The following is a 57,671-nucleotide window of genomic DNA, read 5'->3' as shown; positions in this document are numbered from 1 at the left end:
TGGAGAGATTATTGATTTAGACTTAGATAAGCATGCAATATCTCTTATGGATATTCGAAGTGAACACGTTTTTTCTCGTACAGGGATCGCACGAGGACATCACGTTTTTGCGCAAGCTAATTCGTTAGCTGTTGCAGTGATCGATGATGATCTTGCGCTTACGGCAAGTGCCGAAATCTCCTTTACCAAGCAAATTAAAGAGGGAGATCGGGTCATTGCGAAGGCGAGGGTAAGCGAGATTAAAGAACAGCGTACATTAGTGGAGGTTGCAAGCTACGTAGAGAACGAGCTCGTATTTTCCGGAACGTTTTCTATGTTTCGCGATGAAAGAGAGGAGTCCAAGAAATGAGATTAGCAGTTGATGCAATGGGTGGCGACAACGCGCCTAAAAGTATTATAGATGGCTGTGTCAAAGCATTAGCCGAATTCCCGAGTCTATCCATTACGCTTTTTGGAGACCAAGAAAAAATTAACGAGCACGTGACTGAGAACGACCGACTAACGATAGTACATACGAGCGTTGTCATTGATGGAGAGGATTCTCCTGTTCGCGCAGTTAGAAGGAAAAAGGATTCCTCGATGGTTATGGCTGTGCAAGCTGTAAAAGATAACGCGGCAGATGCGGCAGTATCTGCAGGTAACACAGGCGCTTTAATGACTGCTGGATTGCTTGTCATTGGCCGTACGGCGGGTATTGAACGTCCAGCACTATCTCCAATGCTACCTACGAGAGGCGGAGAGGGCTTCCTGCTTTTGGATGTTGGAGCAAACATGGACGCAAAAACATCTCACCTTGTTCAATATGCGCTTATGGGTCACATATATATGCAAAAGGTGCGCGGTCTAGAGAATCCACGAGTGGGACTACTTAATATTGGTTCGGAGCCAGGTAAAGGCTCTGATCTAGTTAAACGAGCGTATACAGAGCTTCAAGGCCTACCTATTAACTTTATTGGTAACGTCGAATCTCGTGATCTTTTAGAAGGGGCAGCGGATGTCGTCATTTGTGATGGCTTCTCAGGTAACTTAGTTCTTAAAACAATTGAAGGAACAGCGATGTCCTTATTCTCGATCATGAAAGAGGAATTTACATCCTCAACAAAAAACAAGCTAGCAGCTGGACTGTTGCGTCCATCGTTTAAGAAAATTAAAAATAAGATGGACTACTCGGAATATGGTGGAGCTGGACTATTTGGCTTGAAGGCACCAGTTATTAAGGCACACGGATCGTCTGACTCTCAGGCATTTTTTAGTGCGATTAGACAAGCAAAGGTGATGCATGAAGAGGATGTTATTCCTTTGATTGAAGAGTCGATCAATAAGCTTCCGAAGCGTGAAGAGGAGGATATCACATGACAAAAATCGCGGTATTATTTCCAGGACAAGGCTCCCAAGCAATAGGCATGGGCCAAGAGCTTTTTGAATCTCATCAAGAAGCAACACACATTTTTGAAGCTGCAGACAAAGCGCTTGGAGAGCCATTTACTAATAAAATTTTTAATGGAGAAGAAGACGAGTTAAAGCAGACTGCAAACGCACAGCCAGCGCTTGTGACAGTTGGCGTTGCCATTTGGTCTGTATTAAAGGCTAAAGGACTCACTCCCGACTTTTTAGCAGGTCATAGCTTAGGCGAATACAGCGCGTTAGTTGCAGCAGGTACGATGTCCTTTGAGGATGCTGTAAAGGCCGTGCGAGCGCGAGGTACATATATGGAACAGGCGGTTCCTAATGGGCAAGGGGCAATGGCAGCTATCTTGGGGTTAGGTCGCGAAGAGCTTGTTCAAGTGACAAAGCAGGCAACCGAAGAGGCTGGTGTTGTAGAGCCTGCGAATTTCAACTGCCCTGGACAAATTGTGATTTCAGGAAGCGCAGAAGGAGTAGAGCGTGCGATCGAGCTAGCGCGTGAAGCTGGTGCTAGACGTGCGCTACCGCTAAATGTGAGCGGTCCGTTCCACTCATCCCTAATGAAGCCAGCTGCTTTAAACATGCGTGATGTGCTACAAACAATCGAGCTTTCAGAGCAACAAACGCCAGTCATTGCAAACGTGACTGCAAAACCAGCCGATGACGTGCGTGATCTTTTAGAAAAGCAAATTTACTCTCCCGTACTATGGGAAGACACGATTTCGTATCTAGTTGATCAAGGAGTAGATACATTTATTGAAGCTGGTCCAGGAAAAGTATTGAGTGGATTAGTAAAGAAAGTATCAAGACGAGCGACGGTGTTACCAGTTTATGATAATGACACGTTAGAAGCGGCACTACAGGTAGTAGAGGAGGCAAAATCATGAAGGGTCAACGCGCATTAGTAACAGGAGCATCTCGCGGAATTGGACGAGCGATTGCTTTAGAATTAGCAAAGTCCGGAGTAGACGTTGCGATTAACTATGCTGGCAGTAAAGAAAAAGCAGAGCAAGTAGCTAACGAGTGTCAAGAACTAGGAGTTAACGCGTTTGCGATTCAAGCAGATGTTAGTAAAGAGAGCGATGTACAGGAGATGGTCAAAGCTGTAACAGAAACATTTGGCGGACTAGACATTCTTGTAAACAATGCTGGAATAACTCGTGATACGCTCGTGATGCGTATGAAGGAGACGGACTTTGATGATGTTATTAACACAAATCTAAAAGGTGTCTTCCTTTGTTCAAAAGCAGTTATGCGTACCATGATGAAGCAACGTGCCGGAAGAATTATTAACATTTCCTCCGTTGTCGGCGTCCTAGGTAATGCTGGTCAAGCTAACTATGTTGCGAGTAAAGCTGGCGTGATTGGGCTTACAAAGTCATTAGCGCGTGAACTAGCTAGTCGTAATATTTTAGTGAACGCAGTAGCTCCAGGATTTATTACAACAGAAATGACAGATGAGTTAAATGATGAGATGAAGGATGCCCTCATGAGCCAAATTCCATTGGCAAAACTAGGTGAACCGGATCATATTGCTCGAGTTGTCAGGTTCTTAGCAAGTGAAGATGCGAGCTACATGACAGGCCAGACGCTTCATGTCGATGGCGGTATGGTTATGCCATAATGAGTCGAAAGGTTCTCATGTTAAGCGTGATAATTTAACTAGTATTTCGCTTAGTTTTATCCTATAATTACGAAGAGGAGGTGAGTTGAATGGCAACGATTCAAGATCGCATTGCAAAGATCGTATCCGAGCGCCTCGGTGTCGACGAGTCTGAAGTGAAAAAAGAAGCTACCTTTAAGGATGACTTAGGTGCTGACTCTCTTGATGTAGTAGAACTAGTTATGGAACTAGAAGATGAATTTGACCTTGAAATTTCTGATGAAGAAGCAGAAAAAATTTCAACGGTTGGTGACGTCGTCGATTACATAGAGCGTCAACAATAATAAAAGACTTTATAAGGGTGCTCCTAAGCTTAGGGTGGCACCCTTATGCTCTTTCCCATCCGTTAGAGGAGAGCAAATGATTATACAAAAATATACAGTAGGGAAGCGATGGGGGTTGTTATGCAACAATCGAGAAAGATTTATCGAAGGGGTATGAAGCGACAAGGAAAAAAACTGCAGATGACAAAGGCTCAAAAGTCTAGATATCGTCAGTTTTTAGAACAAATTAACGTGACGTACGAAAGCGAAGATTTGTTTATCCAAGCATTTACACACTCCTCTTACGTCAATGAACACAGAATTAGACCGTATGATGACAATGAACGTCTTGAATTTTTAGGCGATGCAGTTTTGGAATTGGCCATCTCACAATATTTATATAAGCTCTTCGATCATATGAGCGAAGGCGAGATGACCAAACTCAGAGCTGCGATCGTATGTGAGCCTTCTCTTGCTAAAAACGCAAAAGAGCTTCACTTTGGAGATTACGTTCTCTTAGGCAAGGGAGAAGAAATGACCGGTGGTCGCGAGCGTCCGGCTTTATTAGCAGACGTTTTTGAAGCATTCATTGGAGCACTTTACTTAGACTCTGGTATGGACGCCGTTTACAGCTTCCTAAACGATTTCGTTTATCCAAAAATTCATCAAGGTGAGTTTTCTCACATGATGGACTTTAAGAGCCAGCTTCAAGAGCTTATTCAGCGAGAAAGCCAAGGTCAGGTACAATATACGATTGTCCAAGAAAAAGGACCTGCGCATTCACGTGAATTTGTATCAGAAGTGACACTAGAAGATACAAAGCTCGGTACTGGTACTGGTAAGTCCAAAAAAGAAGCCGAGCAAATGGCCGCTCAAAAAGCACTTGAAAAACTCAACCAAGAAGAAACTTCAAATTAACGAAAGTGGTTCTTTGTGATGCTATAGAAAGCATGATGAAGACCACTTTTTTGTTTTGTTGGGAGAAAGATGAGAGAGGATTGACGTTTTAATGACGTTATAGCATAAGGAGTGATGGTAGATGGAGCCACGGACGTTTGTTGAAGTTATGGTAGTGGCTTTTATCGTGAGTTGTCTACTTATTTGTGCACTTGCTTTGCCACAATGGAGAAGAAGATTCGTTTATGTATCTCTGGCTGTAATCATCTTATATGCCGTTCTTTTTATTGGGAGGCCATTTTGGATTGATTATCGAATAGCAAATAAAGTTGAGCAAGTGGAGCTTTATTTATTGGATGTGCACCCAGATGATTCTTGGCAAATTGCGACGGTGCCTCATCGTGTACCTGGATTTAAGCATATGAATCCGTACATTATCTCCGTTACACTTGAAACAGATCCTGACGTAGTCTATTATTACGCGGTTGAGCAGGGTGAGGTCATCGAGGCAGGGTTTTCTAGTATCATGAATTAAATGAAATAATCGTACTATTTAGTAGAGAAGAGTAAAACTTGAGCTTAAGCATAAGGCGTGTGTGCTGCTGGGATACATGCGGTTGGGAAGAATGCACACACTGTCGGCCTTGTAAACTAAACTGTGTAAGTAAGAGTGCGTACGACTTTTACTTCGCAGTTTAGTTTTTTATTGTTAAGATAAATTCATATGGTTGGAGGAGGATGGGTATGGTGAAAAAGGATCGAAATGCTAAAGCGAGTGAGTTGGCAAAACAGATACTAGAGACGTATGAGCCTGAATCCGTTCAAGATATGCAGGAAGCCCTTAAAGATATCTTTGGTCCAATGTTTGAATCTATGCTAAAAGGCGAGATGAATCACCATCTAGGTTACCAATCTAACAGTAAAGAAGAGAAAGAATCACTAAACAGAAGAAATGGTTATGGGAAAAAGACGCTTCAAACGAGCTCTGGTGAACTGGACATTCAAGTGCCACGTGATCGAGACGGATCATTTGAACCTCTTCTTGTCCCAAAGCGTAAAAAGAATCTCTCTGAGATGGAGGATAAGGTAATCTCGATGTACGCGAGAGGTATGTCACAACGTGATATCTCCTCTACAATTGAGGAGATCTATGGCTTTTCCATCTCTCACGAGATGGTCTCAGACATCACAGACAGTGTGATGCCAGATCTTGAAGAGTGGCAGTTCCGTCCACTTCAAAGCTGTTATTCATTTCTGTTTGTAGACTGTATGTATACCACCATTCGTAACCACCACGAGACGAGAAAGTATGCCGTTTATACGATTCTCGGTTATACACTTGAAGGTAAAAAAGAGATTTTAGGTTTGTGGCTAAATGAAACAGAAAGTAAACACAAATGGATGCAGATCTTCGATGAGATTAAGTCCCGAGGTGTCGAAGACATCTTCTTTATTTCAATGGATGGTGTCAGTGGATTAGAAGAAGGCGCTAAAGCCGTCTTCCCAGAGGTCGTGGTCCAGCGTTGTATTGTTCATTTAATACGCAACTCTGTCCGTTATGTACCTTATAAAGACTATCGTGCTTTCACTAAATCTCTTAAAACCGTTTATGGTGCTCCAAATTTGAAAGCTTGCCGAAAAGCCTTTGATGAGTTTGAGAAGCAATGGACACAATACCCAGGCGCTATTGATGTCTGGAGAAGAAACCTTCAACACGTTGAACAGCTTTTTGATTATGGCAGTGCGATTCGAAGAATCATGTACACCACCAACGCGGTCGAAAGTGTTCACTCCAGCTTTAGAAAAGTCACTAAAAAAGGAGCATTCCCCCATGAGAATGCTTTATTAAAACTACTCTTTTTACGGATTAGAGAATTAGAAGTGAAATGGGCAACTGGCTTCGTTCCTAACTGGGCCCAAGTATTAAATCAGCTATTGATCAATGAAAGCCTACAGACTAGGGCTGCCAAGTACCTGGAGTAAGAAACTTACACAGTTTATTTGACAAACCCACACTGTCTACTAACACCCACACAAAAAAAGCTTTGACAGATACATCATTCCTGTCAAAGCCGCTTTATAAAGCTACCTATTTAAAATAATCCGCTTCAAGCGTATTCAAATTCTCTATCGACTTCTTCGCCCACTCCGTATCGTCCATTTCAAGCTTTTGACGAAGCTCATCTAGCGCAACCTTTAACGACGTTCTATAATCTGAAATTTCACCCTCGTAAGGCTTTACATGCGTATTTGGCATATTTGCCTTTTCTGTGTAGGCTAGAGCTCGCCTCTCTTGGAATAATGGTACATCCGTTTGGCGAGGATTATGCAGATCTCCTTGAGTTGGGTGCTTTTTAACAGCCAGTACCTTCACCACATAAAATCCGCCGCGCTGTCCAACAATTTCTCCAACATACTGCCCCGTTTTATACGTACCTATTACGTGTTGACCAGTCTCCATATCCACACTCATCACCTCTCTAGTAGTGTCGCAACCATTTATTTAAGGATAACATAGCCCTAATTTGTGAAGAAAATAGTAGGTGTTCGCCTTATCAAAAAAAGCCGTGCATCTGCACGACTTTATGTATGGGTTAGCCTTCGTGCTTTAACGTACCAAGCTCTGTTACGATTGCATCCATTTCACTTACGCTAAAGCGATTTTTAGCCATCACCATTTGGTGGATTTCGCTAATCTCCGTTAGCTTTTTGACAGAAAAGTGTTCTGGCTTTATAGCCGCACCATTAACAATTTGAAGCTTTACTTTAATATCGTCTAACATTCTCTCGATTTCTTGTCTAGATTCTTGTTCAGACACGTTAAAACATCCTTTCAAACTTCTATAATAAAATTAGTGTATCACGAATTTTGTGTAAGTGGTGTGAGAAAAACAGATAGATACTGATTCTCTGCTTTCAAATATGATAAAATAGTTTAGTTAGCGTAGAGATTTAGGAAGGTAGAGGTGAGTGACATTGTTCCTTAAAAGGCTCGAACTCACGGGATTTAAATCGTTTGCAGATCCATTGTCCATTGATTTCGTATCCGGAGCAACTGCAGTAGTTGGTCCTAACGGGAGTGGGAAAAGTAATATTTCGGACTCTATTAGATGGGTATTAGGTGAACAGTCTGCACGAAATTTACGTGGAGCTAAAATGGAGGATGTCATTTTTTCAGGAAGTGATACAAGACCGCCGCTTAATATGGCAGAGGTATCGCTTGTTTTGAATAATGAACAGAAACATTTAGCAATCGACTATACAGAAGTAGCAGTTACGAGAAGAGTGTATCGAACGGGAGATAGTGAATATCTAATTAACAATCAGCCGTGCCGATTAAAAGATATCGTCGAATTATTTATGGACTCAGGTCTTGGGAGGGAATCCTTTTCGATCATTGGACAAGGTCGCGTCGAAGAAATTTTGTCTAGTAAGTCAGAGGATCGAAGAGCAATTTTCGAAGAAGCGGCTGGCGTTCTAAAATATAAAACACGCAAGCTACAATCAGAAAAGAAGTTAACAGATACGCAAGATAACTTAAACCGAGTGCGGGATATTCTACATGAGCTAGAGCAGCAGGTAGAGCCTCTTAAAGAGCAGGCAGCCATCGCACGTGAATATTTAGACCAGCGTGCAGAATTAAAGCAAATTGAAACAGGGTTACTAGCCTTCGAAATCGAAGATCTCCACGAAAAGTGGACTAATCGTAAAGAAGAGCTCGAAAACCTTGAAGCAAGAAAGCAACGACTAGAGGCTACTGCCACTGGTATGGAAGCGAAGGTAGCTCGTCAAAAGGCGCATATTAAAACGCTTGATCAAGCTATTGAAGAGCTTCAAGAGTCTTTACTTCATATCAGTGAGTCGTTAGAAAAGCAAGAAGGACTCAAGCAAGTACTTGTAGAGCGTAATAAGAACTACGCGCAAAATAAGCATCAATATGTGACAGAGTTAAACGAGCTTCGTCATGCTCGCGAGGAGCTAGCACAAAAGCTTGAAGATAAGCAGCACGAGCTCGTTGATAAAGAGCAGCTTGTAGCAGAGACACGCGCTGCTCTTCATTCAATAGAAAAAGAGCTTGCTCAGACAGCGCTTCAGTCTGAAGCAACATTAGAGGACTTGAAGGCGGATTATATTGATTTATTAAATAAACAGGCTTCCTTAAAGAATGAACGTACATATGTCGTAGAGCAATTAGAAAAATACCAGTCTAGACAAGTACGTAAATCGGGAGAAAATAAGGATTTAGTTGAAAAACGAACAGCAACAAAAGAGCAATTGCAGCAAGCACATGAAACGCTTTCTAATGTAAAAAAAGAGATAGATGATCTTCTTGCGAAACATCAAGAGCTCAAAGTACGTAAGGAAAAGAAGGCAGCTTCTTATGATAAAAATCAGACGCTTTACTATGAGGGTCTTAGACATTTGCAACAGTTAGAAGCTAGATACGAAACGCTTGTTAGCATGCAACAGGAGTACGCTGGATTTTTCCAAGGAGTAAAAGAGCTCTTAAAAGAACGTGACCGATCCTTTAAGGGCTTACATGGGGCAGTAGCAGAGATGATTGATGTACGAGCAGATTATCAAACTGCTATTGATATCGCGCTTGGAGCTAGTCAGCAACACGTTATTGTAGAGGATGAGGCAACGGGTCGATCTGCGATTGCCTTTTTAAAAGAACGTCGCTTAGGACGAGCAACATTTTTACCAATGAATGTCGTCAAGTCTAGGCTTTTAGCTCGGGCGGACGAATTAGAAGGCATGGATGGCTATATAGGAGTAGCGAGCGAGCTCATAAAGACGGAGGACCGCTATCAGCATGTCATTCGTCACTTATTAGGTAATGTAGTTATTGCAACGGATTTAACTACAGCAAGGGCCATCGCACAACGACTAAATTACCGCACTCGCATCGTGACGTTAGAAGGGGACGTAGTAAATCCCGGCGGTGCAATGACTGGTGGTAGTCTCCAAAAGAAGCAAGGACAGCTTTTAGGTCGTCAGCAGGAGATGGATTCGTTAACAGGTAAAATCACTACGCTTCAAAATCAAACGAAGCAGTTAGAAGAAGAGCTTCAAACTGCAAAAGGCTCATTAGCAACGATTGAAGAAGAGCAAAAAGAAGTGGAAACTGAAGGAGAAGAGCTTCGTAGTCGTGAGCGAGAGGCGAAGATGCTTGTCGATCAACAAGAGCTTGCGCTTTCTGCATTAAATGATAGACTCCAGGTTTATGATTTAGAACAACGTGAAGTCGTAGCGGACGTTGAAGATAAAGAAGATCGCTTAAAAGAGCTAGAAGAAGAGTTGGCTAAAACAGACGTATCCATTCGAGAGCTCAATACGTCGATCGAGGAGGCTTCTAGCAAAAAGGAGCTTGATGACTCTGCTCGTGAAGAGCTACAAAGGCGTAGGATGGAGAAGCAAATTGCACTTGCAACGAAGCAGGAGCAGGTAACATATGCAAAGGAATCAACTGCTCTGCTTAAAGAAGAGTGGACGAAACTCCATCAAGATATTGTCAAGAAAGAAGAGGCTCATGCGTTTCTTGAGAAAGAAGCATCCTCTGAAACGATGGATCAGAGTGAGATTAATCAAGAGATTGAGAAGAAGCGCACGGAAAAAGAGCAAATGTGGAAGCGGATGAATAAACTTCGCTTAGAGCGTGATGAACTGCAAAATGGGCGAGATGCTCTTGAGACGGAAGTAAAAGAAACCTCGAAGCAGGTGCAGTATATAACACAGGTGCACCATGACGCTGAAATTAAGCTGAATCGTCTAGATGTGGAGCTTGATACAAGACTCACTCGTCTCCAAGAGGAATATGAGCTATCATTTGATCGTGCTAAACGAGAGTATCCTTTAGAGATTGAGTATGAGGATGCACTCGAACAGGTAAAGCTATTAAAGATGTCTCTTGAAGAGCTTGGAGATGTGAACGTAGGCGCGATTGAAGAGTATGAACGCGTCAGCGAGCGATACATCTTCTTACTTGATCAAAAAGAGGATTTAGAGCAAGCGAAGGCGGCTCTTCATTCCGTTATTGAAGAGATGGATGAAGAGATGACGAGACGCTTTAAGGAGACGTTTGAGGAGATTAAAGGTCACTTTGAGCAAGTGTTTACGCAAATGTTTGGTGGAGGAACAGCAGAGCTTAAGCTCACGAATAAAGACGATATTTTGCACACTGGCGTGGATATTATTGCGCAACCACCAGGTAAAAAACTGCAACACTTAGGACTCCTATCAGGCGGTGAGAGAGCATTGACTGCAATCGCGCTATTATTCTCTATTCTAAAAGTACGACCAGTTCCGTTTTGTGTGTTAGATGAGGTAGAAGCGGCACTTGATGAAGCGAATGTTGTTCGATTTGCGACGTACTTAAAAGAATTTTCGCAAGAGACGCAGTTTATTGTAGTCACGCATCGCAAGGGGACGATGGAGAAAGCGGATGTTTTATATGGCGTTACTATGCAGGAATCTGGTGTCTCGAATTTAGTATCGGTAAAACTTGAAGAATCGCAGCATTTTGTAGGCACACAAAAAGAAGCCGCAAGACGGTAGAGGAGGATGACGATGAGTTTTTTTAAGAAATTAAAAGATAAACTATCTACGCAAACCGATTCTGTGACGGAAAAGTTTCGCGATGGACTAACGAAAACACGTGACAATTTTGTCGGTGCAATGAATGAGCTTGTAAAGGATTATCGCACGGTTGACGAGGAATTTTTTGAAGAGCTTGAAGAGCTTTTAATTGGAGCAGACGTTGGCGTTAACACGGTAATGGAGCTTGTAGATACACTTCGCGATGAGGCGAAGCGTCGCAATATTAAAGACGCGAAAGACATTCAGCCAGTTATTTCTGAGAAGCTTGCAGAGCTTCTCCAAAAATCAGAAGATGAAACAGAGCTTCGAGTAAATGCGGACGGGTTAACTGTGTATTTATTTGTTGGCGTGAATGGCGTTGGAAAGACGACGTCGATCGGAAAGCTTGCGCATAAGCTAAAAGCAGAAGGAAAGAAAGTCATGCTAGCAGCTGGAGATACCTTCCGTGCTGGTGCGATTGAACAACTTGAAGTGTGGGGAGAACGAGCAGGCGTGGACGTGATTAAACAGCAGGCAGGCTCCGACCCGGCGGCCGTTATGTACGATGCGATTCACTCTGCCAAATCAAAAGGGGTGGATGTCCTGCTGTGCGATACGGCTGGGCGTCTGCAGAATAAAGTCAACTTAATGAATGAGCTAGAGAAAGTAAAGCGTGTGTTGACGCGTGAAATCCCTGACGCACCTCATGAGGTCCTTCTCGTGTTAGATGCTACAACCGGTCAAAATGCGATGAGCCAAGCAAAAACCTTCGGTCAATCTACGGAAGTAACGGGGATTGTGTTAACTAAGCTTGATGGAACAGCAAAAGGTGGAATCGTGCTTGCTATTCGTAATGAGCTCGATATCCCTGTAAAGCTTGTCGGACTCGGTGAAGGAGCAGATGATTTGCACGAGTTTAACGCAGAGCAGTATGTCAACGGACTATTTGCTGACGTTCTTCAAGAAGCGGAGGAGCGCGCGGAATAGAGCTCGCTTGACACCCCTATGCGCCTCCTGTACGATTTAAGTATGTAAAGGGATATACCTTAACAAGGAGGCGTCTCCATGATCGAAAAAACGGTTCGGATGAATTATTTATTTGACTTTTATCAATCGTTATTAACAGATAAACAGCGTCATTATATGGATATGTACTATTTAGATGACTGGTCGCTCGGTGAAATAGCAGAGCACTATAACGTGTCTAGACAGGCTATCTATGACAATATTAGACGGACAGAAGCGATGCTTGAAGAGTATGAAGCGAAGCTTGCCCTTTTTTCGAAATATGACGAAAGAAAAAAGCTTATGGAGTCTCTAAAAGAATTAATTGAAGAAGAGGATACGGCTAAGCTACGTGAAGTAGTGACGGCACTGGAGAATTTAGAATAGGAGGCGGATATTCATGGCGTTTGAAGGTTTAGCGGAACGTCTGCAAGGAACGCTAAAAAAGATCCGTGGTAAAGGGAAGGTATCGGAGCAAGACGTAAAAGAAATGATGCGAGAGGTTCGTCTCGCGCTTTTAGAGGCCGACGTTAACTTTAAGGTCGTAAAAAAGTTTGTTGCTGATGTAAAAGAGCGTGCTGTGGGCCAAGAGGTCATGGATAGCTTAACGCCGGGGCAACAGGTTATTAAGGTTGTTAATGAGGAGTTAACAAAGCTTATGGGTGGCGAACAGAGTAAAATCGCTACAGCTAATAAGCCACCAACTGTCGTCATGATGGTAGGTCTTCAAGGTGCAGGTAAAACAACGACGACTGGTAAGCTTGCTCATCACTTACGTAAGAAGCATAATCGTAAGCCTTTAATGGTTGCGGCGGATATTTATCGTCCGGCAGCGATTAAACAGCTTGAGACACTCGGTAAGCAACTTGATATGCCTGTTTTTTCACTCGGAGATCAGGTTAGCCCTGTCGAAATTGCAAAGCAAGCAATTGAAAAAGCCAAGGAAGAACATCATGACTATGTCCTGATCGATACAGCCGGACGTTTACATGTCGACGAAAATCTGATGAGTGAGCTCGATGAAATTAAAGAAGTGACGAAGCCTGACGAGATTTTACTTGTGATCGATGCGATGACAGGGCAAGATGCCGTGAACGTAGCGGAAAACTTTAATGAGCGCCTAGGCATTACCGGCGTTGTGATGACCAAGCTTGATGGTGACACGCGTGGTGGTGCAGCGATATCTGTTAAGGCTGTAACAGGCATGCCTATTAAATTTGCAGGTATGGGCGAAAAGACAGATGCGCTTGAGCCGTTCCACCCTGAAAGAATGGCATCTCGTATTTTAGGTATGGGTGATGTGCTTTCTCTTATCGAAAAAGCGCAAACAAACGTAGACGAAGCGAAGGCGAAAGAGCTTGAGCGAAAAATGCGAAATAATGATTTAACATTTGATGACTTTTTAGATCAGCTTGCACAGGTGAAGGAGATGGGCCCACTAGATGAGCTCTTACAAATGATGCCTGGAGCTGGAAAGATGAAAGGTCTTAAAAATATTCAGGTAGACGATAAGCAGATTGTTCATATCGAAGCGATAGTAAAATCGATGACAAAAGCAGAGAGAGAAGAACCTGCTTTGTTGAACGCAAGTCGTCGTCGTCGAATTGCAAAAGGAAGCGGACGATCGATTCAAGAGGTCAACCGACTTATTAAACAGTTTGATGAAATGAAAAAAATGATGAAACAGATGACTGGAATGACAAAAGGAAAGAAAAAAGGTGGATTTAAAATGCCGTTTATGTAAAAATGAGCGGTGGGAAACTCTCCTGAACGCTTGAAATGACTGACTTTTTAAGCTGTAAAGATTTTTTACTTTACTAGGGTTGATCTTTTGGAGGGTTTCTGATAGTATAATTAATCGTGTGATATATTTTTGGAGGTGAAACACATGGCAGTTAAAATTCGTTTAAAGCGAATGGGAGCGAAAAAATCTCCGTTCTATCGTGTGGTTGTTGCAGATTCTCGCGCACCACGTGACGGACGTTTTATTGAAGAGATCGGGACATACAACCCACTTAAGAATCCTATTGAATTTAATGTTGATCAAGAAGCAGCATTAAAGTGGATGCTAGATGGCGCGAAGCCTTCTGATACAGTTCGCAACCTTTTCTCAAAAGCTGGTCTTATGGAACAGCTTCACAATGCAAAAAACGGAAAGTAATCTGACTGCGGGGTGAATGTGATGAAAGAACTTGTTGAATCGATTGCAAAAGCATTAGTTGACTATCCGGACGATGTCCGCGTTACCGAACAGCAAGACGAGCATTCACTCACAATTAGATTAGAGGTTCATGCGGATGATATGGGGAAGGTCATCGGAAAGCAGGGCCGAATTGCGAAAGCGATTCGATCCGTTGTCTATGCCGCTGGCACAAACCGCAATACACGCATTCAATTGGAAATCGGGTAAAAAGGGTGAGGGAAACCTCACCCTTTTTTTCGATATAAAAAATGATACAATAGAGAAAGCGTTAAATTATTAGGAGGTACTATACATGGAAATCATCAAAAAAGTTGTTGTTAAACAAATTCTTACTGAAGATAGCCGCACAAAGCTAAAAGAGCAATTTCTTTCCCGTCAGTATCAGCTAACGAAAGAGCTTAAGCAGCTTGAATTCGTCTTACATAAAAAGATGAAAGAAAATACGGATCCGAACTATCAAAAGTCACTGAAGGAAAGCTTTAATAAAGAAGTGGCTAAGCGTAAAGAGCGTATCCGTCAGCTTGAGCTTAAGCTAGGTCAATTAGATGAGCTAGAAATTGGTGCAGAGCTTCGTGAAGGTACGATTCAAATGATCGAGAAAGTGGAAGAGGGCGACAACTGGGAAGACATCCTAAAAGGCACAGAGATCGTTATTAAAGACGGTATCGTGCACGAGCTTCGTGATGGCGGAGGCATGGAAGATGAGTGATTTTCTCAACGTTGGTAAAATCGTCAACACCCACGGCATTCGTGGAGAGGTGCGCGTCATTTCGCGTACTGATTTCCCAGAGCGACGATATGCAAAGGGAATGCAGTTGACAATTTTCCAAGCTGGAAAAGATCCGCTTCCAGTAACGGTTGAGTCTTGGCGTCAGCATAAGCAATTTGACTTGCTTACGTTTGCTGGCTACTCGAATGTGAACGACGTGGAAGTATTTAAAGATTCGCTTTTAAAAGTAAATACAGCTGACATGCAGGACGATGAGCTCTCTGAAGGTGAATACTACTATCATGACATTATTGGACTTGAAGTAGAAACGGCTGATGGAGAAGCAATCGGTAAAATAACGGAGATCCTTTCTCCAGGAGCTAACGATGTATGGGTAGTAAAACGACCTGATTCTAAAAAGGAAGTACTTATTCCATATATTGATGATGTCGTCGCTAAAGTTGATTTAAATCAAAAGCTCGTCATCATAACTCCAATGGAGGGGCTGTTAGACTGATGAAAATGACGATACTTACGTTGTTTCCTGAAATGTTTGACGGATTATTCTCTCACTCTATTTTAAAGCAAGCCCAAGATAGAGACGTCGTCTCTTTTCATGTCGTCAACTTTAGAGAGTTTTCAAAAGATCGCCATCAGCGTGTGGATGACTACCCTTACGGAGGGGGTGGCGGCATGGTATTAACGCCTCAGCCTCTTTTTGATGCAGTAAAGCATGTAAAAGAGCAGGCGAAAGGCAAATCGCCACGAGTCGTCCTTTTATGTCCGCAAGGAGAACCGTATTCGCAAAAAAAAGCAGAGGAGTTTGCTCAAGAGGATGAACTTATCCTCATTTGTGGACATTATGAAGGCTTTGATGAGCGAATTAGGGAGCACCTAGTGACCGATGAGGTGTCGATAGGGGATTATGTCCTAACAGGCGGTGAAATTGGCGCTATGGTCATTGCAGACAGTGTGACGAGACTCCAGCAAGGAGCGCTTGGCAATGAGACTTCTGCAGTAACGGACTCTCATAGTACTGGTTTACTTGAATATCCTCACTACACGCGTCCTGCTGAGTTTGAAGGCATGAAGGTACCTGACGTGCTTTTATCTGGTCATCACGCCAAGATCGAAGCGTGGCGGCGTCAAGAATCACTAAAGCGCACGTTTACGCGCAGACCTGATATGCTCTCTAAGGCAGATCTTACACCTAAGGATCAAGCTATTATTGATAAGTTTACAAAAGAGTAAACTTGTTCTTGAATCCATTTGGTATGTATGGTATTATTTTCGTTGTGGCTTTAAGCCAGATCAAGATATTCCGCTGATGATGCATATACCATCAAGAGTATCTGTAGGGAAGGAGGCGAACAGAAATGGAACAATTAATTCGTGATATCACTAAAGAGCAGCTTAAAACGGATAACCCTGAATTTCGTGCGGGTGACACTTTAAAAGTTCACGCAAAGGTAGTTGAGGGAACTCGCGAGCGTATCCAGGTATTCGAAGGTGTTGTAATTAAGCGCCGCGGATCTGGAATCAGCGAAACTTTCACTGTTCGTAAAGTATCTAACAGCGTTGGAGTTGAGCGTACTTTCCCAGTACACTCTCCTCGTATCGAAAAGATCGAGGTTTCTCGTCGCGGTAGAGTACGTCGTGCGAAGCTATATTACCTACGTGCATTACGTGGTAAAGCAGCGCGTATCAGAGAAAGATAATCATGCTGGGTGCCGAGGCATCCGCATAGACCCACTAGAGCATGCTCTAGTGGGTTTTTACATGCATTAGCCTTTTACAAAAAGTATGGTAAACTACATATAGCCAAGTTTGTATGGGACGTATGAAAGAGGGGAAGCTGATGATAACATCCAGAGAGACATTTGAGTGGATGAAGGTCATAATGATCGCATTAGTGCTTGCATTCTTACTAAGACAGTTTTTCTTTGCACCTATTGTCGTCGATGGACAATCCATGATGCCAACGCTCGGTGACAGAGACCGTATGATTGTAAATAAAATTGGTTATACCGTAGACTCTCCGGATCGATTTGATATTATCGTGTTTCATGCAGAGGTCGATAAAGACTACATAAAGCGAATTATAGGTTTACCAGGAGATCATATCGCCTACAGAAACGATACGCTTTATATAAACGGAGAACCATTTGATGAGCCTTATTTAGATGCGTATAAAGAAGAGGCAGCATTTTTACCTCTCACAATTGATTTTGAGCTCGAGGATGTATCCCTATATGATCGCGTTCCACCCGGGCACTATTTTGTGATGGGTGATAACAGACAATACAGTAAAGACAGCCGCCATATAGACGTCGTGGAGGAGTCCGAAATCGTCGGGCAAGCCAACGTTATTTTTTGGCCGGTTGACGAATTACGAGTAGTGAATTAAGGCGGTGTAAGTCATGACCATTCAATGGTATCCAGGGCACATGGCAAAAGCAAAACGTCAGGTCCAGGAAAAATTAAATTTAATTGATGTCGTCATAGAGGTTGTTGATGCGCGAATTCCGCTATCCTCACGCAATCCTCTAGTTGACGAGCTAATTAGGCAAAAGCCTAAGCTTGTATTAATCAACAAATCCGATTTAGCCGATCCTGAAGCAACGAAAAAGTGGGTCGATTATTTTGAGCAGGATGAGATGACAAGCTTAATAATCGACGCTCAGCGTGGCAAGGGAATGAATCTAATCCCTGGCAAAGTACGCGAGCTCGCAACCCCTCTTTTAGAAAAATGGGAGAGAAAAGGGATCAATCCGAGACCACTTCGAACGCTCATTTTAGGTATCCCTAACGTAGGTAAATCGACGGTAATCAATAAACTAGCGAATAAAAAAATCGCTAGAATTGGTGACAGACCAGGTGTCACAAAAGCTCAGCAGTGGATTAAAGTAGGGAAAGAGATGGAACTACTTGATACCCCAGGTATTTTATGGCCAAAGTTCGAAGACGAGCAAGTCGGCTTTAGATTAGCATTAACAGGTGCCATTAAAGAAGAAATCTTTGATTTCCAAGCTGCGACTGTCTTCTTATTGCGATTCTTAACGGCTAATTATCCTACATTGTTGAAAAACCGTTATCAATTAACGGAACTCTCCGATGATATGGGAGACATGTTTGATGCGATAGGTAAGCGCCGCGGGTGTTTAATGGGGGGCGGCTTAGTTGACTATGACCGAGTTGCAGAAATCGTCTTCCGTGACTTCCGTCAAGGTAAGTTTGGGAACATCTCATTAGAGCTTCCACCTAACGACTAGCTGCTTGCAGCGAGTCGTTTTTTTGGAGGTATTAAAAAGTATGAAGCGCAAAGCTGCATCTAAATTTCGTACAAGTAAAGGAAATACATACGCTATACCTAAGGGAATTCGCAAGATCAAATTAGAAACACACAATTCAAAATGGAACTCAAGCAACAGTGCTATACTTATGCGCTTAAAGATGCCTTTGCCACACAGCCGAAGTGGTAAAACAGCGCATCCTACAAACATTTCACTAAATACTATAAACTTTTGAACCGATATTAAGGGGAGAACAACATGGAACGGACAATGGCAGAATGGAAGAGTCTCGCAAAAACAATAGAATCACCAGAAGATCCCTTACTAAAAGAACTAGAACAAGACGAGCGAAAAGGTGCTCAAGCATTACGAAAGAGTGTACATACACGGTTAACAAAAACACAAAAGCTCATCGCACAGTGGCAAGACATGACGTCTTTTGAAGCACCTTTGTGGGAGAGTGATACATACATAGCAGGGATAGATGAAGTGGGTCGTGGACCGCTTGCAGGTCCAGTCGTTGCGGCAGCTGTCATCTTACCAAAAGAGTTTACGCTATACGGACTCACAGACTCTAAAAAGCTTTCTAAAACAAAACGAGAAGAATTTTATCAGCAAATTCAAGCAAATGCGATCAGTGTGTCAGTCGGCACAGCGACGGCGAAGGAGATTGACGAGCTTAATATTTATCAAGCAACGAAGGTTGCGATGATGAGAGCCATCGAGGGACTCTCTACTAAACCAAATCACCTGCTTATAGATGCCATGACGTTACCAATTGATCTCCCACAAGATTCTCTTATCAAAGGAGATCAGCGCTCTGTTTCGATCGCGGCGGCATCAGTCGTTGCAAAGCAAGTTAGAGATCGCTACATGGAAGACGTGCATAACGTCTACCCATATTACGGCTTCCAGTCAAACGCCGGGTACGGGACAAAGGATCATTTACAGGCTTTAAAGGAATTTGGCATTATAGAGAATGAGCATCGTAAAAGCTTCGCGCCAATAAAATCGTTTATCGACTAATAAGGAGGAGAGCATCGTGGATGTAAACAAACTTCAGTCATTATTAAAAGGGATCGATACAAGACCTGCATCTCTTTCTCTTCGTCCAGGCCAAGTTTTCCATGGTGCCATAACGAAATTATTCCCACAAAATATCGCTTCTTTAAGTGTTGGTACAACGCAACTAACGGCTCAGCTAGAGGCTCAGCTACAAGCAGGTAATCGCTACTTTTTCCGCGTGCTAGAGGGAGAAGGGATTCCAAGGCTACAAGTATTGCAGGGATCGCAGACGTCTGCGAGTCAATCCCCTCAAGCTGTTCTCCAAGCTATGGGATTACCAGTCAATGCGCGAGGTGAAGCGCTTCTTACGCACCTTTCTCAAGCAAATGTGCCATTTTCAAGATCGGATATGGCGCAGGCTCTAACATGGCTGTCCCAATCAAGCCAACCCATGCAGCAAGCATTGCAAACGATCAGTCAAACCATGGAGCGACAGCTACCAGTTACGACGAATACCTTGCAGGCGATGGCAGCACTTAATCAGCCTCAGGCGACCGCAGAATCAATGAATCGCCTATTAACCCTTCTACTAAGTCAGCCGCAAACGAGCGTGACAGAGGCACTGACAGGACAACTTGCGAGAGCTCTACAAACACAGCCTCAAACAAATGCTAGTTTAACGGCTCACGGACTAATCGATGTCATTAGTCGTGGGGGCCCGATGGCAGAGCAAGCACTTGCATTAGCGCGCCAGCTCGGAATCACAAACGCGACCACACCAAATCAATTTAATGAGCAGGCTCAACAAGCTCTTCTGCGTGGCGAAAATCAAGTTGTGAGGCAATTACCTCATGTAGTCATCAGTCAAGAGCAGACGCCAAACCAAACACTCCAAGCAGTATTAAGAGAGCCACAAGGAGTACAAACCTTGCTACAACTATTGGCGCCGAATCGTCCAATGATGCAAAGTGTGGAGCAAGCTGTAAAAGGGACCGCTCAGCCAGAGCTTCAGCAGGCCATTCAGGCGGCAAGTAGCAGTCTGAATACAGCACCACTAAAAGCGTTTATGCAACTAATGGGCCTTAATCATGAAAATATGTTGGGTCAGGCGGAGTCGCAGCAGCTTAAAAATGACAATGTAAAGGCCCTGCTCATGCAACTATTACAGCAACCTCAGTTACCTACTGCGATAAAACGAGAGGCAGAGTTTTTACTTGCTCGTATTACCGGCACACAACTATTATCGACGGATTCCCAGGGTCCGTTATCCCATACCATTGTCCAACTCCCAATAGCCTTCCAAGAAAAATTTAGTGACGTTACCGTCCAGTGGCAGGGCAAGCTAAAGTCAGATGGGGTGCTTGATGAGGATCATTGCCGCATTCTCTTTTATTTAGAGCTTGAAGCGCTTAAAGATACCGTAATTGATGTGCAAATCCAAAATCGTGTCATCGGTATTACGATCTTTAATGAATTTGATCGTCCAGCATCTGTCTCGAGCTGGTTCCCCTTATTAAAAGAGAGCCTTCAGGAGATGAACTACACGCTTTCCTCTATCAATTGGAGAAAACCGGTCACAGAGCTTCCATCAAAAGAGGCATCAAACCCATATCGAGCTGGATCTGGATTTTCATACAAAGGAGTGGATATTCGAATATGAGTAAGCGACCGTACCATCAAAATAAAGCTATCGCGCTCCACTATGATAGTAATAAAGACGATGCGCCTACAGTAAAAGCGAAGGGGCAGGGCTATGTCGCCGATGAAATATTAAAAAGGGCGAGAGAGCATGATATTCCCATTCAAGAGGATCCAAGCCTTGTGCAGATGCTTTCTCAGCTTGAAATAAACGAACGTATTCCGGAGAATTTATATGAGGTTGTGGCAGAGGTATTCTCCTTTGTGTATCAGCTTGATAAAGAAAAGGGAAAGCCAGTAAAGAAAAAATAATCGCTAAAGGTAGCGAATTCGCTACCTTTTAGTTGATGTAAGGAAATTTTTTTTGTTTTTTCGTGTTTTATTTCACATAATTGTTGGACTTTATAGTAAAATGATAATTGTGTGAAAAAGGTAATCACACACAAGGCTAATCATTCTGAGGGATTCCCTTAGTTTATAAGCAGTGACTCAAGTAAGGAGGATGGCTATGAATATCCATGAGTATCAAGGTAAAGAAATCCTAAGAGACTATGGTGTTGCTGTCCCAAATGGTAAAGTTGCTTACTCTGTAGATGAAGCAGTAGAGGCAGCTCAAACGTTGGGCACAGATGTAACCGTTGTCAAAGCGCAAATCCACGCTGGTGGTAGAGGTAAAGCTGGTGGGGTTAAAGTAGCAAAAAGCATTGATGAGGTTCGTACATATGCTGATGAGATTCTAGGTAAAACACTTGTAACGCATCAAACAGGTCCTGAAGGTAAAGAAGTAAAGCGTCTTCTTATCGAAGAGGGCTGTGATATTCAAAGCGAATATTACATCGGTTTAGTTGTGGACCGTGCAACATCTAGAATTGTCATGATGGCGTCTGAAGAGGGCGGCACAGAGATTGAGGAAGTTGCAGAAACAAATCCTGAGAAGATTTTTAAAGAGGTTGTAGACCCAGTAACTGGTCTTATGCCTTACCAAGCTCGTAGACTAGCATTTAGCATTAATATCCCTAAGGAGCTAGTAGGACAAGCTGTTAAATTCATGCTAGGTCTTTATCAAGTATTTGTTGATAAGGACGCATCGATTGCGGAGATTAACCCACTTGTAACAACAGGTGATGGCAAGGTCATGGCACTAGATGCAAAATTTAACTTTGATTCCAATGCGTTATATCGCCAAAAAGCGGTAGTTGCATTCCGTGACCTCGAAGAAGAGGACGAGAAAGAAATCGAAGCTTCTAAATACGATCTAAGCTATATTTCTCTAGATGGTAACATCGGATGTATGGTTAATGGTGCTGGTCTTGCAATGGCAACGATGGACATCATTAAATATTATAAAGGCGATCCGGCTAACTTCCTTGACGTTGGGGGCGGCGCTACAAAAGAAAAGGTTACAGAAGCATTTAAAATCATTCTTTCTGATGCAAACGTAAAAGGTATTTATGTAAATATCTTTGGTGGAATCATGAAGTGTGACATTATTGCTGACGGAATCGTTGCAGCAACGAAGCAAATGGGACTTGAGCTACCGCTAGTTGTTCGTCTTGAAGGAACAAACGTGGAGCTTGGTAAAAAGATTCTTGATGAATCTGGTCTTAACATTACTTCTGCTGACTCAATGGCAGACGGAGCAGAAAAGATCGTTGCTCTAGTTAATCAGTAGGAAAGGCGGGAACTTGAATGAGTATCTTAATTAATAAAGACACGAAGGTCATCGTGCAAGGGATTACTGGTGCTACTGGCTTATTCCACACGAAGCAGGCCGTTGAATATGGTACGAATATCGTTGGTGGAGTCACGCCTGGTAAAGGTGGAACAGAAGTAGAAGGAGTACCTGTATTTGATACTGTCTCTGAAGCAGTAGAAAAAACTGGTGCAAATGCGTCTGTTATCTACGTGCCACCTGCGTTTGCTGCTGATGCTATTATGGAAGCAACAGATGCTGGCGTTGAGCTTGTTATTACAATTACAGAAGGTATTCCTGTCGTTGACATGATTAAAGTAAAGCGCTATTTAGAAGGCAAAAATACTCGCTTAATCGGACCTAACTGTCCTGGTGTTATTACACCAGAAGAAAGTAAGATTGGTATTATGCCAGGTTACATTCACAAAAAAGGACACGTTGGTGTTGTATCTAGATCTGGTACACTTACGTATGAAGCTGTTCACCAGCTTTCAACAGAAGGAATTGGCCAATCTACAGCAGTAGGTATTGGTGGAGACCCTGTAAACGGTACGGACTTCATTGATGTTCTTCGTTTATTTAACGAAGACGACGATACGTATGCGGTTATTATGATTGGTGAAATCGGTGGTACTGCAGAAGAAGAGGCTGCTGAATGGATCAAAGAGAACATGAAAAAGCCAGTTGTCGGCTTCATCGGAGGACAGACTGCTCCTCCTGGTAAGCGCATGGGTCACGCTGGTGCTATTATTTCTGGTGGTAAGGGTACTGCTGCCGAAAAGATTAAAACGTTAAACCAAGCAGGTGTGCAGGTTGCTGAGACGCCAGCTGTTATGGGTGAGACATTAATTAAGGTTCTGAAAGAAGAAGGAATCTACGATAAGTGTGTGACACACGCTACAAAGTAAGTGAGAAGTTACAGATACAGCACGTAAAGGTTTGTTACCTTTGCGTGCTGTTTTTTGCGTTTTTAATAAATTCAAATGATTAAAAGGAGTAGGTGAAAAGGCTCTACTTAAAGGATTTTGAGAAAGTAAATAACCATTTAAAAATTTTCATAGAGATAAAGGAGAGATATAATGACAATTCCAAAGGACTTTAGAGATAGATTAATACATGTCCATTATTGTTCCAAAGGAGATTATTCATTTTTACATACGTTGTTATCGATTGATCCTGAACTGACGTTTATTTATGATCGATCTGAAATAGAGCTACGTCTATATTTTAAGAGAAGAAAATCACTCCCGGTGGATAAAGACGTTCTAAGATCGCTCCCATACTCAAAAATTCTTCATTACCTAGACGATAACGATATCGTGCCTATAACAAAAGATGACCCAGTATATCCTAGGGAGCTTGCTTATATCCATGATGCACCCTATGTACTTTATGTAAAAGGAAATATAGAACTTTTACAAAGAAAACATAAGTTAAGCGTCGTTGGTACGAGACATCCGAGTCCGATGTGTCAATCAGAAATCGATGTTCTTCTGCCAGTCGCAAAACAGGGGATTGTGCTTGTTAGTGGACTTGCTATTGGAGTCGATCAGCTCGTTCACCAAACTGCAATAAAAGCTAATGGACACACAATTGCCGTGCTTGGGTTTGGTCATGATCATACGTACCCGCTGGCAATTGCTTCATTAAAAAGAGAGCTTATGGAGAAACAATTAGTTATCTCCGAATATCCACCTTATGTTGCGCCTGTAAAATATCGATTTCCTGAACGAAATCGAATCATCGCTGGCCTTTCGAAAGCGACCTTTGTCATAGAAGCAAAGGCTAGAAGTGGATCGTTAATTACTGCAAATCTTGCATTAGAGCAGGGGAAAGATGTTTATGCCTTACCTGGTAGGATCTTTGAAGAAAATTCATTAGGTACAAATTATCTTATTTCGTTAGGGGCTAAAATCATCTTACATGAGTCATCCATTTTGGAGGAATTTGTTTAATAATCTAACATGATCAAGGGAGAAGATAAAAAAAGTTGTTTGACAAATAGAGAGAAGGTGTTTAATAATAGGGGAGATTTCATTTACCTGTTAAAGGGAGGAGCGACAAGTATGTCCGATTACTTAGTAATCGTGGAATCTCCCGCTAAAGCGAAAACGATTGGAAAGTATTTAGGGAAAAAATACGTTGTAAAAGCGTCTATGGGACACGTCATTGACTTACCAAAAAGTCAAATGGGTGTAGACGTCGAAAATGAATATTCTCCCAAGTATATTACGATCCGCGGGAAAGGCCCGATTTTAAAAGAACTTAAACAAGCTGCAAAAAAAGCGAAAAAAATCTATCTCGCAGCTGACCCCGATCGTGAAGGGGAAGCGATTGCTTGGCATTTGGCAGATAGTTTAAACATTGATAAAGAATCTGAATGTCGAGTAGTTTTTAATGAGATAACAAAACAAGCCATTAAAGATTCATTTAAACACCCAAGAACGATTAACAACAATTTAGTTGATGCACAGCAAGCAAGACGAGTACTGGATCGGTTAGTTGGATATAACATAAGTCCTTTACTATGGAAGAAAGTAAAAAAAGGCTTAAGTGCTGGACGAGTTCAGTCTGTAGCTGTAAAAATGATCATTGATCGTGAGAACGAGATTAATGCATTTGAGCCAGAAGAATACTGGTCTATTATGGCAAGCCTCACGAAAGATGGGCAAGAGTTTGAAGCGAAATTTACGCAAGTAGATGGCAAGAAAAAAGAGCTTCAGTCTGAAGAAGACGTAAAAGAAGTATTGAGCAAATTAAATGGAAACGACTTCATGATTGAAGAAGTAAAGAAACGTGAAAGAAAGCGAAACCCTGTCGTACCATTTACGACTTCCTCGCTTCAGCAGGAAGCGGCAAGGAAGTTAAATTTCCGTGCGAAAAAGACGATGATGATCGCCCAACAATTATATGAAGGGATTGATCTCGGTAAATCTGGTACAGTCGGTTTAATTACTTACATGCGTACAGATTCCACACGAATTTCTGATACAGCAAAAAATGAAGCTCGTGACTATATCATTAATCAGTACGGAGAAGAGTACACAAGTAAAGAAGAAGTGAAGCAAAAGAAATCACAGAACTCTCAGGATGCTCACGAAGCGGTTCGTCCAACTTCAGTAGATCTAGATCCAAAGACAGTGAAAGCGAACCTATCTAGGGATCAATTTAGACTTTACAAATTAATTTGGGAGCGGATGGTTGCGAGTCAAATGGCTCCGGCAATTCTAGATACGATGTCTGTCGATCTTGTGAACAATGGCGTAACGTTTAGAGCAAATGGATCGAAGCTTAAGTTCCCTGGGTTTATGAAGGTTTATATCGAAGGAAACGACGATGGGAAAGAAGAAAAAGATCGTTTACTTCCTGATCTTCAAGAAGGGGAAGTATCAAAAGCAGAATCGATTGAACCAGCTCAGCATTTTACTCAGCCACCACCACGTTATACGGAAGCGAGATTAGTCCGTACGATGGAAGAGTTAGGGATAGGTCGTCCGTCTACGTATGCCCCAACGCTTGATACCATTCAGCGCCGAGGTTACGTAGCTCTTGATGAGAAACGTTTTGTACCAACCGAGCTTGGAACGATTGTTTTAGAAATGATCGCGGAGTTTTTCCCGGAGATATTAAACGTAGAATTCACGGCTTCGATGGAGTCGAACCTTGACTCGATTGAGGACGGAGAACAATCGTGGGTAGGAATCATTGATCACTTCTATAAAGACTTCGAGAAGCGTCTTCAATACGCGGAAGAAGAAATGAAAGAAGTAGAGATTAAGGATGAGCCTGCTGGGGAAGACTGCGAAAAATGCGGGCATGAAATGGTCTATAAGATGGGGCGGTATGGAAAGTTCATGGCATGCTCTAACTTTCCTGAGTGCCGTAACACAAAAGCAATTGTTAAGGATATTGGCGTAAAGTGCCCAACTTGTAAAGAGGGTAATATCGTTGAGCGTAAAAGTAAGAAGCGCAGAATTTTTTACGGGTGCGACCGCTATCCAGAATGTGAGTTTATCTCATGGGATAAGCCGATTGCACGTCCATGTCCAAAATGCGAGAGCCCACTCGTGGAAAAGAAATCGAAAAAAGGTACGAACGTACAATGTACGTCGTGTGATTATAAAGAAGAAGTAAATTAGTAAGTAATAGGCGCCGTGGCCAATAGGCTACGGCGCACTTTTCTTCTAGGTTGAAACTCTTTTAGTACCTTCCTCTAAATGACCCTTCCTGAATCATTTTTCCATACATATCTTAAGCTAAATTGGAAACGCATTGGGTACAATTCTGAATTTTATGATAAACTAACGATATTTATTGAAACGTATTTTTAAGTGTGATACTATTTAGAAGCTCAATAGTAGCAAAGCGCTAAGATAACTGGTAAAGGAGATACGTACATGACTCAGTCAGAAGTTGATTCTTTTCTTTCGTATCTACAAGTAGAAAAACGTGCTTCGCTTCATACCGTTAAGAATTATCAAATCGACATCTTGGAGTTTTATGAATTTATCCAGCAGCGGTTTACACTTACATACGCTGCTGTTTCGTATGTCCATATTAGAGAGTATCTACAGGACCTTTACGAAAAAAAACTTGCCAGAACAAGCATTTCTAGAAAACTATCTGCATTGCGATCGTTTTGGAGCTTCCTACTTAGGGAAGAACTAGTGAATGAGAATCCATTCGTTCTCGTTCAAACACCTAAAAAAGGCTCGAGGCTACCAACTTTCTTGTATGCAGATGAACTCGAGGTGTTATTCACATCGATCGATACATCCAAGCCACTTGGGATGCGAAATTTGGCAATATTAGAACTTCTATATGCAACAGGAATTCGAGTCACGGAATGTGTGACGCTAAACATAGAAGATGTCGATTTTGACCTTGCAACACTATTTGTTCAGGGGAAAGGTCAAAAAGAGCGCTATGTCCCTATAGGAGCATTTGCACTAGAGGCTATTGATCATTATATTAAACAAGGACGGTCTCAACTTGTTAAGAATTCGTCTGAGAAAGCATTATTTATAAACTTTAGAGGATCAAGGCTAACAGACCGAGGGCTTCGAAAAATGCTAACGAACCTTGTAGAGGACGTCACGCTTTCTACAAGAATTAGTCCTCACGTTATTCGTCACACGTTTGCTACGCATTTATTAAATGAAGGTGCAGATCTTAGAACAGTTCAAGAACTTCTAGGTCATAGTGAACTGTCCTCTACTCAAATATATACGCACGTGACAAAAGACAGACTGAAAGAAGTTTATTCTCATACCCACCCTAGAGCTTAAGGCAGGTGAATACATTGGATAAAATAAAAGGAACCACAATATTTGCAATACGACATAATGGAGCGTCAGCTATGGCAGGGGATGGTCAAGTGACGTTCGGCAATGCAGTCGTAATGAAACATTCTGCAAAGAAAGTACGTACATTATATAGAGGGAAAGTGGTTGCAGGATTCGCTGGCTCAGTAGCGGATGCGTTTACGTTATACGAAAAGTTTGAAAGAAAGCTTGAAGAATATAGTGGTAACTTGCAACGCGCAGCTGTGGAGCTTGCTAAGGAGTGGCGCACAGATCAAGTGCTACGTAAATTAGAAGCGATGTTAATTGTGATGGACAAAACAAGCTTGTATTTAATAGCAGGAACTGGTGAAGTAATTGAGCCAGATGATGGCATTATTGCAATTGGATCTGGGGGTAACTATGCTCTCTCAGCTGGTAGAGCATTGAAAAATCACGCACCGCATCTAAGTGCGCAAGAGATTGCTGAAGCAAGTCTTTTAACCGCGGCAGATATATGTGTGTATACAAATAATAATTTAACTGTAGAAACTCTTTAATCATAAAGGAGGTTAAGCAATGTCAGAATCATTTACACCCTCCCAGATAGTGGAACGGTTGGATCAATCAATCGTAGGTCAAAGACAGGCAAAGCGTTCTGTTGCAGTCGCGCTTCGTAACAGATACCGAAGAGGGGCATTAGATGGCGCGATTAAAGAAGAGATCACTCCTAAGAATATTCTCATGATAGGCCCTACTGGTGTGGGTAAAACAGAAATTGCTAGAAGATTAGCAAAGCTTGTTGGTGCTCCTTTTATGAAGGTAGAAGCTACAAAGTTTACAGAAGTAGGCTATGTAGGAAGAGATGTGGAGTCTATGGTACGTGACTTAGTAGAAGCATCTGTACGCCTTGTAAAAGAAGAGAAAATGGGTAGTGTTCGTCAAAAGGCTGAAAAATTAGCAAACGAGCGATTAGTAAAACTTTTGCATCCTTCTAAATCAAAAAAAGAAACGTCCTCCTATCGAAACCCGTTAGAGATGCTTTTTCAAAATGGACAGCAGTCTGAAGAGGAAGACACATCGCAAGAAGAGGATGAATCGTATCGAAGTGCAAGGCAGCGTATCGCTAGTGAGCTTGCTGACGGGAAGCTTGAGAGCGCTGAAGTAACAGTAGAAGTAGAAGAGCAACAGGCGGGGCTTTTCGATATGTTCCAGGGTAACAACATGGATCAGATGGGTATGAATATGCAAGATATGTTTGGTAGCATGATGCCGAAAAAGAAAAAGAAGCGTCAAATGCTCGTGAAAGATGCGAGGAAGCTACTCACCGAAGAGGAAGCGCAAAAGCTAATTAATATGGATGAAGTCTCTCAAACAGCTGTATCAAAGGCAGAGGAGCTAGGGATCATCTTTATTGATGAGATTGATAAAGTTGCCGGTAAGTCAAACCAACAGTCTGCAGATGTGTCTCGTGAAGGTGTGCAACGGGATATCCTCCCTATTGTAGAAGGATCTACAGTATCGACGAAATATGGTCCCGTAAAAACAGATCATATTCTCTTTATAGCAGCTGGTGCATTCCATTTCTCGAAGCCGTCTGATCTAATACCTGAACTCCAAGGACGATTTCCAATTCGTGTAGAATTAGATTCGTTAGGTGTCGAGGATTTTGTAAAGATCTTAACGGAGCCGAAGCATGCGTTAACAAAGCAATATAAGGCGCTACTTGCCGTTGAGGGAATAGAACTCTCTTTTTCTGACGAATCTATTCGTACGATAGCGGAGATTGCGACGGAAGTAAACGAGGAGACAGAGAATATTGGTGCACGTAGACTTCATACGATTTTAGAAAAACTTTTAGAGGATCTGTCTTTTGAAGCCTCTGAGATTACATTAGAATCGATTGAAATTACAAAGCAATATGTTGAAGAGAAGTTACAGAACGTAGTTAAAAATCGAGATTTAAGCCAATACATTTTATAACTTTAAAAGGGGTAATGACAATGGATTTATTATCAAAAACACGTAAAATTAACGAACTACTTCAAAAAAGCGCAGGTCAATCTGTAAACTTTAAAGATATGGCAGTGACACTTCGTGACGTCATCGAGGCTAATATTTTTATCGTAAGCCGTCGTGGAAAGCTATTAGGCTATGCAATCAAGCAAGAAATTGAAAACTCTCGCATGAAATCTATGCTAGAAGAACGTCAATTTCCAGAGGAATATACGTCAGGACTATTTAAGATAGAAGAAACATCTTCTAACCTTGATATTGATAGCGATTATACGGCTTTCCCTGTCGAAAATAAAGATTTATTTAAAAACGGTCTAACAACGATAGTTCCAATCCAAGGTGGGGGCCAGCGTCTTGGTACACTTATTTTAGCTCGTTTAGATGAGTCCTTTAACGATGATGATCTCCTATTAGCGGAGTATGGCTCTACAGTAGTAGGCATGGAAATTTTACATGAGAAAGCGGAAGAGATCGAGCAAGAAGCTAGAAGTAAAGCAGTTGTTCAAATGGCTATTAGCTCCCTCTCTTATAGTGAGCTAGAGGCCGTGGATCATATTTTTGAAGAATTAGACGGTACAGAAGGACTATTAGTTGCAAGTAAAATTGCAGACCGCGTAGGTATTACAAGGTCTGTAATCGTTAACGCGCTCAGAAAATTAGAGAGTGCAGGAGTTATTGAGTCTCGTTCGTTAGGGATGAAAGGCACGTATATCAAGGTATTAAACGACAAGTTTCTTGAGGAATTAAAAAAGCAAAAAAACTGACACGCTTCGACAAAAGACCTAATAATAAAAAAGGACCTGCTAGTTCGCAGGTCCTTTTTTTTATGTTCTCATTTGTAAACTTACGAGATTTTCACAGATTTATTCGGAATTGTGGTATGGTGCTAATAGGTTCGAATTTTAATATGTACCAAATAATGTTCGTAAATGACAAAAAACTTTCTTATCTGAAGAAAACTCCAGGACAAAAACCGGGACTTTTATATGTAATTTGACAAATTTTATCTGTACCTTAGACAGATAGTCCATTATCGAATAGAATACATGTTATGGGGAACCAAAAGTCATAAATAAATAGATACATATTAAGAAGGTGGGGCTCATGAATTTATTAAATAATGATGCAATGAGGTTAATGGAAACTTCTTTAAAAGCAGCTACTACAAGGCATAATACAATTGCGAATAATATTGCCAATGCTGATACGCCAGGGTTTAAAGCGGAGCGGACAGTGTTTAAGCACCAGTTAGCAGAGGCAACAGGTAACCAATTGCAAGCGTATCGAACGGACGAAAAACATATTAATTTTGGTGGTAGCAACTCAAATGAATCACCAGTTATAACGAAGCGGAATAATACCGCTTATAACCATAATGGAAATAATGTCGATATGGATCATGAAATGGCTGAACTTGCGAAGAATCAAATTTATTATAATGCAATGATTGAAAGACTTAACAGTCGATTTAGTGGAATTCGAACTGCATTAGGCTCAGGGAGGTAATGACGAATGTTTCATGGAATGAATGTTTCTGCATCAGCACTAACAAGTCAGCGGCTTAGAATGGATGTCACATCAGCGAATATGGCAAATGCAGAGTCTACTAGAGGACGTTTAGTTGATGGTGAGTGGGAGCCTTACAGAAGAAAAATGGTGCACATGCAAACAAACGGGGAACAATCGTTTCGAAATCATTTCTTACAAGCTCAACAAGCTGAAACAAACGGAGTTAAGATTAGTAGAATTATGGAAGATCAAACACCGTTTCGTTTAGCTTATCAACCTGAACACCCTGATGCGAATGAGGATGGGTATGTGGAACTTCCAAATGTTGATCCGTTAAAAGAAATGATGGACCTTATGAGTGCAACGAGATCTTATGAAGCGAATGTAACAACGCTAGATGCACAAAAAAGTATGCTAATGCGTGCGCTTGAAATTGGACGCTAAAAGTAAAGGAGGCATTTTAAATGAACATGAACATGGTATCTAACATGCAATCAGTGATGAACCCGCAGCAACGCATGGTTAATCAAGCCACACCAGCAGAAGCTCACCAATCTTTTAAAACATGGTTAAATGATGCTATTGCAAATGTGAACGAATCACGTATTGATTCTGAAGTCATGACTGAGCGTTTAGCAAGAGGAGAGCAAGTGGATCTTCATGATGTGATGATAACAGCTCAAAAAGCCTCAATTATGTTAGAAACAACAGTTGAAGTAAGAAATAAAGTAATTGAAGCGTATCAAGAAGTGATGCGAATGTCCGTTTAATGGGTATTTGCATATAGTCGCGTTATAAATCTACACATTTTTCTTTATATCGGTAACGTTTACAAATTATTTAGAGAAAATTTAAAAAAAGTTTATTGAAACGTCTGAATGTGCAAGTAAAAGGCAGTAGGAGGAACCATGAACGAACGATTAGCATCTTTCAAAACAAAAACAACTGAATTCTGGAGTTCGCGTACTAAAAATCAAAAAAGCCTATTAGCTGGCTCCGTAGCATTAGTCATTGTGTTAATCGCTGCCTTTACTTGGTTTGGCTCGCAAACAAACTACGTCCCGCTATACACAAATATGTCTATGCAGGAGACTGGAGAGGTCAAGGCCACTTTAGATGCTAGAGGAGTAGCAAATGAAGTTAGCCCCGATGGAACTTCAATCTCAGTACCAGAATCTGCTGTAGATAATTTAAAAGTTCAGCTTGCTGCAGAGGGAATTCCTCAGACGGGCAGAATTGATTATTCTACTTTTGGAAATAATATGGGTTTTGGTACAACAGATAATGAATTTCAACTATTAGAACGAGCGGCAATTCAAACATCTATCGAAGACTTAATTCGCAACATTGACGGTGTAGCGAATGCGCAAGTAATGATCACGATGCCTGAAGAGAGTGTTTGGCTCGCCGATGAGCCAGATCAAGCTACAGCATCCGTATTACTTAACATGCAATCTGGCTATTCCCTAGATCAGCAACAAACAAACGCCTTATATCATTTAGTTGCACAAAGTGTCCCAAGTTTACCTGTTGAGAACATCGTTATCATGGATCAATTCTCCAGATATTTAGAGCTTGAGAACCAACCATCTATGGATAGCAGTAGCTTAACTGCTTATGAGCAACAACGTACAATCCAAAAAGATATCGAGCGAGAAATTCAACGTGACCTTCATCAAATGCTAGGAACAATGGTAGGTCAGGATAAAGTATTGGTCTCTGTGTCAACGGACATCGATTTCACTAGAGAGAACCGAGTGGAAGAGTTAGTCGAACCAGTTGATGAAGAAACAAATGAAGGAATCGCAATGAGTGTTGAACGTATCACTGAAACATACTCAGGAGAAGAAGTTGCCGAAGGTGGCGTTCCTGGTACAGGAGAAGATGATATTCCAAACTTCCCAGGCGTTTTAGCATCTGGTGGTGATGGAGATTATGAACGAATTGAAGAAAGAATTAATAACGAAGTAAATCGAATTTCACGAGATATCGTGGAAAGTCCTTATCAAATTCGAGATATCGGGATTCAAGTTATGGTAGAGCCTCCAGACCCTGAGGATCCAGGAACACTTCCACCTGAAAGATTAGCGGATATATCCACAGTCGTTGGACAAGTAGTAAGAACTTCTATTAATAGTGAGATTTCAGGTGAATGGGGAGAAGAGGAACTTGGAGAACGTATTTTTGTATCCTCACAACCGTTTATCGGTAAAATCGAGCTTGAAGAGCCTCCGTCTGGTATTCCTTTCTGGTATTACATTGTCGGTGCGTTAGCGCTTATTATTGGATTGCTTATTTTCCTTCTCGTTCGAAAAGGTCGAACAGTGGAAGAAGAGGTTGCAATGGAAGAGCAACGCGAACAATTTGAGCTTCCACCATTAGATGATGGTGCAGATTCAGAAGAGAAGGCTAGAAGAAGGCAGCTTGAACAGCTTGCTCGCGAAAAACCAGATCAATTTTCACAGCTAATTCGCACTTGGCTATCAGAGGATTAAGGGAGGTTAACCGGAAGTGGCGAAAAAAAAACAACTTACTGGAAAGCAGAAAGCAGCCATTTTACTAATTTCTCTTGGCCCAGATGTATCTGCTCAAGTATATAAGCACTTATCGGAAGAAGAGATTGAAAAGCTAACACTAGAAATTGCAGGTGTTAGAAAGGTCGACCATGATACGAAGGAAGAAATTATTGAGTCCTTTCACCAGCTCGCAATTGCTCAAGACTATATCACTCAAGGTGGTATTGGATACGCGAAAGACGTACTTGAAAAGGCATTAGGGTCAGATGAAGCGATGGCAATCATTAATCGATTGACGTCTACGCTACAAGTGAGGCCGTTTGACTTTGCAAGAAAAGCAGACTCGATGCAAATTTTAAATTTTATACAAAATGAGCATCCGCAGACGATTGCTCTGATCCTATCTTATTTAGATAGTGAGCAGTCGGGTCAAATTTTATCATCCTTGCCACAAGAAATGCAGGCTGATATTGCAAAGCGAATCGCCGTCATGGATTCAACGTCTCCTGAAATTATTAACGAAGTCGAGATGATTTTAGAAAAGAAGCTATCGTCTACTGTTACACAAGATTACACGCAGGCTGGTGGAATTGAGTCTGTTGTAGAGGTTCTAAATAGTGTAGACCGTAGTACGGAACGAACGATTTTAGATGCACTAGAGATTCAAGATCCGGAGCTTGCAGAAGAAATCAAGAAGAGAATGTTTGTCTTCGAAGATATCGTCACTCTTGATAACCGTTCTATTCAACGCGTTATCCGAGATGTTGAGAACGCCGATTTACAACTAGCTTTAAAAGTGGCAAGTGAAGAGGTAAAAGATATTGTCTTTACAAACATGTCACAGCGTATGTCTGAGACCTTTAAAGAGGAAATGGAGTTTATGGGTCCTGTCAGACTTCGTGACGTGGAAGAAGCACAAACACGCATCGTAGCAGTCATACGTCGCCTTGAAGAAGCTGGAGAAATAGTCATTGCCCGCGGTGGAGGAGATGATATTATTGTCTAGATTAATTAAGTCTGTGCGCTCTGATGAGTCTGCAAAAAAGATCATTAAACTTCATTCTATCTTTAAAGAGGAACATCCTGTTGACTATAGTGATCAACAAGGGGAATCTACGCAAGAAAAGAGGGCTATACAGTCTTCTAAACAAGCGATTGCTCGTGACAAAGAAGAAATAGCCAATCGGGAACAACAGCTACAAGAAGAAAAAGTAGCATTTGAAGAATGGAAACAAGCGCAATTAGAGCAGATGGCAACTGATGCCGAGGAAGAAGGGCGTAAGGCAGCTGAAGAGGGCTTTAATCAAGGTTTTCAGGAAGGGATGCAAGCAGGTCTTGAGCAGTATAAAGAAGCTATTGATCAAGCGCAGGGGATCGTGAATCTTTCAAAGCAGGATTACCAGCATAAGCTCGAAGCAGCTGAATCACATATGCTTGAGCTAGCACTGGGCATCACGGAAAAGATCTTAGGAAAGCAGCTTGAAGATGAGTCTGCGTGGCTCCATTTAGTCAAGGAAGCATTGCAGGAAGTGAGAGAACAAGAAGAAGTGAAGCTCTATGTCCACCCTGATTGGTATGAGCGCACGTTAGCACAGCAAGAGGAGCTTAGAGAAATTGTTCGACAGTCCAGGCATCTGCTAATTTACCCTGACGAACAACTACCGCATGATGGATGCCTGATTGATACGCCGTATGGCAAACTAGATGCCTCTGTCGACGTACAACTTTTAGAGATTAAACGAACGCTATTTGAGAAGTTGCAAGAAGGTGAGTCTCATGACAGCATTTGAGCAACTCGTTCACCAAGTAAAGGATATTAATTCTTATAAGCAATTTGGGCGAGTGACGCAAGTAGTTGGACTCATGATAGAAGCGCAAGGACCTCAAGCTTCTGTTGGAGAGCTTTGCCAAATCTCTGTAGGTAAAAATACGAACCGTAAGATCTTAGCGGAGGTTGTAGGATTTCGCGAGCAGCATGTCATCCTCATGCCATATGATCGCGTCGATGCGATTGCTCCAGGCAGTTTGGTCGAAACGATGAACAAGCCTTTAGAAATAAAGGTAGGGACAGGTATGATTGGCTCCGTCGTCGATAGCTTAGGTAGACCGTTCAATGGAGATATATTTGACGCAGGCTTTAGACCTTATTCGACTGACAATGCACCACCAAGCCCGATTACACGACCGCGGATTAAAGAGCCTCTCTCCATAGGCGTGAAGGCTATAGACGGGATGTTCACTGTAGGGAAGGGTCAACGACTTGGCATCTTTGCCGGTAGTGGTGTTGGTAAAAGTACGCTGATGGCTATGATCGCTAAAAATTCTGATGCAGACATTAACGTGATTGCACTCATAGGAGAGCGTGGTCGAGAGGTGCGTGACTTTATCGAGCGAGATCTTGGCGAATCAGGTCTTAAAAACACCGTTGTGGTAGTTGCTACTTCTGATCAACCTGCTTTAATGAGAATTAAAGGAGCCTATACAGCAACGGCAATAGCCGAATACTTCCGAGATCAAGGTCTCAATGTCAACTTAATGATGGACTCTGTAACGCGAGTAGCGATGGCTCAGCGAGAAATTGGACTTGCTATTGGGGAGCCACCAACTACGAAAGGGTACACACCTTCGGTATTCGCATTGTTACCTCGTTTGTTAGAACGAAGCGGAATGAACGAAAGAGGAGCAATTACAGCGTTTTACACCGTCCTTGTAGATGGTGACGATATGAATGAACCAATCGCTGACACGGTGAGAGGTATTTTGGACGGTCACCTAGTTTTAGATAGACGTTTAGCGAATAAAGGTCATTTCCCAGCCATTAATGTTCTTCAAAGTGTCAGCCGGGTTATGTCTGAGATTGCAAATGATGATCATAACGCATTAGCAGATCGGATGCGACAGATTTTGGCTACATACAAAGACTCCGAAGATCTGATTAACATTGGTGCTTATAAAAGAGGAACGAACAAAGAGATCGATGATGCGATTCAGTGGCAACCGCACGTCATGCGTTTCCTCAAGCAGTCTGTGAATGAAAATCAATCTCTTGAATCCGCAGTCAGTCAAATGAAATCACTATTCGCAGGGGGAGTGCAGCAATGAGCTTTACGTATCAGCTTCAAAAAGTGTTGGAAATTAAAGAATACGAGAAAGCTGCGGCAGAGAAAGAATTCTCGGACTCTGTCAGGTCCTTTGAAGAAAGTGCGAAAGAGCTGTATGCCATGTTAAAACGTCGCGAGGAGCTCATTGATCAAACGCAACAACAAATTATGCAAGGAATGTCGATTGCCTTTATTCAGCAAAACGAACAGACAATCTCGTTTTTAGAGCAGGAGATAGGTAAGCTTCAAAAGATCACTCAAAAAGCTAGAAGAGAGATGCAAGAAAAAGAAAGCTTTTTGACGGTGAAGTCTGTTGATCTCAAAAAGTATGAGCGAATGAAAGAAATTGAGTTTGAGCGATACGTCGAGCATGAGAAACAAGAGGAAATGAAATTTTTAGACGAAGTTTCGGTTAATCAATTTATTAGAAGGTAAATAGGTGACGCGATGAGTAAAAAAGGTAAAGAAAAATCTCAAAGTAAACTGCTTATATTCTTTATGGTCATTGTTATTCCTATCATGTTCGCCATCATCTTAGCAGTAGTGCTATTATACTTTCTCGGCTACAACGTAAGTGACACGGCAAGGCAATTAGCTAGTTCACTTCCTTTTATTGAATCAGAGGAAGAGACGCTTAGCAATGAGGAATATATTGCGCAACTAGAGCATGAGAACAGGACGCTTGAGCAGGAAGTCACGCAGCTGACCGGCCAAGTGACAACGAGTGAAGAAACGATCGCCTCTTTAGAAGAGGAGCTCTTAGTATTAAGAGAAGGTCTCCCAGAAGACGAGGAGGGCGAAGAAGGCGAGCTCTCTGAAGCACTCGCCGACTATGATGACGTGATACGTACATTAGAAAGTATGACATCATCACGAGCGGCCACTATTATGGAGCAACTATCCGAAGAGGAAGCAGTTCTTTATTTTAGAGGAATGAACGTCAACTCTAGATCCGACATTTTAAGTCGTATGGACGCAGAGCTTGCTGCAAGTATCATTAGTCAGCTTTCCAATTAACATCGAAAGGAGGTGAAAACATGATAAACGGAATGATGGTTGCGCAACCAGTGACACAAGCTGTACCTCAAACCAGTGGTTCACAAACTACAACTTCTGCGAATAGCTTTCTTGCTTTACTTGGCGGCCTGCTACATAACGGAGAAGCGTTACCAGAGTCCCTTCAAGAAGAAACGAGTTTACAAGAACTGTTACCTGATTCTACGTTATCACCTGAGGAACTCGACTCTTTACTAGCCTTATTAGAGGAACTACCTGTAGAAGACCTTTTTGTGACAGAAAACACGGTAGAACTATTAGAGGAACTTGAGTTACCGGACGCTTGGTTAGAGGAAATTAAGCAGTTAGTAAGTGTGAATCCTTCTCTTTCCGCACTCTTTAGTGAGTTTACTGAGACAGGTAACCCGACGGTTTTATTGGCTGCACTTGGTCATTTACACATGGTAAATCAGCAAGCTCCCCTTTCGCCTGAATTAAAACAAGTTGTCATGAATGTGACGGCTACTATGTTTAATCAAGTGGATGAGAAGAAGGACTTTACGATGCTCCTTCCAATGTTAAAAGAAGCTATTCCGAAAGAGCTACCAGCATTTAGTCAGGTGCCAAAGGCGTTCACTCGCATTGCAGAATTAGCTTACTTGAACCATGCTACTAAGGATCCTGGGATTTCAAAGGATCAATTTGCAAGACTGCTTTTAGGGCAACAAATGCCAGAGACATCAACTGAAAGAGCAATTGTACCCATGCAAGGCTTTCAGCAGCCTGCCGTCCAACAACAGCCAACATTGATGATTCCTTTAATGCAACAAGAAGGTCAGACAAGAGTTTCGCAGGAGCAATTTATTAGGCAGTTTGAAAATCTATTACAACGTAGTGCATTTACAGAGATAAATGGCATGAAGCAAATGACGATTAAGCTACATCCGCAGCACCTCGGAAGACTAGATATTCAAATTCAACAGCTTAATGGCGTGATCACTGCTAGAGTAATGACCTCCAATGCGATGACAAGAGAGCTTTTGGATAGCCAGTTGCATCATTTAAAGCAAGCCTTCCAATCTCAGCAACTTCAAGTCGAGAAGGTAGAAATATCGCAGCAACAGCCATTTAAAGATTCTACCTCTGATGGTCAGCGTAAAGATCAGCAAAAAGAGGAGTCAAGCAGATTTGAGCATGCTGATGAAGAAGTGGAGCAAGCAAGCTTTGAAGAGCTACTAGAGGAATCGATTGACGTAGAAGTGTAAGAAAGGAGGCAACCAATGACAATTGTAAGTTCATCATCTAATCCTATTTACTTTGAGGAATATAAAGAGCAACAAAAAAATCAAGCGAATAGCTCTACTCTTGATCAAGATGCATTTCTTAAAATCTTGCTCACACAGTTATCTAACCAGGATCCATTAAATCCAATGGAGGATAAAGAGTTTATTGCACAAATGGCGCAGTTCTCAAGTCTCGAGCAAATGACGCAAATGAACCAAAGCTTAAAAACGTTTTTAGAAGCGAGTTCGCGGTCTGAGCTAGCATCCAATGCAGAGCTTATCGGAAAAGTTATCAGCTACGAGCGAACAAATTCAAGTGGTGAAAAAACACCTCAAGAAGGCTTAGTAACGTCTGTTGTATTAAAAGAAGGACGAACGTTAGTAGAGCTTGAAGACGGTGTACGAATTCCGATCCAAGACATTCAAGCAGTAAAAGCTAAAACAGAATAAGCACTGGAGGTGCAAGTCATGCATCCTAAAATAATGCCGCACCACCTCCCTCATACGATTAATAAGCCGGTTTCGAAGCCTGCGCAACCAAAGACAACGTCTTTTAGTGAGATTTTAAGTCAAACCTCAAACTCACTGAAAGTGAGTAAGCACGCTGAAAAGCGACTTCAGGAACGAGGTATTCACGTACCTGATGCAACGTGGCAGGAAATGGGCACACGAGTAAAAGAAGCAAAAGCGAAGGGTATTACAGATTCTCTCGTTTTAACGAAGGATGCTGCTTTTGTTGTCAGTGCTAAAAACGAAACGGTAATTACGGCTATGGATCGTGAGGAAGCGAGTCATCAGCTATTTACAAACATTAATGGCGCAATTATTTTATAAACAGCCGGACCGAAAGGAAGCTGTTATGTCGTGGAAGGATCGAAGCGACAGTCCAAATTTGAGAGGAGAATGAACACATGTTACGTTCACTATATTCAGGAATCGGCGGTATGAATAACTTCCAAACAAAGCTCGATGTAATCGGTAATAACATTGCTAACGTTAATACGTACGGATTTAAAAAGGGTCGTACAACATTTAACGACTTAGTAAGTCAACAGCTACAAGGAGCAGGTACTCCAAACGACAACCGAGGTGGAACAAACCCCCTTCAAGTCGGTCTTGGTGGCGGTACGTCTACAATCGATACGATTGACACGCAAGGGTCTCTTCAGTCTACGGGTCGTGATTTAGACTTAGCAATTTCAGGCGATGGATACTTTGTTGTAGAAGATGGTGACACGCAGTTATTTACTCGTGCGGGAAACTTTTATTTGGATCAGAATGGGATGTTAGTTAACTCCAATGGTTTGAAAGTTCAAGGTTATTTAAATCAGGCTGCACCAATTGACGAGAACACAGCATTAAGCGATCTTTATATTCCTGCTGGGGCTTCAATTCAACAGTTAAACGCGGGTGATAATACAACTAACCCTGTAAGACCTGGACTAAATATTGATATAGGTGGAGCTAACATTAACGAAACATTCCTCCAAAGCTTCAATATCGCACCGAGCGGTGAAATTAACGGGGTGTTTTCAGACGGACAGGTACGTGTACTTGGAACATTAGCATTAGCAAACTTCTCTAACCCAGGTGGTTTAAATAAAGCAGGGAACAACACGTTCTCTCAGACTAATAACTCTGGTGCTGCTCAAATCGGTCTTTCTAACACAGACGGTCGCGGTAGCTTAGTTGGTGCGACGCTTGAAATGTCGAACGTTGACTTAGCAGCAGAATTTGCTGAAATGATCGTGTCTCAACGTGGTTTCCAAGCAAACACAAGAATCATTACAACATCAGATGAAATCCTACAAGAACTAGTTAACTTGAAGCGATAATAGCGTAGCTTAGGGGTAATACTTGCCCCTAAGCACTCTATACATACACGAAAAAGGAGGATGGGCCTCGCTCTAAGCGTGTTGCTCAACATACTATGGTCACATTGACGAGATTAAATAATCAAACGTTCACATTAAATGCGCTTTATATCGAGCAGGTTCAAGCTTTTCCTGATACAACAATTACTCTTACAAATGGCAAAATGATCGTAGTAAAAGAAACGGAACAAGAACTCATCGAACGTGTAGAGGCTTTTTATCAGCTGATTGGGCTTGGTCCTTTAGCATCAAATGCATTAAGTAAAGAGGAGGACTAGTCTTGTTTAAAAATCGTCTAGTTACAATCATGCTCATTATTTTAGTTGCTTTAACGTTGATTGGTGGATTAACACTGTTTTTATACACGCAGTTTTTCCAAGCACCAGAGGATCCTAATGCTGCTCCCACAATCGAAGAAGTCATTGAACGCTCTGTCGAGACAGAAGAGATTACAACGAATCTAGCATCTAATCAAATTATTCGTGGTAAATTCGTGATCGAAGCTGATAGCGTAGATGCTCGTAATGAGCTTGAGCTACGAGCTTTCCAGATCGAAAATATCATTATTAGTAAGCTTGCAGATTTAACCGCTCAAGACTTTCAGGGCTCAGAAGGCATTACAGCATTAGAAGCCTCTATAGCGAATGAAATTAACTTGATTATGCAAGAGGGACAAGTAACGCGAGTGTATATGCAACAAAAGATTATTCAGTAAAGTCGAGGATATCGACTAAGTAAGTGAGGTGAGGCAAATGGCTGATGTTTTATCGCAAAGCGAAATTGATGCGCTGTTATCATCCTTATCAACGGGTGAAGTTGATGCGGATGAGCTAAAACAAGAAGAAACAAAGCGAAAAATTAAAACGTACGATTTTAAGCGTGCACTACGTTTTTCAAAAGATCAGATTCGAAGTTTAACAAGGATTCACGAGAACTTTGCAAGGCTCTTAACGACGCAGCTCTCTGCTCAGCTAAGGACATTCGTTCAATTGAATGTTGCATCGGTTGATCAGCTGCCTTATGAGGAATTTATTCGGTCTGTACCTAAAATGACGATCTTAAATGTATTCGAGCCGTATCCGCTCGAAGGACGATTCGTCATGGAGGTTAACCCAAACATTGCCTATGCAATGCTTGACAGAATGCTTGGTGGACAGGGAGAAGCCTTTAATAAGGTGGATAATTTAACTGAAATAGAAACGAAAATTATGTCTCAGCTATTCCAAAAGACACTCGAAACCTTTAGAGAAGCGTGGTTATCGATTGAAGAGCTTGATCCAATGATGGATGAGCTCGAAGTAAACCCACAGTTTTTACAGCTCGTTTCGCCAAACGAGACTGTAGTCGTGATCTCGCTCTCAACTACTATTGGGGAAACAACTGGAATGATTAACATTTGCTTGCCTCACGTAGTCATTGAATCAATACTGCCACGATTATCGGTGCATTTGTGGATGCAGACGCAAAAGAAGGAACGAGAGCCTCTAGAGCTTGAGTCGTTAGAATATAATATTAAACGCGCTCCACTTGATGTCGCTGTTGAGCTAGGTCGCTCTGAAATAACGGTTGAAGAATTTTTATTCTTAGCCAAAGACGACATTATTGAGCTAGATCAGCAAATTGATGCTCCACTCCTTACGCGTGTGGGAGATGAGCCTAAGTACAAAGTGCAACCAGGAAAAGTGAAACATCACCTTGCCGTTCAAATTACGGACGTGATTGAAGAGGAGGAATATGACAATGAATGATGATATGCTCTCGCAAGATGAGATTAACGCTCTGTTAAACGGCATGGACGATGACGATGATACAAGCAGTAACGAAGAATCAGAGCAAGAATCAAGTGAGTTAAACGAGGCTGATATTAATGACTATTTAACTCCGATTGAACAAGATGCGCTAGGTGAAATCGGTAATATTTCATTTGGTAGCTCGGCAACGGCGCTATCCACGTTGTTAAATCAAAAGGTGGATATTACAACTCCTAAAGTGTCAGCCGTCAAAAGAAAGGATTTAGAAGATGAGTTCCCAATTCCACATGTAGCCGTTTCCGTAGAGTATACAGTTGGTTTTGAGGGACTAAATCTTCTCGTAATTAAAACGAGTGATGCAGCTATTATTGCTGATTTAATGCTAGGTAATGACGGAACAAACATCGAGTCCGATGAACTAGGTGAGATGGAGTTAAGTGCTGTTCAAGAAGCAATGAACCAAATGATGGGCTCTGCATCTACTTCTATGTCGACAATCTTTAATCAAAAGGTAGATATTTCACCACCGGGAATTGAAATGATGAATCTTCAAGATAATCCGAACGGTGTAAAACTTCCGGATGAAGATGTGTTAATCAAAATTTCCTTTGATTTAAAAGTAGGAGAGTTAATTGATTCGAAGATCATGCAGCTTGTCACTGTAAGCTTTGCGAAAAACATGGTAGACAAGTTGATGAATCCTCAGTCTAGTTCAACGGATGAGGAAGAGCTGATTGCGGAAGTAGAAGAGGAGCTTCAACCCACTTCTCAGCCTGAGCAAGTCTCACAGCCGGCGCCATCAGCCGAGCAGCCGAATCGAGAGCCTGAGCGAGCACAAGCAGCTGAAAGAGGCTCACAGCTCGTTTCACGTCAAGCTCAAATTCCTGACCGCGACGTAAATGTCCAGCCAGCGGCATTCTCTAATTTCGAAGCTCCATCTTTATCAGATCAGGAAGCTCGAAATTTAGATATGTTAATGGAAATTCCACTAGAAGTTACGGTGGAGCTTGGTCGAACGAAAAGGTCGATTAAAGAAATATTAGAGCTTTCTCATGGTTCTATTATTGAGCTTGATAAACTTGCAGGAGAGCCGGTAGACATTCTTGTCAACCAGCGCTTGATTGCTAAAGGGGAAGTAGTCGTCATTGACGAAAACTTTGGTGTTCGAGTAACGGATATCGTAAGCAGACAGGATCGTTTAAAAAACTTAAAATAATGTATTCGATTTAGGGAGGACAACACCAATGGCAATTAACGTACTAATCGTAGATGATGCAGCTTTTATGAGAATGATGATCAAAGATATTTTAACAAAAAATGATTTTAATGTAGTCGCTGAAGCGAGTGACGGTGCTCAAGCAGTCGACTTATATAAAGAGCATTCCCCTGACCTAGTAACAATGGACATTACGATGCCAGAGATGGATGGGATTACATCTTTAAAAGAAATCCGTAAGCATGATCCTAATGCAAAAGTTATTATGTGTTCTGCGATGGGACAACAAGCAATGGTTATTGATGCCATTCAAGCAGGTGCAAAGGACTTCATCGTAAAGCCATTTCAGGCAGAACGTGTTTTAGAAGCAATTAATAAAACACTTGGATAATCTTTAACATAAAGTGGGGTAGCAGCGTGAGAAAAACGATAGGCATGATCATGATTCTATTCGTTCTTTTCTCTCCAACTGCTCTAGCAGAAGGCAACTTTGGTGAATCGGATCGCTCGGTTATTGAAGGAATTAATCAGCTAGAGGAAGTTGAGACGGAGAATGAAGAATCAGTTGGAAATGTTGGAGAGTCTGATAGCAATTTTAATGAGGCGGAGATAGAAGAAGGAGCAGTAATTCCTCAAAATCAAAACCTCTTTATGCTCTTTGGACAGCTAATATTGGCTTTAGGGGCCGTGTTATTGCTCTTTTATATTATTGCAAAATTTGTGGGTAACAAGTCGAGAAGGTTTCAAGATGCCGCGACAATTCAGTCAGTTGGCGGGGTTGGAGTTGGAACAAATCGTTCTGTACAGCTAGTAAAGGTCGGAGACCGATTATTAGTTGTCGGGGTTGGCGAATCTATCTCTTTACTAAAGGAGATTGATGACCCTGAAGAAATTAAGGCGATGCTAAAACGGGAATCACAAACGAGCTTTAATCAGCCACAGCAGCTTGTTCAAAGCTTGTTACAAAAAAGACGTGAGCGAAATGGCGAACCACCTGGACCATCTTCCTTTAATCAGTTTTTATCGAAAGAACTAGATGGCGTCAAGAAATCACAAACGAAGGTGCATCAAGAATTAGAGGAGCGGGATCGATGATAGCAGCATTTATTGAAATTCCATCATTAGATATATTCAGCGACGATCCCCAAAATCTAACGTCGACGGTGCAGTTAGTATTAGTGTTAACCGTCCTTTCACTTGCTCCAGCAATCCTTATTTTGATGACGAGTTTTACTCGGATCGTTATAGTATTATCCTTCGTTCGATCAGGTCTTGCAACTCAGCAAATGCCACCTAACCAAGTTATTATCGGACTCGCTTTATTTATGACATTTTTTATCATGGCACCTATCTTTTCTGAAGTGAATGAGAATGCTCTGCAACCGCTGTTTGACGGAGAGCTAACCCAAGAAGAAGCGTTCAACGAAGCTGCTACGCCGATGAAGGAATTCATGGCGCAGCATACACGAGAAAAGGATTTGGCACTATTTATGGGATATGCAGGAGAGCCGCGGCCAGAGTCGCTAGATGATATTCCGTTAACCGCTCTTGTTCCAGCTTTTGCGATAAGCGAGCTCAAAACGGCCTTCCAAATAGGTTTTATGATATTTGTACCGTTCTTAGTAATCGATATGGTAGTCGCCAGTGTGTTGATGTCGATGGGGATGATGATGCTTCCTCCAGTAATGATCGCGTTGCCGTTCAAGATTTTGCTGTTTGTTTTAGTAGATGGCTGGCATCTAGTCGTCCGCTCATTGCTATTTAGCTTTTAGGAGGAATAATCATGACACAGGAAATGGTGCTTGGCTGGGCTGAGCAAGGAGTTCTAGTCACTCTATTAATATCTGGACCGCTACTCATAACAGCGTTAATTATCGGACTTGCAGTAAGTATTTTTCAGGCAACGACGCAAATTCAGGAACAAACACTTGCGTTTATTCCCAAAATTGCAGGAGTACTCATTGCACTCATCGTTTTTGGACCATGGATGCTGACGCAATTACTAACTTTTGCAGAGTCAATTTTTAGTAACTTGTATCAGTTTGTAGGGTAGGAGCAATATGGAGTTTACAGAATGGTTTCCGCCCTTTTTACTCATTTTAGTAAGAATGTCAGCCTTCTTACTTACGCTTCCGTTTTTTTCGTATCAAAACATCCCTGCACGAATGAAGGTAGGGATAGCATTGTTCTTATCTTGGATTATTTATTTTACAGAGGATTGGCCACTTCTAGAGCTTAATTACGAATACGTGCTGTTAATCTTAAAGGAAGCACTTGTTGGGTTAACGGTTGGACTTGTGGCAACGGTTCTCTATTATGCGATTCAAATAGCCGGTGGATTAATCGATTTGAAGCTTGGGTTTTTAATCGCTAACGTAATTGATCCACAAACAGGTACGCAGTCACCTTTAATTGGTAGTTATTTATACACGTTTTCTATTCTTCTCATCCTAGCACTAGACGTTCACCATTTGTTGATTGATGGCGCTTTTTATAGCTATCAGTTCATACCAATGCAACAGCTATACATACCGTTCGGAGATGAATCCATTATAGAATTTATCGCAACAACTTTTAACACCATGTTTATTATCGCCTTTCAAATGTCCGTGCCTATTGTTGCGCCGATCTTTTTAGTAGATGTCGCCTTAGGCTTCGTTGCAAGAACGGTGCCGCAAGTAAACGTGTTTGTTGTCGGGATGCCACTTAAAATCTTTTTAGGCTTTATTATCATGATTGTAACAATGGCGCCATTTTTTGTGTTAGTCCAACATCTCTCTGAGGTGGTTATTGAGACGATGCGAACATTAATGACTCTGTACGGAAGGGTGTAGCACGTATGTTTTTACGTTTAGATTTGCAATATTTCGCGCAAGAAAAAACAGAGCGTGCAACACCCAAAAAACAACGTGAGTCCAGACAAAAAGGCCAGGTTGCAAAAAGTACGGATGTAAATACATCCTTTATCATCCTGTTCGTCTTTATCTTCTTTTGGCTAGCAGGACGGCTGATTGTGGATCAGCTTATTCATATTACACAATTTACCTTCACCGATTATTTATTAATCGATTTAACAGAAGAAAATCTCCATCATATTATGCTGACGTTTGCTTGGCAAGCTACTCTCGCAGTCTCACCGATTATGGGAGTTGCTGCACTCGGAGGACTAGTAAGTAACTACATTCAAGTAGGTGTTTTATTTGCTCCTGAGGCGGTAAAAGTGAAGCTTGAAAAAGTAGATCCAATTAAAGGCTTCAAACGAATTTTCTCAATACGAGCATTGGTAGAGTTTGTAAAATCGATGCTTAAGATCTTTTTAGTTAGTCTTGTAACTGGTGCGGTGATGTGGTTCTTTATGGATGATTTATTGCACATCGGTTTATATTCTGTTTACGATTCCGCAAGTTTAGTTGGCAATTTAATTATTATCATGGGGCTTGCAGTAGGGTTCCTACTTATCTTTTTAGCTATCTTAGACTATATGTATCAAAAATATGATCACGAAAAAAACATTAAGATGTCTAAGCAAGATGTAAAGGACGAGTATAAAAAAATGGAGGGTGACCCTCTGATCAAATCTAAAATTAAAGAAAAGCAACGCCAAATGGCGATGAGTCGTATGATGCAGGATGTTCCTAAAGCAGACGTCGTTATCACAAACCCGACGCACTATGCGATTGCACTTAAATATGACAATGACAAAATGGATGCCCCTGTTGTGATCGCAAAGGGTGTCGATTATATCGCCCTTAAAATTAAAAACACGGCGAAATCTCATAATATTATTACTGTTGAAAATAGACCACTAGCAAGAGCTTTATATAAAAATGCGGAAATCGGACAAGAAGTTCCAGAGGATTTATTTAAAGCTGTAGCAGAGGTTTTAGCATACGTTTATCGGATTCAAAAGAAGATTTAGGGTTTAAAGAAGAAGGGAAGAAGCGCATATGCCTTTAAAAGATTTTAGTGTATTAATGGCGGTAGTTCTTATAGTCATCATGTTAATTATTCCGCTTCCAACAGCGATTATTGACTTGCTTATTATCATCAATATCGCCACTGCGCTTTTAATTATATTAATTTCGATGAATACAAGAGAACCGCTACAGTTCTCTATTTTCCCAACGTTACTCTTACTTGTTACCTTGTTCCGATTAGGACTTAACGTTTCAACAACAAGAGCGATCTTAGGTAACCAAGGTGACGCAGGGAACGTGATCGAGACATTCGGTAACTTCGTTGTAGGTGGTAACGCATTAGTTGGTTTTGTTGTATTCGTTATCCTTGTAGTGATTCAGTTTATCGTTATTACAAAAGGTGCTGAGCGTGTATCTGAAGTAGGAGCTCGTTTTACGTTAGATGCAATGCCTGGTAAGCAAATGAGTATCGATGCAGATTTAAATGCAGGAATGATCTCAGATGTAGAAGCTCGTGAGCGTCGTCGCAAAATTGAGCAAGAAGCTGATTTCTATGGGTCGATGGATGGTGCGAGTAAGTTCGTTAAAGGAGATGCGATAGCAGGTATTGTTATTGTTATGATCAACTTAATTTTTGGTCTTGTTATCGGAATGCTTCAAGAAGGACTTCCGCTCACAGAAGCGGCATCTAAATATACACTACTTACTGTAGGTGATGGGCTAGTGAGTCAAATTCCTGCACTACTAATCGCGACAGCAACAGGTATTGTCGTGACGCGTGCTGCTTCGGAAGGAAACTTAGGCCATGACATTACAAAGCAATTATTTGCTTATCCAAAAATGCTTTATGTTGCTGGAGGTACCATTTTAGCACTTGGAATTTTCACACCAATAGCACTTCCAGTAACAGCTGGTGTAGCTACAGTCCTTGGGGTAGGTGGCTTTGTGTTAAGTCGAAATGAGCAAAAGATTGCGACAGAAGCAATGGAGGAATCTGCTGCTTCAACAGAAAGTAAAGAAGAAGATATTAAATCACCAGAGAGTGTCGTGAGTCTTCTGCAAGTAGACCCTGTAGAGTTTGAATTCGGCTATGGATTAATTCCTCTAGCTGACGCCAATCAAGGTGGAGACCTTTTAGATCGAGTGGTAATGATCAGACGACAGCTCGCGATTGAAATGGGAATGATCGTGCCTGTTATTCGTATTCGAGATAATATTCAGCTTCAGCCAAACGAATATTCTATTAAGATTAAAGGGAACGAAGTTGCTAAAGGAGAACTGTTACTAGATCACTACATGGCAATGAGCCCGGGCGTGGAGGATGACGCGATCACAGGTATTGAGACAACGGAGCCTGCTTTCGGACTGCCAGCGCTTTGGATTTCGGAAGACTTTAAAGAGCAGGCAGAGCTTTCTGGTTACACCGTTGTTGATCCGCCGTCTGTTGTTTCGACCCATTTAACGGAGGTAATTAAGCGCCATGCGCACGAACTATTAGGTCGCCAAGAAACGAAGCAATTGATCGATCATATGAATGAATCGTATCCAACGCTCGTTGAGGATGTCACGCCTAGTACGCTCTCCACCGGAGATATCCAAAAGGTACTTAGCAAACTACTACTTGAAAAAGTGTCGATTCGTAATCTACCGGTTATTTTTGAAACACTCGCGGACTATGGGCAAATGTCGAAGGATACAGATTTATTAACGGAGTATGTTCGTCAGGCACTATCTAGGCAAATTACGAAGCAATACGTACAAGAGGGCGAGCCTCTTTACGTCATTACAGTCAGTGGAGCTGTCGAAAAGGCCGTAGCTGATGCTGTCCAACAGACGGACCATGGGGCTTTCTTAAACTTAGATCCACAACGATCGCAGCAAATTGTTGAATCGATTCTACAAGAAGTTGATGCGATGCAACAAACAGGACAAATGCCAATTCTCTTATGTTCGCCAGCTGTAAGGATGTATATTAGGCATCTAATAGAGCGGTATATGCCGAACGTTCCGGTATTATCCTACAACGAGCTTGAGCCAAGCGTAGAAGTACAGAGTATTGGGGTGGTGAATGGTCAATGAAGGTAAAAAAATATATAGCAAAAGACATGAGTGAGGCCATGACAAAAATTCGCGGAGAATTAGGCAGTGATGCTGTCATTTTAAATTCGAAACGAGTGGAGTCTGGGGGATTCTTCGGGCTATTCACTAAGAAGAATATTGAAGTAATTGCTGCAATTGATCCTGAAATAAAAACACAGCCGAAGGAAAAAGTGAAGCCTCGAGTGCGAGCACGCTCAGAGGATACGACAAAATTAAGTCGCGAAATTAAGGAGCTCAAAAGCTTAATCACGACGATGCAGTCTCATGCGAGTGAGCAGGAATATCCTGCTATGCTTGAATCCATCAATACATTCTTAAAAGAGCAGGATATCGCGGATACGTATCGGCTTACCATTATGAAGCGACTACTGAAATCTTGGTATACATCGAATGAGGGACTGTCAGAAGAGGAAATTAACGCTTTCGTAAAAGAAGAGTTACTCGCGCTTCTTCCAGACAAACCGAGAAATGCGAAGCGATATTTAAATGTGTTTGGACCGACTGGCGTTGGGAAAACAACAACTATCGCTAAAATTGCGTCCCATGCCGTTATTAAAGAAAATAAAAAAGTAGCATTTATTACAACAGATACATTTCGTATTGCTGCTATCGAGCAACTAAAAACGTACGCAAAAATTCTAGATGTGCCTGTAGAAGTTGCTTATACGATCGAAGATTTTAAAAAGGCTGTCGATCAGTTTAACGACTATGATTTTATTTTAATAGACTCAGCGGGGCGTAATTTTAGAAATCCTCTTTATGTGAATCAATTAAAAGAGATTATTAATTTCCAGGATGACATGGAAAACCATCTTGTCCTCTCGCTCACTTCGAAATATCGTGATATGAAAAAGATTGTCGAACAGTTTCAACTTATTTCAATTGATCATGTTATTTTTACCAAAGCAGATGAAACCGATACGGTCGGAGCTATGCTTAGTATAAGTGCAGACTACCATCTTGCACCAAGTTTTATTACAAACGGTCAAAATGTGCCTGACGATTTAGAAGTCGCGACTCCTACTATTCTTATTAATAAGGTAATGGAGAGTGGAGACCATGGCTGATCAGGCGGAGGCACTTCGAAAAAGGCTTGAGTCGAAAGACATTGGTCAATCTGGTCCGACAAAAGTTGTAGCAATTGTGAGTGGCAAAGGTGGCGTTGGGAAGTCGAATGTCGCTGTAAATACGTCTATTCGCCTGCAACAGCTCGGTAAAAGAGTGCTTATTATTGATTTAGATATTGGAATGGCAAACATTGATATCTTGCTAGGGGAGACGTCTTCCTCCTCTGTCGTAGATATGCTTAATAAGGAACAATCTATCTGGTCCATTATGGAGTCTGGTCCGCTCGGCTTAACATACGTAGCAGGTGGGAGCGGCTTAAATCAACTATTCGAAATGGATGACACTAAGTCCTCCTTCTTTTATCGGCAGCTAGAATCATTAGATCAGCAGTTTGACTACATCTTTTTAGATATGGGTGCTGGTGTTACGGAGGATTCGTTTCACTTTCTACTCGCAGCTCATGAAGTCATTTTAGTTACGACTCCTGAGCCAACGTCTATTACAGACGCTTATGCAATGCTTAAGTATATTACGCTCAAAGATGAGACATTGCCAATCTCCATGATTGTTAATCGTGCCTCCTCTGATAAAGATGGCAAACAAACGTATCAGAATCTTCAAAATGTAGCGCAACAATTTTTGCAAAAAGAGCTCACATATTTATCTAGTATTATGAATGACCAAATCGTTTGGAAAGCTGTAAGGAAACAACGTCCGTATTTGCTGTTTGCACCAAAGTCTAAGCCCTCAGAAGGTATCAAAAATGTTGTGGACGCATTCTTATTGCAGCAAGGGCAAACGGTCGAGTCGTCTGAGGAGCCTTTCGCTAATTTCCTAACTAAATTAAAAGGGTTTATGAGATCTAAAAAAGAGGGGTGACATCATGATAAACGTATTAGTTGTTGACGACTCCGCTTTTATGAGGAAAATGATCGGCGATATGTTAGATAGCGAACCAGACATTCATGTTGTAGCCCGGGCGAGAAATGGAAAGGATGCTGTTGAAAAATCGCTTCAATATAAACCTGATGTTATTACAATGGATGTTGAAATGCCTATCATGTCAGGGCTTGAAGCATTAACTCATATACTTAAATCACATAAAATACCAGTTATCATGCTTTCAAGTCTTACAAAAACAGGCGCTGAAACAACGATTCGAGCTATGGAACTTGGAGCATTCGATTTTATAGCAAAGCCTTCTGGCTCTATTTCGTTAGATATAGATAAAGTAAAGCATGAGTTATTAGATCGTGTTCGTATCGCTTCGAAAGTGCCACTTTCTAAATTAGGCAAGATTAGCGTTCGCTCTGAACCTTTACAGATATCAGCTACTCAAGCACAAGCTAAACCAACTCATACCATTGTGGCTATTGGCACATCTACTGGTGGTCCAAAGGCACTACAAACAGTCCTACGTCAACTTCCTGAAAATTTCCCATTTCCAATAATGATTGTCCAGCATATGCCAAAAGGATTTACGAAGTCTTTAGCAGAAAGACTTAATTCTCTTTGTGAAATTGGGGTAAAAGAGGCAGAAGACGGAGAAATATTAAAAAAAGGTATTGCCTATATTGCTCCAGGAGGATACCATTTAAAGGTAAGGGGAGTTGGGACTTCTGTCGCGATACGTTTAGACCAAGATGAGCTCGTTAGTGGACACCGTCCTTCCGTCGATGCCATGTTTATGTCATTAGCAGACGCAAAAGTAAAACGAGTTATTGCGATTACGATGACAGGGATGGGCAGTGATGGGAAAAAAGGGCTCATTCAGTTAAAGGAATCTTTACATACAATTGCAATAGCGGAATCAGAGCAAACGTGCGTAGTTTTTGGAATGCCACGAGCTGCTATTTCAACTCAACTAGTAGATGAGGTTGCTGATTTGGACTCCATCGCATCTACACTAATGAAGCACTGTTAACGTTTAGGAGGGGTAAAAGTGGATCGTAGTCAATATCTAGATATGTTTATCGATGAGAGCACGGAGCATTTACAGGCAGTAAACGACAATTTATTAAAGCTTGAGAACAACCCTAATGATCTATCTATTGTAAATGAAGTCTTTAGGTCGGCCCACACGCTAAAAGGGATGGCAGCAACAATGGGGTACGATGACTTAGCAAGCCTAACTCATCATATGGAAAACGTGTTAGATGCTATTCGCAATAATAAGCTAGCACCTGAATCTGGAATACTTGATGTTGTATTTGAATCTGTGGACGACTTAGAAGCAATGGTGAATGACATTGCTTCTGGTGGTGAAGGTAAAAGAGACGTGACAGAGGCCGTTCGTAAGCTTGAAGCGGCTGAAAGTGGAGAGAAAGCTATAGAAGAGGTTTCTGAACAGAGCATGCCTGCTTTTGAGGCTTCGCCTGGATCTTCTATGGCATTCGATAACTTTGAGGAAACGGTTTTAAGACAATCTTACGAGCAAGGGTATAAAGCGTACCATTTGACGATTACTCTTTCAAAGGATGTCATTTTAAAAGCTGCGCGTGTGTTTATGGTATTTGAAATTTTAGAACAAATTGGTGAAGTTATTAAGACTGTGCCAAGCGTGGATCAACTTGAAGAAGAGAAATTCGATCTATCTTTCGAGGTTGTCGTTGTAACAAAAGACTCTTCTGAGGAAGCAATCGCTAAAGTCATGAAGGTCTCAGAGGTCCATAACGTTGATGCAAAAGTGATAGATGCATCTACCACTGAGCAGCAAGATCACGATGAGTCTAAGACATCAGAAATCGAACAAGCTCCAGTTGTACAACCAACGCAGACGAAAGAAGCTGTAGCAACTTCGTCAAAAGAGGAGAAAACAACGCAAGGCGGTAAGACGATTCGAGTTAATATTGATCGCCTTGACAGCTTAATGAATTTATTCGAAGAGCTCGTTATTGACCGTGGTCGTTTAGAGCAAATTTCGAAAGATTTAGATAGTCAGGAGTTAACGGAGACGGTTGAGCACATGTCACGTATTTCTGGCGATTTGCAGACCATTATTTTAAACATGCGAATGGTTCCTGTGGAGCAAGTTTTTAATCGCTTCCCACGAATGGTTCGCGGACTAGCTAAAGATCTCTCTAAAAAGGTCTCCTTAGAGATTATTGGAGCAGAAACCGAGCTTGACCGCACTGTCATTGATGAGATTGGGGATCCACTTGTTCACTTACTGCGAAATTCTATTGATCATGGTGTGGAAACGCCTGAAAAGAGACGTGCAAGTGGAAAAGGTGAGGAAGGTAGTATTACTCTTCGAGCATACCATAGTGGTAACCACGTTTTTATTGAGGTATCCGATGACGGAGCTGGAATTAATCGAGATAAAGTATTACAAAAGGCAATCACAAGTGGAGTTGTCACAGAGGAAGCGGGACAAACGTTATCAGATCGCCAAGTCTATGAGCTACTATTCTCAAGTGGCTTAAGTACAGCTGATGAGATCTCTGACATCTCTGGACGCGGTGTAGGCTTAGACGTTGTAAAAAGTAAAATCGAATCCTTAGGTGGTAACGTTACGGTCGATTCTAAGCCTGGTAATGGAACAACGTTTTTAATTCAGCTTCCACTAACGCTATCGATTATTTCAGTCATGCTAGTAGAGGTTCAAAAAGAGATTTATGCTGTACCGCTTTCTTCGATCATTGAAACAGCCATTATTAAAAAGGAAGACATTATGGCAGCTCACAATCAAAAAGTCATTGATTTTAGAGGAAGTGTCGTACCGCTTCTTGATTTAACAGACTTCTTCGATGTCCCTCGTACAGAGGAAGATAATGACTATGTGTCTATTGTCATTGTGCGTAAAGGAGATAAAATGGCTGCACTTGTCGTTAACTCGTTTATTGGACAGCAAGAAATTGTACTAAAGTCTTTAGGTAATTACTTGCAGTCTGTTGTCGCGATTTCTGGTGCAACAATCTTAGGTAATGGTCAAGTGGCGCTTATTGTTGACTGTAATGCTCTTATAAAATAACTCATATGGAAGGAGAGACGAATAGATGACAGATGCTATTTTACAAGAAGTAAAGGTTATCGTTTTTCAGCTTAAAGACGAAGAGTATGGTGTAGAGGTAGAGCAGGTAAAGTCCATTGAGCGTGTGCAACACATTACTCGCGTTCCAAGTACACCTGATTTTGTAGAAGGTGTCATTAACCTTCGAGGAGTGGTTACGCCAATCGTTGACTTAAGAAAGCGATTTGGCATTGACGGAATCGATCATTCAGAGACAACACGAGTCATTATCGTAACGGTGAAAGACATGGATGTAGGTCTGGTTGTAGACGCTGCTAATGATGTCATTGATATTTCTCGAGATGCAGTGGAGCCAACCCCTGAAGTAGTCGGAGGCGTTGAAGCTGATTACATTCGAGGAGTAGCTAAACTTGAGAAGCGACTTCTTATTCTTCTAAATTTAGATAAAGTGTTAAATTCGAAAGAATTAGAAGAGATGAAAGACATCGAGAAGTAGGAGTCTTCTATGACACTTTTGAATGAACGCCAACGCGATGTATTAAAAGAGATCGGTAATATTGGGGCAGCGCATGCGGCAACGTCGCTGTCCCAGCTGTTAAATAAAAAAATTGATATGCGAGTTCCAGCAGTATCAGTAGTTCCTTTTCATGAAATCAGTGAGTATGTTGGTGGAGAAGATGAACCAGTAGCAGCCGTCATGCTGAAGATCGAAGGAGACGCTCCTGGAACGATGTTCTTTATGATACCAATTCAAGAAGCAAACGAGCTCATTCGCTACTTAACTGGTAACTCGTCAACAGATTTGATTGATGAGATAAATGGTGATAGCGAATCAATCTCGGTGTCTGCGTTTAATGAGGTAGGTAATATCTTAGCAGGGTCCTATTTGTCCTCCCTATCTGACTTCACAGGATTAACACTTGCTCCAACACCACCAGCAAGTGCTGTAGACATGGCAACGGCTATTTTATCTTATGGATTAATTGAAGTATCAAAAGAAATGGATTCTGCGCTTGTTATTGATACTGTGATCACAGAGCCTGATACGACCATTCAAACAATGAGAGGACACTTCTTTTTGCTTCCTGATCCAGACTCTTTAGCTACCATTTTTACCTCATTAGGAGTAAACGACTATGACAACGATCATTAAAGTTGGAATGGCTGACTTAAAGCTTGCTAGTGCACCAGATATGCTTCGTACATCAGGGCTTGGCTCCTGTATAGGTGTCATCATCTATGATGAGCGTATTAGACTTGCAGGCATGGCTCATATCATGTTACCGAATTCTTCTCTAGCGAGAAAAGAATCTATGAACCTAGCTAAATATGCAGATACAGCTGTGGAGGAAGTGCTCCGACTTCTTTTAGACAAGGGAGCCTCTAAGTTTCGCCTAAAAGCAAAGATGGCCGGTGGAGCTCAAATGTTTACATTTAAGACTAGTAACGAAGCAATGAGAATTGGACCTAGAAACGCAGAAGCAGTAAAAGAACATTTAACTCGACTTCAAATACCTATTGTATTTGAAGATACTGGAGGAAGCAGCGGCCGCACAATTGAATTTGACGTAAATAGTCAGGTTTTGGAAATACGTACGGTTAATAAAGGAGTGCTTCACGCATGATTAAAAACTGGCTCATTCCATTAATAAGTGCATTTGTTTTATCGTTTATCTTTTTTGTAGCTAGCCTGACTACTAATAGTGTCGAAACGTCTATCTACCGAGCGTCTATTTCGTTTTTATATGGATTACTAGGTGGGCTAGTGATTTTAGTTCTCTACAAACTCGTTACGTTGGAGCTTAAACAAAAAGATGCTGACATAGCTGACAAGAAAGTCTCGGTAAAACAAACAAACGATCAAATTGAAGAGACGGCGTCTATCGTAAAAAATCTTATGAAGGAGTAGGTGATGGAAGTGGCGATTAAAGATGAAGCAGCGTTAAAGAGGCACTGGGAGCTTTGGACAACGGACCGAGATAATGACGCTGGGGATGCATTAATCACTAGCTACATGCCTCTCGTAGACTTTCATGTTCAACGTATTAAAACACACTTACCTAAAAATGTTCAGGTCGATGATCTCCGAAGTCACGGGCTTTTAGGATTGTATGATGCGATTGAAAAATTTGATCACGATAGAGAATTAAAATTTGATACGTATGCTTCTTTTCGTATTCGAGGAGCAATTATAGATGGTTTGCGTCAAGAGGATTGGCTCCCAAGGTCGGTTCGTGATCGTTCAAAAAAAATTGAGCAGTCAATTGAGAGACTTGAGCAACAGCATGGACGAATTATCTCACCTGAAGAAGTCGCAATGGACTTAGAGCTTTCTGTTGTGGACGTCATGCAGACGATGAATGATAGCTTCTTTTCTCATTTGCTGTCCATTGATGAACCGAGTGATTTTGATAAGGACGAAACGTATGCAGCGACAATTGTTGATCATGATGGACAAACGCCTGAGAAATATTTGGACAAAAAGCTTCAGCTTGATGAGGTAAAAGAGACAATTAAAAAGTTGAATGAGAATGAGCAGTTGGTGATCTCTCTTTTTTATGTAGATGAAATGACACTAACAGAAATCGGTGAAATTATGGGGCTCTCTACTTCAAGAATTTCTCAAATCCATTCGAAGTGTATGTTTAAGCTCCAGCAACTACTTAAAAAACAGCAGAGGTCATCCTGATACTCTGTTGTTTTTAAGAAACGGGGGA

General features: G+C 41.6%; 66 protein-coding genes (1 of these 66 running past the window's edge). 64 read left to right on the top strand and 2 right to left on the bottom strand.

Annotated elements, in window-relative coordinates:
• The 8 genes from fapR to FLK61_RS10955 form a co-directional block, all read left to right on the top strand.
• Positions 1–349: the 3' portion of a transcription factor FapR gene (fapR, locus tag FLK61_RS10990; protein WP_176009507.1), read on the top strand. It extends 221 nt beyond the left edge of the window; only the last 349 of its 570 coding nucleotides appear in the window; the start codon falls outside the window, past its left edge; it ends in the stop codon at positions 347–349.
• Entirely contained in the window at positions 346–1,356 is a 1,011-nt protein-coding gene (plsX, locus tag FLK61_RS10985; RefSeq protein ID WP_176009506.1) for a phosphate acyltransferase PlsX, read from the top strand. The genes fapR and plsX overlap by 4 nt, the downstream gene beginning before the upstream one ends.
• Positions 1,353–2,291: an ACP S-malonyltransferase gene (fabD, locus tag FLK61_RS10980; RefSeq protein WP_176009505.1), complete on the top strand. Its 939-nt coding sequence runs from the start codon at positions 1,353–1,355 to the stop codon at positions 2,289–2,291. Before plsX ends, fabD begins: the two co-directional genes overlap by 4 nt.
• Entirely contained in the window at positions 2,288–3,028 is a 741-nt protein-coding gene (gene fabG, locus FLK61_RS10975; protein ID WP_430708749.1) for a 3-oxoacyl-[acyl-carrier-protein] reductase, read from the top strand. Before fabD ends, fabG begins: the two co-directional genes overlap by 4 nt.
• Before the next feature lie 89 nt (positions 3,029–3,117).
• Positions 3,118–3,351, top strand: a complete 234-nt coding sequence (gene acpP / locus FLK61_RS10970) for an acyl carrier protein (protein WP_176009504.1) — start codon at positions 3,118–3,120, stop codon at positions 3,349–3,351.
• A gap of 180 nt (positions 3,352–3,531) precedes the next feature.
• Positions 3,532–4,248: a ribonuclease III gene (rnc, locus tag FLK61_RS10965; RefSeq protein ID WP_430708818.1), complete on the top strand. Its 717-nt coding sequence runs from the start codon at positions 3,532–3,534 to the stop codon at positions 4,246–4,248.
• Between the two features lie 121 nt (positions 4,249–4,369).
• Complete coding sequence (locus FLK61_RS10960; RefSeq protein WP_176009503.1) at positions 4,370–4,762, top strand: hypothetical protein; 393 nt, start codon at positions 4,370–4,372, stop codon at positions 4,760–4,762.
• A gap of 203 nt (positions 4,763–4,965) precedes the next feature.
• Positions 4,966–6,210 (top strand): IS256 family transposase, encoded by a 1,245-nt coding sequence (locus FLK61_RS10955; RefSeq protein ID WP_176008377.1) that lies wholly within the window; start codon positions 4,966–4,968, stop codon positions 6,208–6,210.
• A 106-nt stretch (positions 6,211–6,316) separates the two neighbouring features.
• Here the strand turns inward: FLK61_RS10955 and kapB are convergent, their stop codons facing one another.
• On the bottom strand, positions 6,317–6,688 hold the full coding sequence (kapB, locus tag FLK61_RS10950) for a kinase-associated lipoprotein KapB (protein WP_430708748.1): 372 nt from the start codon (positions 6,686–6,688) through the stop codon (positions 6,317–6,319).
• Positions 6,689–6,821: 133 nt separating this feature from the next.
• A complete protein-coding gene (locus tag FLK61_RS10945) occupies positions 6,822–7,046 on the bottom strand; it encodes a DUF1128 domain-containing protein (protein ID WP_249777582.1) in 225 nt (74 codons plus the stop codon).
• A gap of 157 nt (positions 7,047–7,203) precedes the next feature.
• Between FLK61_RS10945 and smc the strand changes: the two genes are divergently transcribed.
• From smc to FLK61_RS10665, 56 genes are all read left to right on the top strand, one after another.
• Entirely contained in the window at positions 7,204–10,785 is a 3,582-nt protein-coding gene (gene smc / locus FLK61_RS10940; RefSeq protein WP_176011211.1) for a chromosome segregation protein SMC, read from the top strand.
• Positions 10,786–10,797: 12 nt separating this feature from the next.
• A complete protein-coding gene (ftsY, locus tag FLK61_RS10935) occupies positions 10,798–11,793 on the top strand; it encodes a signal recognition particle-docking protein FtsY (RefSeq protein WP_176009501.1) in 996 nt (331 codons plus the stop codon).
• 78 nt (positions 11,794–11,871) lie between these two features.
• Complete coding sequence (locus FLK61_RS10930) at positions 11,872–12,198, top strand: putative DNA-binding protein (RefSeq protein WP_176009500.1); 327 nt, start codon at positions 11,872–11,874, stop codon at positions 12,196–12,198.
• Between the two features lie 13 nt (positions 12,199–12,211).
• The gene (gene ffh / locus FLK61_RS10925) at positions 12,212–13,555 is read left to right on the top strand and encodes a signal recognition particle protein (protein WP_176009499.1); all 1,344 of its coding nucleotides are present in this window, start codon (positions 12,212–12,214) and stop codon (positions 13,553–13,555) included.
• 144 nt (positions 13,556–13,699) lie between these two features.
• Entirely contained in the window at positions 13,700–13,972 is a 273-nt protein-coding gene (gene rpsP, locus FLK61_RS10920; RefSeq protein ID WP_176009498.1) for a 30S ribosomal protein S16, read from the top strand.
• A 21-nt stretch (positions 13,973–13,993) separates the two neighbouring features.
• The gene (locus FLK61_RS10915) at positions 13,994–14,221 is read left to right on the top strand and encodes a KH domain-containing protein (protein WP_176009497.1); all 228 of its coding nucleotides are present in this window, start codon (positions 13,994–13,996) and stop codon (positions 14,219–14,221) included.
• A gap of 85 nt (positions 14,222–14,306) precedes the next feature.
• Positions 14,307–14,723 carry a YlqD family protein gene (locus FLK61_RS10910; RefSeq protein WP_176009496.1) on the top strand — a complete coding sequence of 139 codons (417 nt, stop codon included), beginning with the start codon at positions 14,307–14,309 and terminating at the stop codon, positions 14,721–14,723.
• Positions 14,716–15,240, top strand: coding sequence for a ribosome maturation factor RimM (gene rimM, locus FLK61_RS10905; protein ID WP_176009495.1), 525 nt, complete (start codon positions 14,716–14,718; stop codon positions 15,238–15,240). The genes FLK61_RS10910 and rimM overlap by 8 nt, the downstream gene beginning before the upstream one ends.
• Positions 15,240–15,974 carry a tRNA (guanosine(37)-N1)-methyltransferase TrmD gene (gene trmD, locus FLK61_RS10900; RefSeq protein ID WP_176009494.1) on the top strand — a complete coding sequence of 245 codons (735 nt, stop codon included), beginning with the start codon at positions 15,240–15,242 and terminating at the stop codon, positions 15,972–15,974. The genes rimM and trmD overlap by 1 nt, the downstream gene beginning before the upstream one ends.
• A gap of 125 nt (positions 15,975–16,099) precedes the next feature.
• The gene (rplS, locus tag FLK61_RS10895) at positions 16,100–16,441 is read left to right on the top strand and encodes a 50S ribosomal protein L19 (protein WP_176009493.1); all 342 of its coding nucleotides are present in this window, start codon (positions 16,100–16,102) and stop codon (positions 16,439–16,441) included.
• Positions 16,442–16,581: 140 nt separating this feature from the next.
• Positions 16,582–17,130 (top strand): signal peptidase I, encoded by a 549-nt coding sequence (gene lepB / locus FLK61_RS10890; protein ID WP_176009492.1) that lies wholly within the window; start codon positions 16,582–16,584, stop codon positions 17,128–17,130.
• Between the two features lie 13 nt (positions 17,131–17,143).
• Positions 17,144–17,995, top strand: coding sequence for a ribosome biogenesis GTPase YlqF (gene ylqF, locus FLK61_RS10885; protein ID WP_176009491.1), 852 nt, complete (start codon positions 17,144–17,146; stop codon positions 17,993–17,995).
• Positions 17,996–18,274: 279 nt separating this feature from the next.
• Positions 18,275–19,042, top strand: coding sequence for a ribonuclease HII (gene rnhB / locus FLK61_RS10880; protein WP_176009490.1), 768 nt, complete (start codon positions 18,275–18,277; stop codon positions 19,040–19,042).
• Positions 19,043–19,058: 16 nt separating this feature from the next.
• A complete protein-coding gene (locus FLK61_RS10875) occupies positions 19,059–20,681 on the top strand; it encodes a hypothetical protein (protein WP_176009489.1) in 1,623 nt (540 codons plus the stop codon).
• Positions 20,678–20,971, top strand: a complete 294-nt coding sequence (locus FLK61_RS10870; protein ID WP_176009488.1) for an EscU/YscU/HrcU family type III secretion system export apparatus switch protein — start codon at positions 20,678–20,680, stop codon at positions 20,969–20,971. Before FLK61_RS10875 ends, FLK61_RS10870 begins: the two co-directional genes overlap by 4 nt.
• A gap of 196 nt (positions 20,972–21,167) precedes the next feature.
• A complete protein-coding gene (gene sucC, locus FLK61_RS10865) occupies positions 21,168–22,331 on the top strand; it encodes an ADP-forming succinate--CoA ligase subunit beta (protein WP_176009487.1) in 1,164 nt (387 codons plus the stop codon).
• Between the two features lie 17 nt (positions 22,332–22,348).
• The gene (gene sucD / locus FLK61_RS10860) at positions 22,349–23,260 is read left to right on the top strand and encodes a succinate--CoA ligase subunit alpha (RefSeq protein WP_176009486.1); all 912 of its coding nucleotides are present in this window, start codon (positions 22,349–22,351) and stop codon (positions 23,258–23,260) included.
• Between the two features lie 171 nt (positions 23,261–23,431).
• Positions 23,432–24,307 carry a DNA-processing protein DprA gene (dprA, locus tag FLK61_RS10855; RefSeq protein WP_176009485.1) on the top strand — a complete coding sequence of 292 codons (876 nt, stop codon included), beginning with the start codon at positions 23,432–23,434 and terminating at the stop codon, positions 24,305–24,307.
• Between the two features lie 111 nt (positions 24,308–24,418).
• Positions 24,419–26,491: a type I DNA topoisomerase gene (topA, locus tag FLK61_RS10850; RefSeq protein ID WP_176009484.1), complete on the top strand. Its 2,073-nt coding sequence runs from the start codon at positions 24,419–24,421 to the stop codon at positions 26,489–26,491.
• Positions 26,492–26,749: 258 nt separating this feature from the next.
• The gene (gene xerC, locus FLK61_RS10845) at positions 26,750–27,640 is read left to right on the top strand and encodes a tyrosine recombinase XerC (protein WP_176009483.1); all 891 of its coding nucleotides are present in this window, start codon (positions 26,750–26,752) and stop codon (positions 27,638–27,640) included.
• Between the two features lie 14 nt (positions 27,641–27,654).
• Positions 27,655–28,194, top strand: coding sequence for an ATP-dependent protease subunit HslV (hslV, locus tag FLK61_RS10840; RefSeq protein WP_176009482.1), 540 nt, complete (start codon positions 27,655–27,657; stop codon positions 28,192–28,194).
• 19 nt (positions 28,195–28,213) lie between these two features.
• Complete coding sequence (hslU, locus tag FLK61_RS10835; RefSeq protein WP_176009481.1) at positions 28,214–29,617, top strand: ATP-dependent protease ATPase subunit HslU; 1,404 nt, start codon at positions 28,214–28,216, stop codon at positions 29,615–29,617.
• Positions 29,618–29,637: 20 nt separating this feature from the next.
• Positions 29,638–30,414, top strand: coding sequence for a GTP-sensing pleiotropic transcriptional regulator CodY (gene codY / locus FLK61_RS10830; protein WP_176009480.1), 777 nt, complete (start codon positions 29,638–29,640; stop codon positions 30,412–30,414).
• Between the two features lie 340 nt (positions 30,415–30,754).
• Positions 30,755–31,156 carry a flagellar basal body rod protein FlgB gene (gene flgB, locus FLK61_RS10825; protein ID WP_176009479.1) on the top strand — a complete coding sequence of 134 codons (402 nt, stop codon included), beginning with the start codon at positions 30,755–30,757 and terminating at the stop codon, positions 31,154–31,156.
• A 6-nt stretch (positions 31,157–31,162) separates the two neighbouring features.
• Complete coding sequence (gene flgC / locus FLK61_RS10820) at positions 31,163–31,603, top strand: flagellar basal body rod protein FlgC (RefSeq protein WP_176009478.1); 441 nt, start codon at positions 31,163–31,165, stop codon at positions 31,601–31,603.
• Between the two features lie 26 nt (positions 31,604–31,629).
• Positions 31,630–31,929 (top strand): flagellar hook-basal body complex protein FliE, encoded by a 300-nt coding sequence (gene fliE / locus FLK61_RS10815; RefSeq protein WP_249777734.1) that lies wholly within the window; start codon positions 31,630–31,632, stop codon positions 31,927–31,929.
• Between the two features lie 138 nt (positions 31,930–32,067).
• Positions 32,068–33,654, top strand: coding sequence for a flagellar basal-body MS-ring/collar protein FliF (fliF, locus tag FLK61_RS10810; RefSeq protein ID WP_176009476.1), 1,587 nt, complete (start codon positions 32,068–32,070; stop codon positions 33,652–33,654).
• Positions 33,655–33,670: 16 nt separating this feature from the next.
• Positions 33,671–34,681: a flagellar motor switch protein FliG gene (fliG, locus tag FLK61_RS10805; protein ID WP_176009475.1), complete on the top strand. Its 1,011-nt coding sequence runs from the start codon at positions 33,671–33,673 to the stop codon at positions 34,679–34,681.
• Entirely contained in the window at positions 34,674–35,465 is a 792-nt protein-coding gene (gene fliH, locus FLK61_RS10800) for a flagellar assembly protein FliH (RefSeq protein WP_176009474.1), read from the top strand. Before fliG ends, fliH begins: the two co-directional genes overlap by 8 nt.
• Complete coding sequence (gene fliI, locus FLK61_RS10795; RefSeq protein WP_176009473.1) at positions 35,452–36,777, top strand: flagellar protein export ATPase FliI; 1,326 nt, start codon at positions 35,452–35,454, stop codon at positions 36,775–36,777. The genes fliH and fliI overlap by 14 nt, the downstream gene beginning before the upstream one ends.
• Positions 36,774–37,211: a flagellar export protein FliJ gene (gene fliJ / locus FLK61_RS10790; RefSeq protein WP_176009472.1), complete on the top strand. Its 438-nt coding sequence runs from the start codon at positions 36,774–36,776 to the stop codon at positions 37,209–37,211. Before fliI ends, fliJ begins: the two co-directional genes overlap by 4 nt.
• Before the next feature lie 12 nt (positions 37,212–37,223).
• Entirely contained in the window at positions 37,224–37,793 is a 570-nt protein-coding gene (locus tag FLK61_RS10785) for a magnesium transporter MgtE N-terminal domain-containing protein (protein WP_176009471.1), read from the top strand.
• A 20-nt stretch (positions 37,794–37,813) separates the two neighbouring features.
• On the top strand, positions 37,814–39,037 hold the full coding sequence (locus tag FLK61_RS10780; RefSeq protein WP_176009470.1) for a flagellar hook-length control protein FliK: 1,224 nt from the start codon (positions 37,814–37,816) through the stop codon (positions 39,035–39,037).
• Positions 39,038–39,052: 15 nt separating this feature from the next.
• Positions 39,053–39,505, top strand: coding sequence for a flagellar hook assembly protein FlgD (gene flgD / locus FLK61_RS10775; RefSeq protein WP_176009469.1), 453 nt, complete (start codon positions 39,053–39,055; stop codon positions 39,503–39,505).
• An 18-nt stretch (positions 39,506–39,523) separates the two neighbouring features.
• Positions 39,524–39,889 carry a TIGR02530 family flagellar biosynthesis protein gene (locus FLK61_RS10770; protein ID WP_176009468.1) on the top strand — a complete coding sequence of 122 codons (366 nt, stop codon included), beginning with the start codon at positions 39,524–39,526 and terminating at the stop codon, positions 39,887–39,889.
• Between the two features lie 77 nt (positions 39,890–39,966).
• Positions 39,967–40,890, top strand: a complete 924-nt coding sequence (gene flgG / locus FLK61_RS10765) for a flagellar basal body rod protein FlgG (RefSeq protein WP_176009467.1) — start codon at positions 39,967–39,969, stop codon at positions 40,888–40,890.
• Between the two features lie 95 nt (positions 40,891–40,985).
• Positions 40,986–41,207, top strand: coding sequence for a flagellar FlbD family protein (locus FLK61_RS10760; protein ID WP_176009466.1), 222 nt, complete (start codon positions 40,986–40,988; stop codon positions 41,205–41,207).
• Positions 41,208–41,209: 2 nt separating this feature from the next.
• Positions 41,210–41,644, top strand: a complete 435-nt coding sequence (gene fliL / locus FLK61_RS10755; protein ID WP_176009465.1) for a flagellar basal body-associated protein FliL — start codon at positions 41,210–41,212, stop codon at positions 41,642–41,644.
• Positions 41,645–41,681: 37 nt separating this feature from the next.
• Entirely contained in the window at positions 41,682–42,677 is a 996-nt protein-coding gene (gene fliM, locus FLK61_RS10750; RefSeq protein ID WP_176009464.1) for a flagellar motor switch protein FliM, read from the top strand.
• Entirely contained in the window at positions 42,670–43,896 is a 1,227-nt protein-coding gene (fliY, locus tag FLK61_RS10745; protein ID WP_176009463.1) for a flagellar motor switch phosphatase FliY, read from the top strand. The genes fliM and fliY overlap by 8 nt, the downstream gene beginning before the upstream one ends.
• A gap of 28 nt (positions 43,897–43,924) precedes the next feature.
• A complete protein-coding gene (locus FLK61_RS10740) occupies positions 43,925–44,287 on the top strand; it encodes a response regulator (RefSeq protein WP_176009462.1) in 363 nt (120 codons plus the stop codon).
• 26 nt (positions 44,288–44,313) lie between these two features.
• Entirely contained in the window at positions 44,314–44,991 is a 678-nt protein-coding gene (locus FLK61_RS10735; protein ID WP_176009461.1) for a flagellar biosynthetic protein FliO, read from the top strand.
• A complete protein-coding gene (gene fliP, locus FLK61_RS10730) occupies positions 44,988–45,668 on the top strand; it encodes a flagellar type III secretion system pore protein FliP (RefSeq protein ID WP_176009460.1) in 681 nt (226 codons plus the stop codon). The genes FLK61_RS10735 and fliP overlap by 4 nt, the downstream gene beginning before the upstream one ends.
• Before the next feature lie 11 nt (positions 45,669–45,679).
• Complete coding sequence (fliQ, locus tag FLK61_RS10725) at positions 45,680–45,949, top strand: flagellar biosynthesis protein FliQ (RefSeq protein ID WP_176009459.1); 270 nt, start codon at positions 45,680–45,682, stop codon at positions 45,947–45,949.
• A 7-nt stretch (positions 45,950–45,956) separates the two neighbouring features.
• Positions 45,957–46,730: a flagellar biosynthetic protein FliR gene (gene fliR / locus FLK61_RS10720; RefSeq protein ID WP_176009458.1), complete on the top strand. Its 774-nt coding sequence runs from the start codon at positions 45,957–45,959 to the stop codon at positions 46,728–46,730.
• Positions 46,731–46,735: 5 nt separating this feature from the next.
• A complete protein-coding gene (gene flhB, locus FLK61_RS10715) occupies positions 46,736–47,815 on the top strand; it encodes a flagellar biosynthesis protein FlhB (protein ID WP_176009457.1) in 1,080 nt (359 codons plus the stop codon).
• Positions 47,816–47,843: 28 nt separating this feature from the next.
• Entirely contained in the window at positions 47,844–49,892 is a 2,049-nt protein-coding gene (gene flhA / locus FLK61_RS10710; RefSeq protein WP_176009456.1) for a flagellar biosynthesis protein FlhA, read from the top strand.
• Positions 49,889–50,980: a flagellar biosynthesis GTPase FlhF gene (gene flhF, locus FLK61_RS10705; RefSeq protein WP_176009455.1), complete on the top strand. Its 1,092-nt coding sequence runs from the start codon at positions 49,889–49,891 to the stop codon at positions 50,978–50,980. Before flhA ends, flhF begins: the two co-directional genes overlap by 4 nt.
• Entirely contained in the window at positions 50,973–51,860 is an 888-nt protein-coding gene (locus FLK61_RS10700; protein WP_176009454.1) for a MinD/ParA family protein, read from the top strand. The genes flhF and FLK61_RS10700 overlap by 8 nt, the downstream gene beginning before the upstream one ends.
• A gap of 4 nt (positions 51,861–51,864) precedes the next feature.
• Complete coding sequence (locus tag FLK61_RS10695) at positions 51,865–52,905, top strand: protein-glutamate methylesterase/protein-glutamine glutaminase (RefSeq protein WP_176009453.1); 1,041 nt, start codon at positions 51,865–51,867, stop codon at positions 52,903–52,905.
• Between the two features lie 18 nt (positions 52,906–52,923).
• The gene (locus tag FLK61_RS10690; protein WP_176009452.1) at positions 52,924–54,954 is read left to right on the top strand and encodes a chemotaxis protein CheA; all 2,031 of its coding nucleotides are present in this window, start codon (positions 52,924–52,926) and stop codon (positions 54,952–54,954) included.
• Positions 54,955–54,979: 25 nt separating this feature from the next.
• Positions 54,980–55,450, top strand: coding sequence for a chemotaxis protein CheW (locus tag FLK61_RS10685; protein WP_176009451.1), 471 nt, complete (start codon positions 54,980–54,982; stop codon positions 55,448–55,450).
• Between the two features lie 9 nt (positions 55,451–55,459).
• A complete protein-coding gene (locus FLK61_RS10680) occupies positions 55,460–56,107 on the top strand; it encodes a chemotaxis protein CheC (RefSeq protein WP_176009450.1) in 648 nt (215 codons plus the stop codon).
• Complete coding sequence (locus FLK61_RS10675; protein WP_176009449.1) at positions 56,091–56,579, top strand: chemotaxis protein CheD; 489 nt, start codon at positions 56,091–56,093, stop codon at positions 56,577–56,579. Before FLK61_RS10680 ends, FLK61_RS10675 begins: the two co-directional genes overlap by 17 nt.
• Positions 56,576–56,863 carry a hypothetical protein gene (locus FLK61_RS10670; RefSeq protein WP_176009448.1) on the top strand — a complete coding sequence of 96 codons (288 nt, stop codon included), beginning with the start codon at positions 56,576–56,578 and terminating at the stop codon, positions 56,861–56,863. The genes FLK61_RS10675 and FLK61_RS10670 overlap by 4 nt, the downstream gene beginning before the upstream one ends.
• 3 nt (positions 56,864–56,866) lie before the next feature.
• Entirely contained in the window at positions 56,867–57,643 is a 777-nt protein-coding gene (locus FLK61_RS10665) for a FliA/WhiG family RNA polymerase sigma factor (protein ID WP_176009447.1), read from the top strand.
• The last annotated feature ends 28 nt before the right edge of the window (positions 57,644–57,671 follow it).

It is taken from the genome of Paenalkalicoccus suaedae, assembly GCF_006965545.2.
GTDB lineage: Bacteria > Bacillota > Bacilli > Bacillales > Salisediminibacteriaceae > Paenalkalicoccus > Paenalkalicoccus suaedae.
The sequence above is the reverse complement of the archived record's forward strand: the minus strand, read 5'-3'. Positions and strand labels throughout refer to the sequence as shown.

Coding starts and splice junctions, on each gene's coding strand:
- FLK61_RS10670 (WP_176009448.1), top strand. CDS start 56,576: ATGATTAAAAACTGGCTCATTCCATTAATAAGTGCATTTGTTTTATCG.
- FLK61_RS10910 (WP_176009496.1), top strand. CDS start 14,307: ATGGAAATCATCAAAAAAGTTGTTGTTAAACAAATTCTTACTGAAGAT.
- hslU (WP_176009481.1), top strand. CDS start 28,214: ATGTCAGAATCATTTACACCCTCCCAGATAGTGGAACGGTTGGATCAA.
- lepB (WP_176009492.1), top strand. CDS start 16,582: ATGATAACATCCAGAGAGACATTTGAGTGGATGAAGGTCATAATGATC.
- FLK61_RS10770 (WP_176009468.1), top strand. CDS start 39,524: ATGCATCCTAAAATAATGCCGCACCACCTCCCTCATACGATTAATAAG.
- FLK61_RS10665 (WP_176009447.1), top strand. CDS start 56,867: ATGGAAGTGGCGATTAAAGATGAAGCAGCGTTAAAGAGGCACTGGGAG.
- FLK61_RS10740 (WP_176009462.1), top strand. CDS start 43,925: ATGGCAATTAACGTACTAATCGTAGATGATGCAGCTTTTATGAGAATG.
- plsX (WP_176009506.1), top strand. CDS start 346: ATGAGATTAGCAGTTGATGCAATGGGTGGCGACAACGCGCCTAAAAGT.
- fliM (WP_176009464.1), top strand. CDS start 41,682: ATGGCTGATGTTTTATCGCAAAGCGAAATTGATGCGCTGTTATCATCC.
- FLK61_RS10695 (WP_176009453.1), top strand. CDS start 51,865: ATGATAAACGTATTAGTTGTTGACGACTCCGCTTTTATGAGGAAAATG.
- FLK61_RS10700 (WP_176009454.1), top strand. CDS start 50,973: ATGGCTGATCAGGCGGAGGCACTTCGAAAAAGGCTTGAGTCGAAAGAC.
- flgD (WP_176009469.1), top strand. CDS start 39,053: ATGACAATTGTAAGTTCATCATCTAATCCTATTTACTTTGAGGAATAT.
- FLK61_RS10675 (WP_176009449.1), top strand. CDS start 56,091: ATGACAACGATCATTAAAGTTGGAATGGCTGACTTAAAGCTTGCTAGT.
- rplS (WP_176009493.1), top strand. CDS start 16,100: ATGGAACAATTAATTCGTGATATCACTAAAGAGCAGCTTAAAACGGAT.
- flhB (WP_176009457.1), top strand. CDS start 46,736: ATGTTTTTACGTTTAGATTTGCAATATTTCGCGCAAGAAAAAACAGAG.
- sucC (WP_176009487.1), top strand. CDS start 21,168: ATGAATATCCATGAGTATCAAGGTAAAGAAATCCTAAGAGACTATGGT.
- fliE (WP_249777734.1), top strand. CDS start 31,630: ATGAACATGGTATCTAACATGCAATCAGTGATGAACCCGCAGCAACGC.
- flgG (WP_176009467.1), top strand. CDS start 39,967: ATGTTACGTTCACTATATTCAGGAATCGGCGGTATGAATAACTTCCAA.
- fabG (WP_430708749.1), top strand. CDS start 2,288: ATGAAGGGTCAACGCGCATTAGTAACAGGAGCATCTCGCGGAATTGGA.
- ylqF (WP_176009491.1), top strand. CDS start 17,144: ATGACCATTCAATGGTATCCAGGGCACATGGCAAAAGCAAAACGTCAG.
- FLK61_RS10915 (WP_176009497.1), top strand. CDS start 13,994: ATGAAAGAACTTGTTGAATCGATTGCAAAAGCATTAGTTGACTATCCG.
- fabD (WP_176009505.1), top strand. CDS start 1,353: ATGACAAAAATCGCGGTATTATTTCCAGGACAAGGCTCCCAAGCAATA.
- fliY (WP_176009463.1), top strand. CDS start 42,670: ATGAATGATGATATGCTCTCGCAAGATGAGATTAACGCTCTGTTAAAC.
- ftsY (WP_176009501.1), top strand. CDS start 10,798: ATGAGTTTTTTTAAGAAATTAAAAGATAAACTATCTACGCAAACCGAT.
- fliP (WP_176009460.1), top strand. CDS start 44,988: ATGATAGCAGCATTTATTGAAATTCCATCATTAGATATATTCAGCGAC.
- FLK61_RS10760 (WP_176009466.1), top strand. CDS start 40,986: ATGGTCACATTGACGAGATTAAATAATCAAACGTTCACATTAAATGCG.
- kapB (WP_430708748.1), bottom strand. CDS start 6,688: ATGGAGACTGGTCAACACGTAATAGGTACGTATAAAACGGGGCAGTAT.
- FLK61_RS10780 (WP_176009470.1), top strand. CDS start 37,814: ATGATAAACGGAATGATGGTTGCGCAACCAGTGACACAAGCTGTACCT.
- rimM (WP_176009495.1), top strand. CDS start 14,716: ATGAGTGATTTTCTCAACGTTGGTAAAATCGTCAACACCCACGGCATT.
- fliI (WP_176009473.1), top strand. CDS start 35,452: ATGACAGCATTTGAGCAACTCGTTCACCAAGTAAAGGATATTAATTCT.
- FLK61_RS10955 (WP_176008377.1), top strand. CDS start 4,966: ATGGGTATGGTGAAAAAGGATCGAAATGCTAAAGCGAGTGAGTTGGCA.
- fliR (WP_176009458.1), top strand. CDS start 45,957: ATGGAGTTTACAGAATGGTTTCCGCCCTTTTTACTCATTTTAGTAAGA.
- codY (WP_176009480.1), top strand. CDS start 29,638: ATGGATTTATTATCAAAAACACGTAAAATTAACGAACTACTTCAAAAA.
- trmD (WP_176009494.1), top strand. CDS start 15,240: ATGAAAATGACGATACTTACGTTGTTTCCTGAAATGTTTGACGGATTA.
- FLK61_RS10680 (WP_176009450.1), top strand. CDS start 55,460: ATGACACTTTTGAATGAACGCCAACGCGATGTATTAAAAGAGATCGGT.
- topA (WP_176009484.1), top strand. CDS start 24,419: ATGTCCGATTACTTAGTAATCGTGGAATCTCCCGCTAAAGCGAAAACG.
- fliJ (WP_176009472.1), top strand. CDS start 36,774: ATGAGCTTTACGTATCAGCTTCAAAAAGTGTTGGAAATTAAAGAATAC.
- flhF (WP_176009455.1), top strand. CDS start 49,889: ATGAAGGTAAAAAAATATATAGCAAAAGACATGAGTGAGGCCATGACA.
- flhA (WP_176009456.1), top strand. CDS start 47,844: ATGCCTTTAAAAGATTTTAGTGTATTAATGGCGGTAGTTCTTATAGTC.
- FLK61_RS10785 (WP_176009471.1), top strand. CDS start 37,224: ATGAGTAAAAAAGGTAAAGAAAAATCTCAAAGTAAACTGCTTATATTC.
- FLK61_RS10960 (WP_176009503.1), top strand. CDS start 4,370: ATGGAGCCACGGACGTTTGTTGAAGTTATGGTAGTGGCTTTTATCGTG.
- FLK61_RS10930 (WP_176009500.1), top strand. CDS start 11,872: ATGATCGAAAAAACGGTTCGGATGAATTATTTATTTGACTTTTATCAA.
- rnc (WP_430708818.1), top strand. CDS start 3,532: ATGACAAAGGCTCAAAAGTCTAGATATCGTCAGTTTTTAGAACAAATT.
- acpP (WP_176009504.1), top strand. CDS start 3,118: ATGGCAACGATTCAAGATCGCATTGCAAAGATCGTATCCGAGCGCCTC.
- FLK61_RS10685 (WP_176009451.1), top strand. CDS start 54,980: ATGACAGATGCTATTTTACAAGAAGTAAAGGTTATCGTTTTTCAGCTT.
- rpsP (WP_176009498.1), top strand. CDS start 13,700: ATGGCAGTTAAAATTCGTTTAAAGCGAATGGGAGCGAAAAAATCTCCG.
- xerC (WP_176009483.1), top strand. CDS start 26,750: ATGACTCAGTCAGAAGTTGATTCTTTTCTTTCGTATCTACAAGTAGAA.
- FLK61_RS10870 (WP_176009488.1), top strand. CDS start 20,678: ATGAGTAAGCGACCGTACCATCAAAATAAAGCTATCGCGCTCCACTAT.
- flgB (WP_176009479.1), top strand. CDS start 30,755: ATGAATTTATTAAATAATGATGCAATGAGGTTAATGGAAACTTCTTTA.
- flgC (WP_176009478.1), top strand. CDS start 31,163: ATGTTTCATGGAATGAATGTTTCTGCATCAGCACTAACAAGTCAGCGG.
- ffh (WP_176009499.1), top strand. CDS start 12,212: ATGGCGTTTGAAGGTTTAGCGGAACGTCTGCAAGGAACGCTAAAAAAG.
- fliF (WP_176009476.1), top strand. CDS start 32,068: ATGAACGAACGATTAGCATCTTTCAAAACAAAAACAACTGAATTCTGG.
- sucD (WP_176009486.1), top strand. CDS start 22,349: ATGAGTATCTTAATTAATAAAGACACGAAGGTCATCGTGCAAGGGATT.
- rnhB (WP_176009490.1), top strand. CDS start 18,275: ATGGAACGGACAATGGCAGAATGGAAGAGTCTCGCAAAAACAATAGAA.
- dprA (WP_176009485.1), top strand. CDS start 23,432: ATGACAATTCCAAAGGACTTTAGAGATAGATTAATACATGTCCATTAT.
- fliQ (WP_176009459.1), top strand. CDS start 45,680: ATGACACAGGAAATGGTGCTTGGCTGGGCTGAGCAAGGAGTTCTAGTC.